Origin of the sequence: Spirillospora sp. NPDC000708 (assembly GCF_040299565.1) — a bacterium.
Classification (GTDB): domain Bacteria; phylum Actinomycetota; class Actinomycetes; order Streptosporangiales; family Streptosporangiaceae; genus Spirillospora.
Window position 1 is genome coordinate 113,253 of sequence record NZ_JBEPCJ010000008.1, and the last position, 57,671, is coordinate 170,923.

A 57,671-nucleotide genomic window follows, 5' to 3' on the forward strand; every position below is an offset into this window, starting at 1 on the left:
GACCTCGAGCAGGGCGGGACCGGGACGCCGGTTCCCCATCAGGTCACGCTGGTCAGGGGGCGCCGTAGTTGTACATCGGCTTGATGACCGGGTCCTTCTGCGAGGAGTTCGCGAGCTGCACGACGCCGAACGAGGCTCCGGCGGCGAGGAGGACGCCGACGAGTGCGGCGATGGCGATGCGCATCAGGGGGCCCTTCGACTGTGGTGGGGGAGGCGGTCGGGGCTGCGGCTACGGATACTCCCGAGTAACGGAAGCCCCAGAGTAGTGCCTGAGGCCAGGAATGACCAGAAAACCACCACACTCGCCGCTATCCAGGCAACGATCACCGGCGCCGCCGGAACGCGGTCCTCGTGGCCCGCCGCGGCCCCGTCGATCCGGTAAACGGCCAGGTCAGGACCCGTCACCACGGGGACGGCCCCGGTGGGGCGGTACCGGCCGGCCTCCGAGTCGACGACGACGTACCGGACGCCTTGGTCACGCAGCGTGGCCGCGTCGGGGCGCGCGGCGGCCGGGGCGAGCGCGATCGCCCGCGGGTCCTCGGCGGCGATGGTCGTCCGGCCGACGATCAGCGCGTCGTTCACCACGACCCGCCGGTGCAGGTAGCGGGGCAGCGGATCGAGGACGCGCCGCCCGTGGTTCCAGGAGTAGCCGCGGTAGAGCGCCCACGGCAGCACGAGCACGTCCCCCGGCGCGGAGTCGGCGGCGATGATCCTCCGGGCGCGCGCCCAGTCGTCCGGGTAGCGGACGGCGCGCAGGTCGCCCGCCGCGCCCCACGCCAGCGTCGGCAGCAGCAGGACCGGAGCCGCGACGGCGCCCACCGCGACCATCGCGTACCGCGCGCCGATCGCCCGGTCGGCGGCGACGCCGAGTCCCACGGCGACCACGACGGCCAGCGGCGCCACGTATTGCTGTCCGTCGCGCAGCACGGCGAAGCCGGACCACAGCCCGACCGCGCCGCGGAGCACCGGCGCCGCCACCGCCCCGAGCGCCGCCACGACGAACCCCGCCGCCGCCGCGACCGCCGCGCCCCGCCGCCACTCCGGCTCCCGGCACCAGCGCCAGTACGCGAAGAGGGAGCCGAGCACCACGGCCAGCCAGAACCCGGCCAGGACCGGCGTCCCGTAGCCGCGCGGCACCGTCTCGCCGTTCCAGATGCCGCCGAGCGTCAGGAGGCTGCCGAGCACGCCGAAGGGGGTGTCGGCCCGCGCCGCGAAGACGTCGACGGCCGTCCCGTTCCCCGGCACGCCCGCCGGACGCAGCACGGCCGGCACCAGCCACGGCAGGCTCAGGGCGGCCACGACCCCGGCCACCCGCACCGCGCCCCGCAGCCGCGCCGACACCAGCGCGACGACCAGCGCCGTCAGCCCCGACACGGTCAGCGCGGCGAATCCACCGATCGCGGCGGGCACCAGCGCGCGGACGAGACGCCGCGTCCCGCCCTTCCCGGTCGTCCGGGCCGCGGACGCGACCACCCACGGCAGCGCCGCGTACCCGAGCAGCAGCGCCCACTGGCCGAGCAGCAGCCGCTCGGCGACGAACGGGTTCCAGGCGTAGCAGACCCCGGCCGCCAGGCGCGGCAGCAGCCGCGGCGTCGGCACCAGCGACGCCGCCGACATGCACGCCATCACGAAGATCGCGAGCAGGATCAGCTTCTGCACGGCGTCGGCGGGGACCACCGTCGCCAGCGCCGTCACGAACGCGTCGCTCGGCACCTGCCGCGGGACCGTCCCCGTCAGCCCGAACGTCATCGGCGTGAACGCCGGATCCGGCGTGAACACCATGTCGTACGACAGCACGAACCCGGGCGCGAGCCCCGGCCCGAGCGCCGCGAGCCCGAGCCCCAGCCCGGTCAGCGCGGCCACGAGCCGCCGCCGTCTCTCCCCCATCGCGCTCTCTTTATACGGGCACGGTCAAGTCGCCCGCCGCGCGGCGGGCTCGGGGTCGCGGGGGAGGCCGAGGATGCGCTCGCCGATCACGTTGAGGTTGACCTCGGTGGTGCCGCCGCCGATCGACATCGCGCGGGACGCCAGCAGGTAGCGGGTCCAGCGCGGGCGCAGGCCGTCCTTCCAGCCGCCGGTCAGCGCGCCCTCCTCGCCGAGGAGCGTGAACCCGAACTCGGTCACCTGCTGCCCGTGCTCCATCGCGACCAGCTTCCGGACGTTCGCCGTCGCGCCCGGGTCGGTGCCCGAGAGCTGCTTGAGCGTCGCGCGCAGGCCGAGCAGGTTGAACGCGTGCTCGTCGCAGGCGAGCCGGCCGATGCCGTCGCGGACGACCGGGTCGCCGTCCAGGCCCAGCTCGGCGGCGAGGGCGAGCAGCTTCGGGACGTCCCCGCCGAGCTGGAACGAGCTGGTCAGCCCGACGCGCTCGTTGGCGAGGGTGTTGCGGGCGACCCGCCAGCCCTCGTTGACGGGGCCGACGACCCGGTCGTCCGGGACGAACACGCCGTCCAGGAACACCTCGTTGAACACCGCGTCGCCGGTGCACTCGCGCAGCGGCCGGACGTCGATGCCCTCGGCCGCCATGTCCACGATGAAGTAGGTGATGCCGTCGTGCTTGGGCCGGTCCGGGTCGGTGCGGGCGACGCAGACGCCCCACTGCGCGTCCCGGGCCAGGGACGTCCAGATCTTCTGCCCGCTGATCCGCCAGCCGCCCTCGACCCGCTCCGCGCGGGTGCGCAGCCCGGCGAGGTCGGAGCCCGCGCCCGGCTCGGAGAACAGCTGGCACCAGATGATCTCGCCGCGCAGCGTCGGCGGCAGGAACCGCTCCTGCTGCTCCGGCGTGCCGTACTGGACCAGCGACGGGACGACCCACGCGGCGATCATCAGCGGGACCGGCCGGACCTTCGCCGCCTTCAGCTCCTGCTGGATGACGATCTGCTCCAGCGGCCCGGCGTCGCGCCCCCACGGCTTCGGCAGGTGCGGCGTCACCCAGCCGCCCTCCGCCATCGCGGCGCGCTGCGCGAGCGGTTCCATCGCGGCCATCTCGGCGACGCGCCCGCGGATCTCCTCGCGCAGCGGCGCCGCGTCCTCGCCCAGCTCGATGCCCATCGGGCGGCGGACGCCCTCGACCGCCAGCGCCGCGACGTCCGCGCGGTGGCCGCTCGCCCTCCCGAGTAGCGCGCGCAGGGTGAGGGCGCGCCGGTAGTAGAGGTGCGCGTCGTGCTCGTAGGTGTAGCCGATCCCGCCGTGGATCTGGATGTTGCCCTCGGCGCACAGGACGGCCGCGTCCGCGGCGAGCGCTCCCGCCACCCCGACCGCGTAGGCGCGCTGCTCGGGGGCGTCGCCGAACGACCGCGCCGCGTCCCAGACCGCCGCCCGCGCGCGCTCCACCGCGATGAGCATCCGCGAGCACTTGTGCTTGACGCCCTGGAACTGGCCGATCGGACGCCCGAACTGCTCGCGGAGCTTGGCGTAGGAGACGGCGTCGTCCAGCGCGCGTCCCGCGACGCCGCACGCCTCGGCGCCCAGCAGGACGACCGCGAGGGCGCGGGCGTCGGGCGCGTCGAGGAAGCGGTCGTCCGGGACGTCCAGGCCGTCGGCCGTCACCGCGCCGACCGGGCGGGTGACGTCGAGCGACTCCAGGTCGCCGACCGCGACCTCGTCGCGTCCGGCGACCACCCAGCGTTCTCCGGCGGGCAGCAGGAACACGTCGGCGAGCGGTGCGCCCAGGACCGGCCGCACCGTCCCGGACACCGTGCCGCCGTCGACGGCCAGACCGCCGGAGAGGCCGACCGCCGCCTTGCGCGAGCCGTCCGCGAGGCCGGCGAGCAGGTCGCCGCCCGCCCCGGCGGCGTGCAGGATCGCCGACGCCAGGACGGTCGGGGTGTACGCGCCGGGCGCGAGGGCCCGGCCGAGCTCCTCCAGCGCGACGGCCTGCTCCAGCAGGCCGAAGCCCTGGCCGCCCGCGTCCTCGGGGAGGTGCAGGCCGAGCAGCCCCTGCGCCGCGAGCGCGGGCCAGAACCCGGCGTCGGCCTCGCGCGCCGCCTCCGGCGGGACGTTCCGCTCGGCGAACCCGCGCACCGACGCCGCCAGCGCCTCGTGCTCCTCCGTCAACCCGATCGCCATGACCGCACCTCTCCGTCGGGGATCGGAGCCAGCCTATTAGAACGGCATTCGGTACTTAAGAGGGGTCAGGCCGCGACCTTCAGCTGGCCGAGGAACTCGTTGAGGTCCGGCCACATCTTCCGGTGCGTGTTCGGCAGTGACGCGAACACCGCCGCCGGCGTCCGGTGCCCCGTGTCGATGACCGCGGTCGCCACGATCTCGCCGGTCGCCCGCACCCCGGCCCGCTTGTAGGTCAGGTACGAGGCGATCAGCCAGCCCTTGTGCCCGTCCACGTTCAGCGCCTGCGACGCCAGCGGCGCCGACTTGTGCGGGAACGCGTAGTACTGCGACTCGTAGCCCTGCTCCGCGAGCGCGGTCGTCTTCTTGACGCTCCCCGGCCCCTTGTAGGCGCCCAGCAGCGTCGGCGGCAGCGCGCCCGTGAGCAGCTGGCCGTACCAGAGCCGCTGCCCGTGCCGCTCGGTGACCACGATCTGCTGCCCCGACCAGCCCGGCGTGCTCAGCTTGTTCTTCTTGGTCGGCAGCTGCCACGGCGGGCCGAGGCGCGGGTACGACAGCCCGGACGCGGCGTCCGTCAGCCGGCCGAGGACCTTGCTCGGCTTGCCCGGGAACCGCTTCAGCGGCCGGTCGGCGGGGACCGTCACCTGCGGCTCCTCGGGCTGCGCGCCGGTGCCCGCCCCTCCCGTCTTGACGGCCGGGTCCGCCGGCGGATCGTCGGTCTTGTGCGTCATGTAGTAGACGCCGCCGGCCGCGAGGAGCGCGACCACCAGCAGGCCCACGCCGCCGATCAGCACCAGCCGGGACCGGCCGCCGCCCTCGTCGAACACGTCGCCGGACGTCCCGGGCGAACCGCCGAGCTTGGCGTCCGCGGCCGCCTCGTCCGCCATCCAGTCCGGCATCTGCCAGTTGCCGCTGCTCGGCTTGCCGGCCTTCGCCGGGCCCGCCAGCCCGACCTGCACCGCGGGCGTCTCGTCCTCGGACGCCGCGCCGGGCCCGTCCTCGAACAGCGAGCCCTCCCAGCCGGGCGGCTCCTGCCCCTCCGCCGGGACGGGCGCGACGCGCACGTCCTCGGCGTCGGGCAGCGCGCCGCTCCCGTACACGGCCCCGGCTTCGCGCTCGCGCTCCGGCTCGGCGGCCGGCTCCGCCCATGCGGCGGGCTCCCCGGCCTCCGGCCGTCCCCAGGGTCCGGGCCGGTCCCCGTGGGCCGGCTCCTCCCAGGCGGTGGGGCCCTGCCGGCCCGCGGCCTCCTGCTCGTACGCGCCCTGCTGCTCGAACGCGCCCTTCTGCTCGTACGCGGTCTCCTGCTCGGACACGGTCTCCTGCTCGGACGCGGCCTTCCGCGCGGACGCGGGCTCGTGCCCGGGCGCGGCCTCCTGCTCGGCGCCGGTCTCGGGCGCTCCCGGGGCGGCCGAGCTCTCGACCTTGCCCCAGATGTCGTGCGGCCGCTCCTCGCCGGCGTCGGAGAAATCCGTACGGCCGTGCGGTGCGGGCATGAAGACCTCCGGCACCTTGGGCTCGGAGGAGACCACCTGCGGGCCGGTCGCGCGCCCCGCGTCGGGCGCCGGCGGCCGGCCGGCCGCGTCGCTCTCGCTCATGTCGGTCCAGCGCACACCGCGCTCCCCCTGATCGGACATGCGGAACACGGTACGCGAAGATCATTCATTTCGTTCGGCAGGTCATCACGCTGAGGACACATCTTCCTATCGCCTCAGGTCGGGGTCGCGACGCCGGTACGGCCGCCCGTGATCCCCGGGCCGTCCGCGAGCCGCTCCCTGGCCAGCAGCGTCGCGCCCGCCAAGGCGCCCGGCATCGCGAACACCGCGCCCAGCGGTATGAGGAAGACCACGAACGTCGCCGCGCCGAACCCGACGGACAGCGACCGGTTCGCCTTGAGCCGCGCGAACCGCTCCTTGCGCAGCAGCCCGCGGCGCTCCAGCGCGATCGACGTCAACTCTCCCGCCAGGTAGTACCCGGACACCAGGGCCGCGATCACCGGCACCACCGTCTGCCCCACCACCGGCAGGAACCCGGCCGCGAAGAACACCACCGCGAACAGCACGGCGACGAGCCCGAGCGCCAGCGCGTCCTTGACGGCCCGCCCGATCTGCACCATCAGCGGGACGTCCGGGTCCGGCGGCGCGCCGCCCTGCGACTCCTCGACCCGCACCGCGATCGCCTCGTAGAAGGGGTCGCCGACCAGCAGCGTGACCGCCGTGAACGTGAGCACGGCGAGGAACACCGCCGCGCCGTAGATCGCGATGCCGGCGACGACGCGCGTGGCCGCCCGCGCCGCGTCCGACCAGCCGTCCGCGAACGGGGTCACCCAGCCCGCCAGGTCGTCCAGGTAGAACGCCAGCGTCACCAGCGCCGCCGCGTAGGCGGCCAGCACGATCAGCGCCGGGATCAGGCCGAACAGCCACTGCGCGGGGTGGCGCGCCGTCCAGCCGATGCCGCGCAGCAGGTAGCCGACCCCGGTGAACAGGTCCTTGACCGCCGACGGCCTAGCCTCGCCCTCCCCCGAGGCGGGCCGGCCCGGCATGCCGGGCGGACCCGGCGGGGCGGGCGGCTGCGGGCGACCGGGGATCGGCGCCGGCGCTCCGGGCGGCTGCGCTCCCGGCTGCGGGTTCCACGGAGCGGGCTGATTCGGGGGGTGGCTCACACGCTCAGAGCCTAGGGCCTTCCCACAGAGCGCCCAAGCGGACGGGCGAAGCGCGCCCCGGCCGGTGCCGCTTCAGCGCACCGGCAGCCCGACGAGACGGGCCGACTGGTCCCACACCGCGCGGCGGAGCACCTCGTCCTTCAGCGGGCCCGCCTCCGGGATCAGCCCCGCGCCCGGCGTCGAGCTGTAGAAGCCGCCGGTGCGCCCCTCGAACTCCTCGTCCAGCGCGAGCCGCAGCGCCATCCGCGCGCCCTGCGCCGGCGTCCGCATCACGGGCGTGTGCGACAGCAGGCCGCCGATCCGCGCGCTGCCCGGCAGGTCGCGGGCGAGCCCCGTCGCGACGAACCCCGGGCACATCGCGTTCACCGTCACGCCGGTGCCGTCGAGCCGCCGCGCCAGCTCCTGCGCGAACAGGATGTTCATCAGCTTCGACCGCCCGTACACCCGCAGGGACCCGGCCGCCCGGTAATTGCCCGGCTCCGCCATCCGCGCGGGCTCCAGCCGGCCGGCGAACCGGTGCGCCTCGGACGCGACGACCACGATCCGCGACGGCGCGCCCTTCTTCAGCGGACCGAGCAGCAGGTTCGTCAGCAGGAACGGGCCCAGGTGGTTCGTGGCGACCATCCGGTCGAACCCGTCGGCGCTCTCCTTCGCCCGCATCAGGTGCACGCCCGCGTTGTCGACCAGCACGTGCAGCCGGTCGAACCGCTCCTCCAGCGACGCCGCGACCCGCCGCACGTCCTGCTGCGCGGACAGGTCGGCGAGGAACGTCTCGATCCGCGCGCCCGGCACGTCCCGCGTCAGCTCGTCCACCGTCGCCTTCGCCCGCATCTCGCTGCGGGCCACGATCCCGACGAGGAACCCGGCGCGCGCCAGCCCGCGAGCGATCTCCTTACCGATCCCGGAGGTGCCCCCGGTCACGATCGCGATCTTGTCCCTCATCCCCCCACCGAACCACCGCGCCGAACGCGCGAGCAAGGGGTGGATGTGATTTCTTGCACAAGCCGTGATGCGGGGCCGCGGGCGGCCCCGGCCACCGGGACGGCCCCTGGCCTCGAACTGAAACCGGTTCTACTATCGGTCGCCATGAGGTTCACCTACGCCGAGGCGATGACCGACCCGTCGTTCTACCTGCCGCTGGCCCGCGCCGCCGAGGCGGCCGGCTACACGAGCATGTCGGTCGCCGACTCGCTCGCCTACCCGCGCGAGTCCGACTCGACCTACCCCTACACCGCCGACGGGAACCGCGAGTTCCTCGAGGACAAGGCGTTCATCGAGACGTTCACGCTGATCGCGGCCATGGGCGCGGTGACGAGCACCCTCCGGTTCACCCCGTTCGTCCTCAAGCTGCCCGTCCGGCCGCCGGTGCTCGTCGCCAAGCAGGCCACCTCGATCGCCTGCCTCACCGGCGGGCGCCTCGGCCTCGGCGTCGGCGTCAGCCCGTGGCGCGAGGACTTCCAGGTCATGGGCGTGCCGTGGGAGCGGCGCGGGAAGCGGATGGACGAGGCCATCGACATCGTCCGCGGCCTCGCCGGCGGCGACTACTTCGAGTTCCACGGCGAGTTCTTCGACATCCCCGCGATCAAGCTGTGCCCGGCGCCCGCCGAGCCGATCCCGATCCTGGTCGGCGGGCACAGCGAGCCCGCGCTGCGGCGCGCCGCCGTCCGCGGCGACGGCTGGATGCACGGCGGCGGCCCCGACGACCTCGACGAGCTGCTCGCCCGGCTGCACCGGATCCGCGAGGCCGAGGGCAAGGCCGGCGAGCCCTTCGAGGTGCACGTCATCTCCCCCGACGCCTACACCCCCGACGGCGTGAAGCGGCTGGAGGACAAGGGCGTCACCGACGTGATCGTCGGCTTCCGGATGCCCTACGCCAAGGGCCCCGACACCCAGCCGCTGGACAAGAAGATCGCGAACCTGGAGCGGTTCGCCGAGACCGTGATCGCGAAGGTGACCGGCTGACCATAAAACGAGAACACGTTACAGTTCGGTCATGGACGCCCTCATCTGGCACGCCCCCGACGCCGACCACCCCGCCCGCCGGGCCGCCCGCGCCTCCATGACCGCCGTCGGCGCCGGGCGCCGGGAGGAGTGGCTGGCCCTGTTCGCCCCCGGCGCCCTCGTCGAGGACCCCGTCGGCCCGTCCTTCCTCGACCCCTCCGGCGAGGGCCACCGCGGCGCCGACGGCATCGCCGCCTTCTGGGACTCGTTCATCGCCACCATCAGCGGGTTCCGCTTCGAGATCAAGGACTCGTTCGCCAACGGCCCCTGCTGCGCCAACGTCGCCGCCATCACCACCACCATGGGCGACGGCTCCACCATGACCATCGACTGCGTCCTCATCTACACCGTCGACGAGTCCGGCCTCATCACCTCGCTGCGCGCCCACTGGGAACCGGACCGCGCCATGGCCACCATCACCAGGCCCTCGGCCTGAGATCAGCCGTCGCCCGGCGGCAGCAGCAGCCGGGCGGTGGTCTGCTCCAGCCGCCGCACCGCCATCGACTCGCCCACGAACCCCCGGACGGCCTGCAGGAACTGCTGCAGGCCGCCGGGATAGTCGAGGCACGTCTGCAGGATCGCGAACAGGTCCGCCTTCGCCTCCGGCGACCGCGGGATGACGCCCGCGATGACCGGCGACAGCGCCCCGACCAGCCGCTCGCGGCCCCGCTCGTTCCGCATCTGCGGGATGCCGAGCAGATCGTCCACCATCTGGAACAGCACCGGCACCGGAACCTCCGCGGGCGGCGCGAAGCCCCCGCCGTCATCGATCCGGTCGTCCTCCCCCGGGCCGTCCTCGCGCACCGCGACCGATCCGCCGCGCGGCGCCGGAGCGCCGCCCGCCGCCGGGCCGGGCCGCATCCCCGGCACCATGATCCAGGCCTCGCCCTCGGTCTCCTTCACCTCCACCTCGACCCGGTAGTAGTCGTCCGGATCGACGAGGCCCCGGCCGTGCCGCACCACGTCGTCGTACACCCGCCGCGACACGATCACCGCGATCGCCGTCTCCGCCGCGGCCACCGCCTCCTTCAGCGGCGCGGCGTCCAGCAGCCGGAACGTGTGCGTCAGCTCCGTCCCCACCACACCGCGCTCGTCCGCCCGCGCCTCCCCCACGTTGACGGCCACCCGCAGCCGCATCTGCGCCGCCTCGCTCGCCGCCCGGTTGTGGTGCCGCACCTCCGCGCGCAGCCGGTCCACCACGGTCGTCAGCAGCCGCTCCGCCCCGACCTCCGCAGGAAGGACGACCATCACCCCGTCGCCGCGGTCCTCGTGGTAGCAGTCGTCCAGCCGCACCCCGGCGCCGTCCGCCAGGCTCCGGTCGAGCCCCTCGTACATCGACCTCCGCACCCGCACCCGCACCGGATCGTCCCGCTCGGCCGAACTGAACCCGGCGATGTCGCACACCAGGAACGAGGACAACCCCCCGGGCCGCCACCCACCCGTCCGCGCCGCGTCGCCCACGCGCCCTCCCTTCCACCCCCTCAGCGTCCTCGACCGCCCTCGCGACCGGCAAGACCACCGGGAAAATCACCGGCGCGTCTTGCCCCGATCACCGCCTTGCGGGGGCGCCCCGCTCTATGATCGTCTCGTCCCGGAGGTGCCGTCCGCCTGAGCCGCGGGCTTAGGCTGGTGCCTTTGGGCCCACAGAGGAAGCGACGCCTTTCCGATTTCGCGGGACACGAGGGGGACGGCCGTGCCGGGTACTCATGGCAGCACATCGCAGTCCGTCGATGGCGCGATTGCCTTCGCCTGGGTCCGCCCCGACCGCGCCGCCCTCGACGCCGCCCTCGCCCGCTCCGCGGCGGCCCAGGGCACGGTCTTCGGCGAGGCCGTTCGCCGCGCCGGCACCGAGCGCCGCGAAGCCGCCCGGATCTCCGCGGGCTTCGACAACCGCCTCTTGTGACGATCGCCTCGAATGTGCGCGGCGGTGTCCCCCGAATGGCCGTCCAGCGGCCTCGACGTCGCGCGGCTGATCGGCGAAGGATGGCGGCCCGTCCCGTTCTCCGAGGTCGTCCTCAAGATCCACGGTCGCTGCAACCTGGCGTGTGACTACTGCTACGTCTACGAGGGCGCGGACCAGACGTGGCGGTCCCGCCCGCGCGCCATGGCCCCGGACGTCATCGCGAAGACGGCGGCACGGCTGGGCGAGCACGTCCGGAAGCACGCGCTGACGGACGTGTCGGTCGTCCTGCACGGCGGCGAGCCGCTGCTCGCGGGGAGGACGGCGATCGCCGCGGCCGTGGACCGGTTCCGCGCGGCGCTGCCCGCGTCCTGCGACCTCGAAGTGACCATGCAGACGAACGGCGTGCTGCTCACCGACGAGATGCTGGCCATGCTCGACGACAACGACGTGGGCGTGGCCGTCAGCCTCGACGGTGACCGCGAGGGGCACGACCGGCATCGGCGCCGCGCCGACGGGCGGGGAAGCCACGCCGACGTGGTGCGCGGGCTGAACCGGCTCGCCGCCTCGCACCGGCGGCTCTACCGGGGGCTGCTCTGCACGGTCGACCTCGACAACGACCCGATCCGGACCTACGAGGCCCTTCTCGAGACACGGCCGCCGCGCATCGACTTCCTCCTTCCGCACGGGACCTGGAGCACCCCGCCGCCGCGCCGTCCCGCCGACGGCCAGGGCACCCCCTACGCGGACTGGCTCGTCCCGATCTTCGACCGCTGGTACCACGCACCGCACAAGGAGACGGGCGTCCGGCTGTTCGAGGAGATCCTCAACCTGCTGCTCGGCGGGCAGAGCCGCAGCGAGAACATCGGCCTGTCGCCGGTCGCGATGGTCGTCGTCGACACCGACGGGACGTTGCAGCAGGTCGACACATTGAAGGCCGCGTACGCCGGTGCGCCGGAGACGGGTCTCACGGTGTTCGGGAACAGTTTCGACGACGCGCTGACGCACCCCGGCGTCGTCGCCCGCCAGATCGGCGTCGCCGCCCTGTCCCAGACGTGCAGGACGTGCGCGGTGCGCGACATCTGCGGCGGCGGCGCCTACGCGCACCGGTACCGGGAGGGGGAGGGCTACCTGAACCCGTCGGTGTACTGCCCCGACCTGATGGCGCTGATCAGCCACATCGGGCGCACCGTCCAGCACGACCTGGCCCTCGCGACGGCCGCGCCCGGCCGCTGACCGGGCGGGCTCGCGGCAGGGCTCGCGGGGCGCTCACAGCGCGGTGGGTTCGATGTCGCATTCGAGGGGTTCGCCCCGCTCCGCCGCCCACACATCGGGATGATCCGCGCCCAGCACCTGCCTCAGCGCGGCCAGCGCAGGACCGGTGGCGTCGCCCTCCGCGCCCATGGCGGCGCGAGCGCGCGCCAGGTTCAACTCGACGGCGAGCGAGTAGGGGTGCCGCTCGCCGAGGCAGCCGATCATCTTCTCCTGGACGCCGGACAGCAGCCGGGCCGCGGCCTCCAGCTCACCGAGCAGGTAGTAGTCGTTGGCCAGGCCGACCGTGGCGCAGAACGCGTAGTAGTGGTTCGGGCCGAGGACCCCCGCCTCGAGATCCGCCAGAGCCGCCTGGTCCGTCTCCTGAGCCGCGTACACCTCCGCCAGCCGCCGCAGCACGACGCCGCGGTCGATCGCGCAGACCTGGACGAAGGGATGCCCGTCCCCCATCACCCGGCGGTAGCCGTCCAGCGCCCGGTCGATGAGCGGCAGCGCCTCCTCCGGACGCCCGATCGCGCAGGTGGCGAGCGCCAGGCAGACCCGGCTCGCGAGCGTGTTCGGATGCTCCTCGCCGAACCGCCGGACGTGGGCGGCGAACGTCTCGGTGGCCAGCCGGTGCGCCTCCACCGACCGCCCGAGCTTCCGCAGCGTCCCCGCGTGGCTCATCTTCGCCTGCAGGACGTGCGCGTGGCCCGGTGCGAGGACGGGCCGCAGATTGGCCAGGCTCTCCGCCTGGATCCGGTACGCCTCGCCGTACCTTCCCAGCGCGTGCAGGTCGCGCGCGAGGTTGTGGGTGGCGCGGAACCGCTGCCGGTAGGCCTGGCCCTCGCCGCTCCAGACCTCCCGGTCGATCTCGTGCGCCCGCTGGAACTCGCCCAGGATCCGCAGGTCGATGGCGAGGTTGCTGGCCGCGAGCCGGGTGTCGGTGTCGGCGTCCCCGTGGATCCGGCGCAGGCGCCGCCAGGCGTCCAGGTCGATCTCGTGCGCCCTGCGGAACTCGCCGAGGAACCGCAGGTCCGCGCCGAAGCCGTTCGCGGCGAACAGGGTCTGGAGGTTGTCGGCGCCGTACTTGCGGCGCGTCCGGGCGAGGTTGTCCTCGCTGAGGTCGGCGGCCGCCCGGTTGTCGCCGAGGCCGCGCAGGGCGTTCGCCAGGACACGGGAGATGTCCAGGACGTCGTCGTCGTCGGGCCCGTACCGGTCGCGCCACCGGTGCAGCGCGATCTCCGCCAGCCGCCGGCTCCCCTCGTACTCCCCCGACTGGTAGAGGAACTTGGCCTGGTCGATGCCCACGTAGCGGATCCCGGGATCGTCCGCCTCGAAGACCCCGGAGGGGACGACGTGCGGGGTGATCTCGGAGCGGATCTCCCAGGTGGACTCCTCCTCCGGCTTCGCGCCGGGCGTCGCCGCGGCGAGGATCGCGTGCACCTGCGCACGGACGCGGCGGCGGCCGTCGTCGCCGAGGCGATCGTCGAGGATCGCCCGGACGAGCCGGTGGACCTGGAGGCTGCCCGCCTCCTCGTCGAAGCGGGCGAGGGAGAAGCGGGAGATGTCGCGCATCGCGCCGCGCAGCCGGGCCTCGTCGGCGAGCAGCGCGGTCAGCTCGGCGGGCAGCTCCGCCGAGCGCCCGGCGGTCAGCAGCCCGCAGGGCACCGGTTCCGGGTCGAAGACGGCCCACAGCTCCAGCAGCAGGCCCGCGACGGGGTTCTCCTCGCGGAGGAGATCGAGGTTGAGGCTCACGCCCGCCGCCAGCGGCCCGGGGAGCTCCTCGGACCCGCCGTTCCCGTTGAACTCGGTCAGGCGGCGGTCGAACAGCCGGAGGTACTCCTCGACGGTGCCTCCGGTGACGGCCTGCCACGCGGCCGCCTGGCCGACCGCGAGCGGGAGGTCCCCGACGCGTTCCGACAGCAGGTCGGCCTCGGCCTCCGACAGCTCCGGCACCAGGCGGCGGAGTAGCGCGATGCTCTCGCTCCGCTCGAAGACGCCGACGTCGACGACCGACGCGTGCCGTTCCCAGCCGCGGTCGCGGGACGTCACCAGGACGTGCCGTCCGGGCCCCAGCCCTTTCCCGCCCCCGTCGACCGAGAGCGGGGTCAGCCGGACGACCTGGTCCGGATCCTGCGCGTTGTCGTAGATGAGCAGCCAGCGGCCATAGGGGCGGCCGTCGCGGAGCGCGCGCAGGACGCCGTCCACGGTGTCCTTGATGTCGTCGCTCATCGGCATGCCGAGCTGGCGGGCCAGCACGGCGAGGGCCGCGCGCGCCGAGGTCGTCTGCTCGGCCGGGATCCACCAGACCAGGTCGTAGTCGCCCGCGTGGCGGTAGGCGTACTCGACCGCGAGGTTGGACTTCCCCTCCCCGCCCATGCCGAACTCCGACTCCGGCAGGAGCGCCGCCATCCCGTCCTGCAGCGCCGCCCGGACCGCGGTGAGGAGCCGGTCCCGTCCGGTGAAGTCGGGGTTGCGGGCGGGCAGGCCGCTGCGGACCGCGGGCGCGGGCGCGGGGCCCTCCGGCCCCGCGCCCGCGGTCGGAAGCCCGTCCGCCGCCTCGTCGCCCGCCCCGCCCCCGGTGCCGCCCGCACCGGCCACCGCACCGGTCGCCAGCTGCCGCGCCACTTCCCGGTACTGGCCGCCGAGGCCAGCCAGCGCCTGCGCCGCCACCTGCGCGAACGGCAGGTCGGGCGGGAGCCGCACCTCGCCGCGGCCCACCGCCGCGAGCAGCGCCGGGAAGTCCAGCGACGAGCCGATGCGCTCGCGGACGACGTCCCACACGGCGCGCAGCACCTGCTGGACCTCGCGCCTGCGCATCCCCTGCAGCAGGATCTCCCGGACGCCGTCGTGGAACTCGTAGGCGATCTCCTCCTCGCCGCCGTCCGCCGGGCGGCCGACCATCCGCAGCAGCCCGCTGAGGAAGACCTCGGCGAGGACAGAGGACGAGGAGGACGGGAGCATCGCCTGCTGGACGAGGCGCATGACGGGCAGCCGCAGCGGCGCGGCCGCCAGGTAGGTGGCGAGCTTGAACGCCGCCGGCGACGACGACGCCCGGAACTGCTTGACGCGCGTCTCCGCCGACATCGGCTCGCCGTCGGGCGGCGGCGCGTCGGCCACGGGCCGGCCGGTGAACAGCGCGGCGCCCATGATGTCCCGGCCGCCGTGCGCGACCATGTTCGCCCACGACCGCAGCCAGCGCTCGTTCAGCTCGACCACCGGGACCGGGACGCCGAGCGGGCGGCCGTCCGAGGGCTGGAGCGGCGCACGCGTCACGGTGAGCCGCTCGTTGGGCAGGGCGGGCCCGGACGCTCCGAACCGCACCGGCTCGATGGCCGCCGGGGTCCGCCACCACAACCGCTGCGGCAGCGGCTGCGCGATCGCGACGGTGCCCGTCCGGCCCCAGCGGCCGAGCAGCGCGGCCGCGCGGCCGTCCCGCCACGCCGCGCCGATGCAGTCGCTGACGACCAGGATGACGCGCCGGTGGCTCGGGTCGACGAGTTCGTCGGGGTCGCGGTCGGCGCTGACCCCGAACGCCGACCCGGTGCGCAGCGACAGCCGCTCGCCGCCCGTGTCCAGGTACCAGGTCCGCAGGTCGCGGAACGCGCCGAGCTGCTGCAGCAGCGCCCGCAGTTCCTCGATCGTCTGCCGCCACACCACCATGGACGGCCCGACGTCCGCGACGAGGGCCAGGTCGTGCCGGCGGTCCCGCGCCGGGACCATGACGGGCTCGCACACGCCGGTCTCGGCGATCCGCTGCGCGGTCGCGGTCTCGTCGAGGATCTCGCGGGTCAGCGACGGGACGGTCGCGCGCAGCGGGCGCAGCGCCCGCGCCAGCGGCAGCGTCCGGGAGATGGCCGGCACCGCGGGCATGCGGACGGGGAACGACGCCGCCGGAACCTCCTGTCCCGCCATGTACAGGCCCGCCTCCGCGGGGCGCGGCGGCGGTGGCTCCGGCGGGGACGGCGTGGACGGCTCGCTCGGACGCCGCGACGGCGGCGGACCGGCGGTGCCGCCGTCCGGGCCCGCGGCACCGGCCGGGACGTGGTGGGCCGGGCCCTCGTGCGTCCGGAACCAGGCGGCGAGCCAGAGCGCGTCGGCGATCTCCTCCGCCGTCGGCGGCGGGTCGAGCGCCCGCAGCGCCTCGACGAGCCGGCCGATCATCCCGCGCCGGGCATCTCGATCGGGCGGAGCACCGCGTCGAGGATCTCGTCCAGCCTGCCGTCCGGCGGCCGGCTGCCGGACGTCGCGAGGTAGACGGCGTTCAGCAGCTGGTCGGTGGCGAGGGCGCCGTCGGCGCGGCGCGCGAGGAACCGCTCGATGAGCTCCTCGCTCTCCGCCCGGGCGTCCGCGCCGAGATGCGCCTCGATGATCTCCGCGAGCCGGTCCCGGCCGGGCGGCTCGATCACCAGCCGGACGCAGCGGCGCAGGAACGCGGGCGGGAACTCGCGTTCCCCGTTGCTCGTGATGATCACGATCGGGAAGCTCGCGCACTGCACCTCGCCGTGCTCGATCGGCACGCGCGGGCCGCCGTCCTCGGTCATCACGTGGATCCGGGCCTGCTCCTCGGGCAGCCGCTGCAGCTCGGGGATGGGGAACCGGCCCTCCTCGAACACGTTGAGCAGGTCGTTCGGCAGGTCGATGTTGCTCTTGTCGAGCTCGTCGATGAGCAGGACGCGGGGGGCGTCGCCGGGCAGCAGCGCGGTGCCGAGCGGACCGAGGCGGATGTACCGGCCGATGTCGGGCGGATCGGCCGTGTCGGTGCGTCCGCCCACGCCGCGCAGGCTCGCCTCGTGCAGGCGGCCGATCGCGTCGTAGTGGTACAGCCCGGACTCCAGCGTGGTGTTGCTGGTGATCGACCAGTACAGGACCGAGCCGAGACCGAGCTCGTACGCGACGTTGTAGGCAAGGGTGGACTTCCCCGACCCGGGCTTGCCCGTCACCAGCAGGGGGCGCCGCAGCAGCACCGCCGCGTTCACCTTGTCGATCACCGACTCGTCGGGCCGGTACGAGATGGCCTGCTGCTCCCGCCGACCGCGCCCCCGGACCGCGTCCTCCGGGCTGAACCGGCGCCACGGCGGGGGCGGCGGCAACCGGCGCGCGCGATCGTGCGGCAGGCCGTCGCCGCGGTAGATGCGCCAGTCCCCGAGCGGGTCGCTGGATTCCGGTCCTGTCGTCATGGCGGGGCCTTCCGGTGCTATGCGGGGGGTCGGAGCCGGACGTACGGCTCGGGAATGCGGTCGGCGTCGTCGAACACCAGCGTCAGGTGGAGGCCGAGATGGCCCGTTCCCGCCTCCTCGGCTCCGGCGGACAGCGCCTGGCGGCGCAGCTCCATCGCCCGCCGAGGCAGCTTCATCAGATCGGCGGCCAGCAGGTCCTTGACCTCGCGGGCGAACCGGGCCGGGTCGCGGCCGTCCCGGCACCAGGCGATCACCGGGGTCCCGGACAGCAGCCCGACCCAGTGCTCGTCCGGCTCGTCGCTCGCCGCCCACGGCGGGAACGCCAGCGCGAGGACGGCCGGGGACTCCGACAGCTTGGAGAACAGCTCCTCCTGGTCGTACTCGCCGCGCCGGGTGACCAGGCAGACGGGCGCGTCGACCGAGTTGCCGCGCAGCACCGTCCACTTGCGCCGCCAGTCGTGGTGGACGGCGGCCAGCCGCATCCGGTCGAGGCTGCGCACGACCACCGGGTACTTGATCCCGATGCGGTGCTCGAACCCCGCGATCTTGATCTTGGAGTCCTCGACCGGGTGGCCGAGCAGCGGGCGCGGCAGCACGAACTCGACGGTGAGGTCGGGCGTGGGCCGGCCGACCACGGAGCTCTCCGCCGTCAGCAGCCGCTCCAGCAGCTCGGGGATCCGGCTGAGCGGCAGCGCCTCGTCGCTGCACTGCAGGGTGCTGCCGGGTTCGCGGTCCACCTGCAGCCACGCCGTGACGAGGTAGCGGTCCGGCTCCAGCGCGTCCGGCGTGCACGCGATGATCAGGTAGGTCTCGGACGGCTCGGCCCGCGTCCGCGTCTCGACCTCGGCGTTCTGCCGCTGGAACAGCGCGTCGTCCACGCCCTGGAACACCGCCTGCCGGCGCACCCAGTCGCGGATGGCGGGCGCCGTCGGCTGGGCGGCGTACCGGGCCAGGTCGTCGGCGAAGATCAGCAGCGGCGGCACCCCGTCGCGGCCCGCCGGGATCTCCTCGAGCAGGGCGACGACGTCGTGGAGGCTGCGCATCTCCCGGTCCAGCAGCGGCCACGCGGGCCCGACGGCCCGCCGGTACAGCATGGGGAACCGGCTGAGATGGGTCAGGCCCGGGTCGAACTGCTCCAGCGAGGTGATCAGCTGGTGCAGCTCCCGCCGCGCGTCCTGGCCGAGCCACGGTTCCGGGATCAGCTCGCGGACGAGGTCGCGCAGCGCCGCAACGGAAAGGCTGCCCTTGTAGAACCGCTCCAGGTTCCGCACCAGCGCGTGCGCCGCGCCCGGGTAGTTGAGCAGGACGTCGACCAGCGCCCACACGTCGAGCCGGTCCTGGTCGTGGTGCTCGAAGGGGAGCCGGTGCCCGAGATCGCGCTCCAGGGCCGCCAGAAGCACCTCACGCCCCCGCCGGACCCTCATCCCGTCGATGCGCAGGATCGCCTCGACGAGCCGATGCTGATCATCGACGTTCAGCGACGTGATCAAACGCTCCGCCTCCGACCGAAGGGTGCCGAAAAGAACGCCCGCCGTTTCCGATGCCGGAAGCCTACCTCCGCCGCGCCCATCGGTTGGATGCCGTTCCGGCAACTCTGAAGCGGCCGGAACAGGCCGTCCGGAATGCGTCACCCAGCACAATCCGAACGGCCCGGAGGTGATGTCCGCCCGGCGGGCTCGCCGCTAACCGTCCTCGCCCGCCGGCACCGCCGCGCCGTGCACGGGCAGCGCCGTTCCGGCCGCCGCACGCCCGCCCCACCTCGCGCGCTGCCTCCGCCACCGGAAATCCGGCCTCGGAAGCGACCATACGGCGACCAGGGCGAGAAAGAACAGGAGCGTCACGAGGGTGGGCTCCCCGGCCGGATTCGGCCTGCGCACCAGACATAAGACGGCGGCGACGATGCCCAGGAACGTTCCGGCCACGAGAAAGGCCGTCGGACGGGGGCCGAAGAACTTGATCACATAACCGCTGGCGGAGGCCCCGAGCGTCACGGCGCCCGTCGTCAGGAACTGGAGGACCCCCTCCACCCGGCCCAGGACGTCTTTCGGAATGGCCTTGCTCTGGTGCACCGCCAAGGCGACGTTGATGTAGGCCCCCATGAAACTACAGGCCCCCCAGGCGCACATTCCGATCACCGGATCGCCCGTCATCGCCACGATCACCACGAACGGCAGCCAGGCCGCCACGCACCACTTGACCGTCGCCTGCGGCCGGAAGCGCCGCACGATTCCGGGCGCGGTCATGGCCCCCAGGAAACCGCTGACCCCCGACGTCGCGAGAAGCGTGCCGATGAGCGACCCGGAGAGGTGATTCCGCTCGGCCTCGACGACGAGCAGCAGAATGATGATCTGGAAGCCGATGTTCGCGACCGCGCACGCGACGATCGACGAGCAGAGGAAGCGGTCGCGGCTTATCCAGCCGAATCCTTCCTTGAAATAGGGGGTCATCTTCCGCATCGGCCCCCTGAGGCCCGAGCCCCGTGTTGGTTCAAAGGACTGGAGATGCTTCGTCCGCAGAAAGCGAAGGGAAACAACGGAGACGAAGGACGTCAATGCGTCGAGCACATAGGGAAACGCATGGCCCAAGGAGAAGAGCAGTCCGCCGACCGGCCGCCCGAGGACCAGGGCCAGATGGTGCCGGGCCTCGCTTTTGCCCATCGCGTTCTCGGCTTCGCCGTCCGGCACCACGTGCCGGACGGCCGCCATCTCCGCTATCCGGAAGAAGACCGCGCAGGAGCCGTCCACCACCGCGGCCACGACGAGGAACGGCCAGGGTTCGGGGACGGTGAAGAGGCCGACGAACAGCACGATGGAGTTCAGCACCCGGATCAGCTGGCTGCGCAGCATGATCCGGCGCCGGTCGCAGCGATCGGCGATCAGCCCGGCGGGCAGGTGCAGGAACAGTCCGGGCAGGGTGCTCGCGGCCGCGACCCAGCCGGCGACGATCGGCGAGTCCGTCAGCGCGAGGGCCAGCAGAGGATTGGCCGCGGCCGCCCCGAGCGTGCCGAGTTGCGAGAACGCCGATCCGCCCATCAGCAAGGTGAAATCGCGGCGCCACACCCGGTCCTGCGCTTCTGCGGACTCCCCGGTCCGTGAGTCCTCGGCCCCGCCGCCGCCCCGCACGTCCGGTTCGGGTGGGGCGGTGCTCACCTCTGACTCTCCTTGCTCCGACCGTGGTCACCGTCCGAGCGCTCCGCAGCTCCGACGTCTTATCATATTGCCCAGCAGGATTACGAGCTAAAGTCAAAGCTGAGCATAAAATTTCGCCAGGACTCGCCAAAGAAACCCGGTTCATCCGCTTTCCCGGCAACCGGATTCAGTCGCGCACGGATCCTAGCAGCAGACATATGCGTCCCCGTAGAGGGGAGCGGTCGCCAAGAAGCGGACAATAGATCAGCGAATACGCCATGGGCGCCATACTTCTATTTCGCCACTAAACCGGACGAACAGGAGCTTGGACTTCAAAATCCAGCGTTCGTCACACGAGGGCACGACTGTTCACGGAGAACACGGGCCACGAAGGGCCGGAGGCCCCCGTGCCTACGCGGTGCCGGTCAGGGCGCGCTTGGCGATGAGGGCCTCGCGGTTCCGGCTGTCGTGGCCGAGGACGTCCTCGAAGACCGCGCGGGCGGCGCGCGTCCTCCCGGACCGCCAGAGCGCCTGGCCCAGCGCGGTCTGGATCGACAGCTCGTGCGGCAGCCGGCTCGCCGCCGCCTGGAGCTGCCGGACGGCCTCTCCGGCGTCGCTCGCCAGCAGGATCCGGCCGATGCCGGCCAGGAGCCAGCCGACCGCGGCGTTGTCCGGAATGGCCTCGCAGATCGTGGCGGCCTTCCGGTAGCGCACGATCGCCGTCGGGGCGTCCCCCTGTTCGTAGGCGATGTCGCCGAGGAAGGTGGTCGCGGTGGCGAGGACCTTCATGTCGCCGCCTTCGCCGCAGGCGCGGACGGCCGCCTCCGCATGGCGCCGCGCGAGTTCCGCGTCGCCGTCCAGAAGCGCCAGCCGCGCCTGGTGCAGTCGTATCGAAGGTCCCGGGCGCCTGATCGGGACCGCCCCGCCGCCGAGCTTCCCGATCGGCTCGATCAGCCGGGGATGCTGCAGCTCGAAGTACCGCGCCCCGTCGCGCAGGCGCGCCCGGACGAGGTGATGGTCCTGCACCGCGTCGACGACCGCCTTGGGGACGTCGTCGTACAGGCGCGACTCGGGCACCCCGGCGCGCCCCCAAGGCCCGCCGAACACGCCGCGGAACCAGGACAGGACGTTCGCCGCACGGATGCTCTGGTCGGCCGCGATCGTGGCGAGACCGTGCGCGCAGAACTCCCCCAGCACCCGGTTCACCTCGCCGCGCAACCGGTCCACGGAGACCTCGGTGTCGCCGGGCAGGTCCTCCCACAGGCGCGCGCAGACGAGTTGCAGCAGCACCGGCTCGACCCGTGAGGTGGTCTGGACGGCGCCCGCCATCCGGACCGTCCGCAATTCCCGCACCAGCGCCTCGGCGAGGTCGCCGTCGCTCCGGCCGGCGCCGCGGATCAGCGCCTCCGCCGCCTCGCACGCCGCCTCGGGCGTCAACGGCTCCAGCGAACACGTCGCGGGCGACTCCTGGCCGAGCCGGCCGGCGAGTTCGAGGACCTCGTCGAGGGCGTCGTCGCGGACGACCAGGAGCAGGTGCAGGTCCGGCTCCTCTTTCATGACCACCGCCAGGTCGTCGAGGAGCTCCCGGCGGTGCCGTTCGTGCCGGGACGAGGTCCGCAGGAGACCTTCCGCCCCGTCGATGGCGGCGAGTGTGGGGAGCTGCGTCCCGAACCGGTCGACCCGGCGGTGCTTGCGCAGGAACGCGCCGATCGGCAGTTCGGAGATCTGCACCGGCGACGCGCGCGTGTACCACGAGGCCAGCAGGGCCAGCCGGAAATGGTTGTGCTCCGGCAGGGCCGCCACCGGGAACGAGGGCCGGTACGCGATATGCGCGACGGGCAGCACATTCGCGTCCTGGTCCCGCAACCGCGGGACGACGCCCGCGCGCAACAGCGAGGTCTTGCCGACACCGGCGCCGCCGTGCAGCACGGTGAGCCGGTTCTCCTCCCAATTCCGCAGAACCTCGCGCGTCTCCGTGGTCCTGCCGCGGAAGAGGTCCCGATGCGTTTCATCGAGCGCGCGCCCGCCCGCATGCGGACCCGGAGAGCCGAAGGGAGACTGCGCGATCATCATTCCGTCCCATGAGCAGGCACCCGTGGAAAGATGTGCCGGCAAGCTCACCCGAGCGTAGCGCACGGCCGACCGAATGGTCCCGGTAACGCCCCGAAGAACGGACGCCGTCGCCTCGCCCCTATGCCCTGGTCGCCGCCGTCTTCCCGCTCGGCCGCCGTGACATCTTGTTGTCGAACCCGGCCCTTGCGGTACCCGGCTTCAACAGCTCCAATCCGACTCGCCGCATCCCTGGAGAGAAGCCGGAAGCGGTGGCGGCCTCGAGGGTCTCACGGGCGAAGCCGAATGAGCGGTTCTGCATCCGTACCTCCTCTGTACCGGTGCCACAGAGGTCCCGCCAGTGCGTTTCTCCCGGACACCGCAAGGTGATCAGGACCATGGTCTCAAAAAGCGGCCCTGGGCACCAGAGCGGCGCCACCTGCGCCCCTCTCTATTCGGACAGCCTGTGAACGCCGTATAACGGCGTCCGAAAAAGGGAGGCCGATCAACGTGTCACCTGACACAGACTGGTACGAGCAGCTTCAATACACTATCTTCATTGACGGAATTACTTGACCACGACGTGATGCGGTGTGTCCGGTGGGGGCGCCGGCATGGCGCAGGGGGATCGAGTGACCAACGCACAGCCGGATTCATCGTTCGCCACGGATCGCGTACCCCAGATCTGGGGCAAGGTCCCTCCCAGGAACAAGAACTTCACCGGCCGGACGGACCTTCTCGAGCGACTACGCGGAGGCCTGGCCAACAGGGTCACCGCAGTGGTCCCGCACGCGTTGCACGGTCTCGGCGGCGTCGGAAAGACCCAGATGGCGGTCGAGTACGCCTACCGGTACAGATCGGCGTACGACCTCGTCTGGTGGATCCCAGCCGACCAGCCCGTCCTGGTCCGCTCCTCCCTCGCGAGCCTCGCGCAGCCCCTCGGCCTTCCCTCGGCCTCCGTGAGCGGCGTCGAGGACGCCGCCAACGCCGTCCTCGACGCGCTGCGCCGCGGCGAGCCCTATACCAACTGGCTGCTGATCTTCGACAACGCCGACGAGCCCGAGGAACTGACCGAGACCCTCCCGCAGGGCCCCGGGCACGTCCTGATCACTTCGCGGAACCACCGCTGGGCGGGCGTGGTCGACGCGGTCCCGATCGACGTCTTCACCCGCGAGGAGAGCATCGAGTTCCTCACGAGGCGGGTTCCGCGCGGCATCAGCGAGGAGAACGCCGACAGGCTCGCGGAGGAATTGGGCGACCTCCCGCTCGCCTTGGAGCAGGCCGGGGCGCTCCACGCTGAGACCGGCATCCAGGTGGAGCAGTATCTGCAGCTCCTCGAAGAGCACACCAGCCAATTGCTCTCCCAGGGCAAACCGACCGAGTATCCGGTGTCGATGACGGCCGCTTGGGCGCTCTCCGTCGCCAGCCTGGAAGAGAAGATGCCCGAGGCGCTGGACCTCCTGCGCTATTGCGCGTTCTTCGGTCCGGAGCCGATTCCGCGCGACAGCTTCAGCAAGGTCGTTCCCGGTCTCAGCCCAGGGCTCACGACCCTGATCAGGGACCCCATCAAGCTGAGCCGGGCCATCGGCGAACTGGGGCGCTTCGCTCTGGCGAGGCTCGACATTCCGGCCCGGACGATCCAGGTCCACCGGCTGATCCAGGCTCTCGTCCGGGACGAGGTCTCGGAAGCGGACCAGGAGCGCCTCCGGCACGAAGTCCACCTGCTGCTGGCCGCCTACACGCCGCCGAATCCGAACGACTCGAGCAACTGGGGCAAGTTCCTGAACGCGCTCGGGCACATGGAGCCGGCGGGCGTCGCCGAATGCTCCGAGCCCTCGGTCCGCGACTTCTGCCTCCAGATGATCACGTACCTGTACGCCTCGGGAGACGTCTCCTCCGCTCAGTCGTTCGCGGAGTCGTTCCTCGAAGTGTGGACGGCCTCGTCCGGGACCGACCACGAGGACGTCCTGAAACTGCGCGTGGAAATGTGCAACATCACCCGCGAACTGGGGCTGTACGAGGAAGCCGCCACGCTCGGGGCGCAGACTCTCGCCATGGCCGAGAAAGCGCTCGGTCTCGATCACGACACCACGCTGCGCGCGCTCCGCGGGCGCGCGACGGACCTGAGGGCGAGCGGCGACTTCCAGCAGGCGCATCAGATCGACGACGACGTGCTCCGCCGCTTCGAGTCGAAATTCCCGGACGACGAGTGGAGCATCTGGCGCGCCAAGAACAGCGTCGCGCTCGACCACGGTCTCAAGAGCGACTATACGAACGCCCGTCTCCTTCTTGAGCAGGTGTACCTCGAGGTACTCGAAACGGGGAAGGCGGCGGGCGACCCCGCCTCCTATCTGAACATCTACACCGGGCTGGCGCGGGCGGTGCGGCTCGGCGGGGACTTCTCCGAGGCGTGCGACCTCGGGGAGGACGCCTACGCGTTCGGGATCGAGGAGTTGACCCCCGACCATCCCTGGACGCTGCGCACCGGCAAGGACCTGTCGATCGCGCGGCGGCGCGCGGGCGACTACGAGCGCGCTCAGGAGATCGCCGAGGACATCCACCAGCGGTACGTGCGCGCCTTCGGCATCGACCATCCCGACACGCTGGCGGCGGCGACCTGCCTGGCGAACATCCGCCGGACGCTCGGCAAGTTCGAGGAGGCCATGAACCTCGCCGAGGACACCGTCCGCCGCTACCCGCGCGTCTACGGCGCCGACCACCCGTACAACCACGCCTGCGCGGGGAACCTGGCCATCCTGCAGCGGGTCACCGGCGACCCGCAGGCGGCGCGGAAGACCAACGAGGACGCGCTCGCCGGGCTGGAGCTCAAGCTGGGCCGCGACCACCACTACTCGCTGACCGTCGCCCTCAACCTGGCCAGCGACCTGGCCGCGCTGGGCGAGAACGAGTCGGCGTACCGCCTCTGCTCGGGCACGCTGCGCCGGCTGAGCGCCCTGATGGGCGAGGACCATCCCGTGACGCTCTCGGCCGCGGCCAACACCGTCGCCGATCTGCGCACCCTGGGCCGTGACGAGGAGGCCGAGGCGCTGTTCGCCGACACGGAGCAGCGCTACCGCCGGACGCTCACGCTGGAGCACCCCGACGCCAAGGTCTTCCTGGAGGGACGGCGGCTGGACGCGGACTTCGACCCGCCGCCGATCTAGCCCACGGCGGCCGCGGGCCGCGCGGGCGAGCCGTCCAGGTCGCGGCTCAGCACGTCGCGGATGTGCGTGATCAGCTTCAGCAGGTCGCGGCAGTACACCGACGGGTTCCGGAAACCGGTGCCCGACTTGTACCGGTGCGGGTAGAGGCCCGCGCCGCACACCTCGTGCGCCTCGCAGGCGAGGCACTGGGCCGACAGCGCCTGCCGGCCGATCTGCCGCGCGGCGACGGACGGCAGCGAGAGCACGGTGTCGAACGGGTCGCGGGACACGTGCAGCCGGGTTCCGGCGGCCCCGTCGTAGGCGGACTTCAGCGAGTCGACCTGCTCGATCTCGCCGTTGGTCTCCACCACGGCGATGGCCACCGGGGACAGGCCCACGGCCTCGCTCGCGGACATCCGGCCGAACAGCAGCCGGATGATCTCGCTGAACAGCCGGATCCGCACCTGGTCGGCGTCGCGCCCGTACCAGCGGTCGAATATGGCGATGAGCCAGTCGCCGTACGGCGTCGACTCGTCGGGCGGACGGCCGGGCGGCGGCGCGTCCCAGTTCCCGTGGGGCAGCAGGAAGTCCATCTCCGGCGGCTCGAACGCCAGGAGGGCCTCGTAGGTCGCGAGCGGGTCGTTGCGCAGCTCGATCGTGCTGAGCAGGCCGCCGAACAGGTGCCGGTACGGGGTGCCGGTCAGGCGCTCCAGGCCCGTCCGCACGTCCTGGTAGCTGCCCCGCCCGTTCGCGCGCCGCCGGTGCCGGTCGTGGCCCTCCTCGTCGCCGTCCACGCTCACGCCCACGCTGACGCCGTGCTCGGCGAACAGGTCGAGGAACAGCTCGTCGAGCAGGACGCCGTTGGTCTGCACGCTGAACCCGACGCGCACGTCGGGCTCGCAGGCGGCGCGGATCGTCTCGACGGCGTGCCGCAGGTGCTCGACGCCCGCCAGCAGCGGTTCGCCGCCGTGCAGGACGACCTCGACCTCGGGCAGCAGGTTCATCCGGGCGTGCTCGGCGATGCGCTCCGCCGCCCAGCCGACGACCTGCCGCGACATCCGCCGGGGCTGGCGGCGCCAGCCCTGGTCGGCCATCTCGTACATGTAGCAGTAATCGCAGGCCAGGTTGCACCTGCTGTGCACCTTGAGGATGAAGTCGCGGATCGGGGTGGGCCGCCAGCCGCGTTCGAGGAGGGCGCGCACGTCCAGGGCGCCCGGCCACTCGATCTCCTGGCCGGGTTCGTCCCTGCGGACGCCCACGCTTGCCGACCTCCTAGGTGAGACCAAGACGCGGCGCTGCGCTTGTATTTTGTACTGGTATATCGGGCTTACATGATCAATAAACGCGATCAACTCTCGTTCGTCAAGGCCCACCGCTCATGGTCCCGCCACGTTCCGTCGATCTTGATGTACGCGGGCGAGAACCCCTCCCGGCGGAAGCCGAGGCGCGCGGCCAGCCGCAGGGACTCCGCGTTCCCCGGCTGGATGTCGGCCTCCACCCGGTGCAGCCCCAGCCGCTCGAAGGCGTACCGGACGGCCAGGGCCACCCCCTCGGTCATGTAGCCCCGGCCGGCGTGCGGCAGGAACGCCGCGTAGCCCAGCACCCCGCGCTGGTACGACCCGCGGACGATCTCGTTGATGTTCACCATGCCCGCGAGGTCCCCGCCGTCGCGCAGGCAGACCACCATCCCCACCGCGGTCACCTGGTCGAACCGCGCGAGGTAGGCCGCGAACTCCGCCGCGGACCGGGGCAGCGCCACCCACGGCCGGTGCAACCCCTCGCTCGCCTCCGCGAGTTCGAGGAACCGGGCCTCGTCGTCCGCCCGCACCCGCCGCAGCAGGACCCGGGTGCCCACCGTCAGCTCCACGCTCACCCGCGAAATCTACGCCACCCCGGGCACTTCGCCCTTACCCTCCCCCGGAACCCGGGGCAGGGCGGCCGGGACCGGCGCAAGCCCGGCCGGGAAGCATCCGAGCCGGGCCCGGCCGACGCTCTGCGGTTCCGAGAAGGTCAGTGCGTCAACGCGCGGGTGTGGAGCGCGGTGACGGCCTGGCGGGCGGAGAGGATGGCGCCGTGCTGCCAGGCGTCCATGTAGGAGAGCCAGTCGCCCGCGTAGAGGACGCGGCCGGTGGGCGCGGTCAGCGGCTTGAGGACGGGGGCGTCGGGGGTCCAGCCGGGGAGGTTGTGCCAGGCGCCTTCGATGTGCGGGATGTAGCGCCATGACTGGGAGAAGGACGAGGCGAGTTCCGTCCGGTACTTGGCGCCGTAGATGCGTTCGCCGAGGGTGACGGCGCGTTCCTGGCGCTGTCGCGGGGTCATCTTGCCGTACTTGTCGGCGGTCTCGTCGTAGTTGTAGTAGCCGACGATGACACCCCGCCGCTCATGGAAGCCGTGTGAGGGGTGCCAGACATGCGTGAGGTCGAGGTCGGTCTCGGTGATGCCGCCGTAGATGCGGTGGTCGGTCTCCCACCACCGGCTTCGGTATTCCAGTCCGATCTTGCTGGCGGAGGCGGGGGTGATGGCCCGCAGGGCCGTTTGGACGTCGTCGCCGAGGTTGTGCGGGAGCCCGGCCAGCAGGTGCGGAGGCATCGCGGCGACGCAGTAGTCGGCGTCCAGGGTCTTCTGGCGGCCCGCGGCGTCGGTGTAGTGGACGGTCACGCCGTCCGGCCGCTGCACGAGACGGGAGGCGGCGCAGCCCAGCTTGACCTTGCCGGGGCCGATGGCGCGCGTCAGCGCCCTGGGGATCTGGTCCATGCCGCCGACCGGCTGGAACATCAGCATCGCCTGGTCGTACTCGAACTCGAAGGAGAAGTAGCGTCCGACGGCCGACGCGAATACGTCGGAGACGCCGGGAACGGCGCCCAGCGGCGTGCCGGGCTGACCGGCCGCGCCGGGGTAGACGCCGAAGCCGCGGTTGGTGCCGCCCTTGTAGGCGAAGCCGTCGGACTTGCCGCCGATCTGGCCCCAGTCCTCCAGGAACGACAGCAGCGCGGAGCGGTCGTCGCCGGTCAGCTCGGCGTCCAGGGCGCCGCTGCCGGTGGCCTTGGCGAGCAGCTCGCTCACGTAACCGTAGACGTCCGCCTTGGCCGTCCGGTAGCGCATGGGGTGCCCGGGCTTCATGCCGGAGGACTCGTTGTAGATGTAGGCGTCGGCGTTGACGTTGGTGAACACCTCGATCGGGACGCCGAGTTCCCTGCAGTAGTCGAGCGTGACCATCCACTGGGCGAGCCTCGCGGGTCCCGCGTTGAGGTACTGCCCTTCGCCGAAGCGGGCGACCTGCTTGTTGCCGAACAGGTCGGTCTGCTCGGTGCCGCCGCGCACCGTGAAGTTGCGGCCGCCCGTCCGGTCGCGCGGCTCCAGGATCGTGCAGCGGTATCCGGCCTTGCCGAGTTCGTAGGCGGAGACGAGGCCGGCGATGCCGCCGCCGAGGATGACGACGCTGGCGGCGCTGCGCCCGGTGAGGTGGAAGTCGGCGGGGCTGGGGGGCCGGAAGGGCGGCGTGGCCGCGGTGGCCTCGGCCGGTGCGAGGCCGAGCGCCCCCATGGCCGCGAACATCGTGCCGGCACCGCCTGTCAGCCCCACCGCGCGCAGGAAGCTCCTGCGCGTCTGCCCGTGCCGCGTCCGCTGGATCTGTGCCAAGGCGCATCTCCCCACATGAAGATCGTTCCGTCGATGCGCCGACGATCTTCATTTTGGAACGTTTCGGGCAGAGTGCTCCCCTGTGAACTTCATGTGTCCTGACCCCGCGAACGCGCGAACGGCCCGACCGCAACGGAACGGAAATCGCGGAGATCCGCCGTCCCCGCGGGTTTCCATGTCCTCATTCATCTCAACCGATGATCGCCGCCCACAGAGGAGATGGAGCTGCACGTTCTATGGCGAACGTCAGGTTCTCCAGATGACCGTCGTTGGCTTCATATCGGTACGTAAATCTGATTTCTGAGACGGATTTCCCACGTCGCGACCGAGCCGCCGATCGCCATGCGCAGGCGGGGCAGCAGAGACGGCGACCGAGGTCAGGCATTGGTACGCGGTCCGCGCCATGGCGGAGTCCGTCAAGTCGCCGGCCCGGCTCCCGTTCCGTCCCTCACCGGCCTGAACGACTTCGCGGTCTCCAGCGGGAACCGGCTCTTCGTCGGGAACGAGAGAGCGGTCCTCGGCCTTCAGTTCCCGGCATGACCGGACGGTTCACCGCGGGAGGGGCTCCACGGGCGCAGGCGGAATGCCGGCCAGGCAGGAGGTGTCGCCCACCCGAAGGCGGCGGATGAAACCGGACTCGATCGCGGCCGCGCAGCCGCTGGGTTCGTGTTCGGCCACGTGACCGACATTGGGCACCTCCACGACCGTGGACCGCTGGAACCGGCGGGCGACCTGCCGGCCTTGCTCGGTCGGGGTGTTGGCGTCCAGGTCGCCCGACACCACCAGCACCGGGACGTCGGGGAGGGGGCCGCTGGTCGGCTGGACCGGGCCGTGCCGGTCGGGCCAGCGCACGCACGCGTTCCCCCAGCTGTAGCTCACGCCGGTCCAGGCTCGTTTACCGAACGGCCAGTACGTCCGCTCGGGAATCGCCGCGAGCCCGGACGAGAACTGCCGGAGCCGGGCCGCGACCGGCGCTGTGCGGCTCCAGGCCGTCGGGTAGTCGTTGCACATCACCGCCGCGGCCTGCTCGGGGTTGAAGAGCTGCTGCTCGTCCTGACGGAGCGCCGACCCGCTCAGCGGCGCCACCTGACGGGCGGCCTCGATCAGCGGCGCGTTGTCGGCGTGGAGGGCCCTGCGGACCATCGCGGGCACGCCACCGATTCCCTCGGGGGCCGAACCCGCCAGGCCGTAGACGATCGAGGCCAGCGCGGTGTCGTCCAGCCGCCGCTGCTCCTCCCCCAGCGTGTAGGTGATCGGCCGCGTCCGCAGCCTCTGGGCGAGCCGCGCGACGTCGCGCAGGACCTCGTCGCCGTCGCAGGCGCCCGCACTGCGTTCGCACACCAGTCGCAGCGTTCGGCGCGCGGCCCGCGCGTTGGGACGCGCCCACATGTCGAAGTCGAGCGGATAGGCGCTGGAGAGCACCATCGAGCGGACATGTCCGGGATGGCGCTGGGCGTAGACCGTCATGAGGTAGGTGCCGTAGGACTCCCCGAGCAGGTCGAGCCGCTCGACGCCCAGCTTGGCCCGGATGGCGTCGATGTCGTCGGCGATCTCGGCCGAGGTGTAGCCGCGGGCGCGGATCCCGAGCGTCCGGCCGCATTCACCGACCGCCCGCACGAAGCCGTCGCGGGTCGCGGGCAGCGAGGCCAGGGCCCCGCACCGGACGGGGTCGGAGCGGTTGACGCCGCGCGGGTCGACGAGGAGCAGGTCGTGGTCCTGCAGCAGGCCGGCGAACATCCGGGCGTACTGGGACGCGGACGCGATCGCGGAATCCCCCGGACCTCCGGGGTTGAGCGCCACCGTCCCCGTGGCGGGCCGGGAGGTGTCGCGATGCCTGATCAGGGCGTAGGCCACCGTGGTGTCCCCCAGGCCGGGACGGTCCCGCACCAGCGGCACCCGCACCGAGCCGCACACCGCGCCGGAGACCGGCACGCAGCCGGCCGGCTCCCGCGCCGGCTTCTCGGCGTGTCCCGCCGGTGCGGTGAGCGCGGCACCGCAGGCGACGGCGGCGACGGCGGCCGCCGCGCTTCCCGCCCTCTTCGAGATCGACTTCATGCTCGGAGTCTGGAAGGCGGCCGATCGGCCGCGCATCGCCCTCCATGGGGAACCGGCACCCCGGACCTGGGAGGGAGGCGACGCGCGCGGTGCCGAAGGGACAGACTTGGGCCATGGAATACGTCGGCCGGGTGCCCGCGCCGCCGCTCGACAGGCTCATCGACGACATCTACTGCCTGACCGGGGTGCCGCGCCACCGCCGAATGAACGTGCCGCCGATGCCGTCGGCGCACCTGTTCGTCAACCTGGGCGAACCGGCCCGCCTGTGGGACTCCGATCCTTCGGTGCCGCCGGCGCTGTTCGGCGACGGGTGGTTCATGGGCGTGTGGACCAGGCGTTTCCTCTTCGAGTACCCGGCACGGGTGCGTCTGGTCGGGGTCCACTTCAAGCCGTGGGGGCTCTCGCCGTTCGTCGACGTGCCGGCGGCCGAACTGCGGAACCGGTGGGTGCCCGTCGACGCCGTCTGGCGTCGGTCCATCGACCGGATCCGCGACCGGGTCGGCGACCGGGTCGGCGACGTCCCGTCGGCCCCGGAGGCGATTCGGGTCGTGGAGGAGGAACTGCGGTCGCGTCTCGCCGAGGCGCCCCCGCGCGGCCTCGGCCTGGTCCGGCATACCGGCCTGCGGTTGGAGACCTCCTACGGCGCGGTCCCGGTCGGCGCGCTGGCCGACGGCGCCGGGGTGAGCGGCAACCACCTGGCCGCGCAGTTCAAGTCCCATGTCGGGGTCACCCCCAAGCGGGTGGCGCGGATCTACCGCTTCGCGCGGCTGATCCTGTCGGTGGACGCCCTGCGCCCCGTCGACTGGTCGGACCTCGCCCACGCGGCGGGCTACTTCGACCGGGCCCACTTCACCAGGGAGTTCAAGGACTTCACCGGCCACACCCCCACGGAGTACCTGGCCCTGCGGCGCCGGTTCCCCGCCGAGCCGGGGTTCCCGCCGGACGACGGCCCGATGCCCGCCGATTGATTTCTTACATGCCCGGTCGCTCCCCCGGACGACAGGATCGTGAACCGAGGCCCGAGGACACCGGAGGAGAACCCGTGGGCGCAGTGATCATGCACAACGTGATGTCGGTCGACGGCTTCATCGCCGACGCGAACGACGAGGTCGGACCGCTCCACGACTGGTACTTCAACGGCGACGACCCGATCGTCGGAGGCGTCGACGAGCAGTACGACCACTCCGGCTCGGGCAGCCCGTTCAAGGTCTCCAGCGCGTCGGCCGAGTACGTCCGGTCGACGTGGCGGACGATCGGCGCCATCGTGATGGGCCGCACCCTGTTCGACCTGGTGAACGGCTGGGAGGGACGGCCGCCCGCGGGTGACCACGTGATCGTGGTGTCCCACCGGCCGAAGCCCGAGGGCTGGCATCCGGAGGCGTCGTACCACTTCGTCGACGACGTGAAGGCCGCGATCGACAAGGCCCGCGCCCTCGCCGGGGACCGGACCGTCGCCGTGAACGCCGGGGACGTGGGCGCCCAGATCCTCGCGGCCGGTCTCGTGGACGAGGTGGCGATCGACGTGGTGCCGGTGGTGTTCGGCTCGGGCAAACGCTACTTCGGCGCCATCGACGGCCAGCACCTCCTGGAGGACCCCCACGTGGTCATCCAGGGCGAGGGCGTCCTGCACCTGAGGTTCAGGGTCCGCCGCTAGCCCAGGACACAGAGCGCACAGCAGAACGGCCCGGCCGGGTTCCCGGTCGGGCCGTTCTGTACTCGCTGGTGGAGGTGGCGGGAATCGAACCCGCGTCCTTCGGTGAAGAGCTAGGGCTTCTCCGGGTGCAGCCTGCTTGGCGTTTTCTCAGTCCCGGCGCTCACGCAGGCGTGTCGCCGACGGACTCAGTCGCTGTTCGTTTTCCCTACAGGCCCCGCGACCGGGCTTGCAGGTGGAGTCTCCTTACGATGCCAGACCCCGGTTCGGAGACGCTACCGGGCTGACAGAGTTCGCTCCTCGCTCAGGCGGCGAGGGCGAACTCGGACTGCTTCTTGTTGGCAGTTATTGGTTTGCTGTCACAGGATTAACGAGGTCACGACAGCAACCCTCGACCCGCTTCCCCTGGCTCGAACGACCGAAGTCGAAGCCGGTCACCCCCATGTTGAGTTGTCAACGCGGCCGCCGCAGGGCGTCCGCACGATGACGTTACAAGGATAACGCCTGCGGGGGCAACGTAATTCCCCGCGGCCCCCGGGCCCCCTGAACGCAGGAACCCCGGTGGCGCGAGCGAGTCGCGCCACCGGGGTCGACCGGCAGGGTCAGGCCGGTCCGGACGGCAGAGCCTCCCCCGAGACGAGGCTCTGGTCTCATCACTGCGACCGAGTCCGCAACCCCCCAAGCGGATACTCAGTCACCCGGGAAGACGCACCCGGAGCCCGGGTCGGTTGCGTCCCGCCGGGCAAAGAGATTCCCAAGTCCCGGCGGGATCGCTCAGCCTGAGGTACCGGTGCCCGTCCTGGCCTTGGCGGGGATGCCGCGCAAGAAGGCTGCGGCCACCGAGGACGCGGAGTACGGCCCCTCGATCGCGATGGCGAACGCGAGCTCGCCCGCGGAGCCGACGAACCAGGAGACCGTCTTCTGCCTGCCGCCCTCGGTGTACTGGGCGGTGGCCGCGGTCCCGGCGACGTCGTTGGTGACGTGCGCGGCGCGGGCGACGCCCTTGGACGTGGTACGTCCCAGCAGGGTCGTCAGGTTGGCGACGGGGTCCGACGGCAGGTTCTGCGCGCCGATGTCGGCGGCCTTGGGCGGGTCGGTGAGCAGGTAGGGGGATCTCCAGGTGCCGGTCCGGGCGGCGCCCGCCACCAGGGCCATCGCGAGGGGGCTGACCTCGACGCCCTGGCCGGCCATCGCGGCGGCCTTGGCGCCCTCGCTGTTCAGCGGGGGGAGCGACCCGGTGAACGCGGGGACGGAGACGCCCCATCCCCGGCCGATGCCGAGCTGGGACGCCGCCGACTGCAGGGCGCGCGCGTCGATCTTGCTGCTCAGCTGGGCGAACGTGGTCGCGCAGCCGAGGGCGAAGGTGTTGGCGAAGGCCGTGTCGGCGTGCGCCTTGTTGGTGAACGTCTTGCCGCCGACCGTCACGCTGCCGGGGCAGGACGTCTTGGTGTTCTGCTTCATGCCCCCCTGCTCGAACAGCGCCTCGGCGGACACCATCCCGAACGCCAGGCCGGGCTGGTAGTGGGCCTCGAAGGCGCGGTTCTCGCCGCCGGTGGCGTGGTTGGCGACCGCGACGACCTGGCCCGTGTTCGGGCGCAGCGCCACCAGGGACGCCGGGTAGTGCAGCGCCTTGAGCGCGGCGTCGGCCCTGCGCTGGACGGTCGGGTCCAGGGTGGTGGAGACGGGCTGCGGCGCGATCCCGGGCCAGGTCTTCAGCACCTGCGTCTGCTTGCCGGTGGCGTCCTGCGCGACGACGCTGACGCTGGGTGTCCCGGCGAGCCGGCGCTGCTGCAGGAGCTGGACGCCGCTGACGCCGATCGTGTCGCCCGGCTGGTAGGGGGCGCCGACCTGCTGGAGCAGGTCGGCTGTGGCCGGGCCGAGCTCGCCGACCAGCTCCGGCGCGTAGTTCGGGGCGCTCGGCGCCTTGATCGCGTTGATCTTCAGGCCCGGGACCTGCTTCAGCCGCTGGGCCAGCGCGCTCTGCTCCGGGTAGCGCAGGGTCAGCAGCGACAGGAACTTCTGCGGCGGGGCCGAGCGGACCCGGCCGAGCAGCCGCTCGGAGTCCAGCCGGCGGCCGCCGGCGAACTTGGCCACCTTGGCGAGCTGGTCGACGGTGGCCTGCGCGTCGGCGAGGCGCCCGGGGACCACCCCGATGTCGTAGGAGTACACCTCGTGCAGCATGCTGCGGCCCGCGCCGTCCTCGATCGGGGCGCGCTTCGGCACGTCGGAGACCACCGCGAGGCGCTGGCCGGGGCCGAGCTGCGGGTTGATGATCGAGGGGTTCCAGACGACCTTCCACTTGCCGCCGACCCGGTGCAGGTGCATGTGGCCGAGGTACTCCCAGGGCTGCCCGTTCTCGCCGAGGTCGATCTTCACGGAGAACCGGGCGTCGGCGTCGTCGCCGTTCTTGGCGATCGCCTTGACCTTGGTGTCGTCGACGCGGCCCTGGTCGTCGGAGACCCCGAGGGACAGCCGCAGCGACGCCGCGTCCAGCTGGGCGCGGACGGCGCCGAGCGCGGACTCGACCGCCTTGCGGTCGGTGCCGACGGTCTTCTTCGCGGCGGCCGGGTAGTTGCCGACCTGCCAGGCGATCAGGAAGTCGCGGACGGCGGGCATCGCGGACGGCTCCGCCCAGCAGCCCGTCGTCATCGTCGCGACGAGGGCGCCGCAGGCCGCCAGCGAGACGGCGCGGCGGCGCACGGTGCGGCTCCCGCGCGGGAGCCGCCTGCGCGGGAGGCGTCCGCGGCCTCGGTTGGTCATCGACACCCTTACCGTCTCCTGAACCGGGCGGCCGCCGCCTTCTGCATCTCCCGGTCGGCTTCCCGCTTGGCGATGGCCTGGCGTTTGTCGTAGGCCTTCTTACCACGGGCCAGGCCGATCTCGACCTTGGCCTTACCGTCCTTGAAGTACAGCGCCAGGGGGATCAGTGTCCAGCCCGGCTCGGACGACTTGGCGATGATCTTGCTGATCTCGCGGCGGTGCAGCAGCAGCTTGCGGCGGCGGCGCGGCGCGTGGTTGGTCCAGGTGCCCTGCGTGTACTCGGGGATGTGCACGTTCTCCAGCCACACCTCGCCGTCCATCACGTGGGCGTAGCCGTCGGCGAGGGAGGCGCGGCCGGCGCGCAGCGCCTTGACCTCGGTGCCCATCAGCACCATGCCCGCCTCCCACGTGTCGTCGATGTGGTAGTCGTAGCGGGCACGCTTGTTCTGGGCGATGAGCTTGCGCCCTGTGTCGCGTGGCACTGTGATCAGTCCTTGTCCGGCGTCGTCGCGAGCAGGCCGCGCAGCACGCTCCGGCCGCGCTGCTCGGCCACTGAGGGAGGGCGGTCGGCGGAGACCGCCACGTCGGGTTCGATCCCGACCCCGTCGAGGTTACGGCCGCCCGGGGTGCGGTAGCGACCCACGGTCAGCTCGATCGCCGATCCGTCGGCCAGCCGGACCGACTCCTGCACCGAGCCCTTCCCGTACGTACGCGATCCTATGATCACCGCGCGGTCCCGGTCGCGCAGGGATCCGGCGACCACCTCGGCGGCGCTGGCGGTCCCGGCGTCGACCAGCACGACGAGCGGGGTCCGCGCGTCGCCCGGCGCGGTGACGGTGCGCCGCTGGACGGGCCCGCCGCGCGGTTCGTAGGTCACGACGAGCCCGCCGGGCAGGAACGCCGACGCCGTCTCGACCGCCTCGTCCAGCAGGCCGCCGGGGTCGCCGCGCAGGTCGAGCATGATCCCGCCGGACGGGGCACCGGACGGCGACCGCCCGGTCACCGCGTCGCGGACCTGGCGTCCGGTGCCGCGGGTGAACGCGCCCACCCGGATCAGCCGGACGTGGTCGGGCAGGTCGGTCACGGTGACGTCGCCTCCGGAGACGGGGGTGCGGACGAGGTGGAACTCCTCTGTCCGACGCCCGCGGAGGACGGTGAGTTCGACGGCGTCGCCGGGGCGCCCGCGCAGCGCCGCCGCGACCCGCGTCACGTCCCGGCCCTCGGCCGGGGCGCCGCCGACCGCGGTCACGACGTCGCCGGCGAGGACGCCGGCGCGCGCGGCGGCGGTGCCTGGCTGGACGCTCGCGACCCGCACCCGCGGATCGCCGTCGGCGCTGCCGAGCCAGATCCCGACGCCGCTGTACCGGCCGTTCAGGCGGCCCTCCATGTCGTCGTAGCGGGCCGCCGGGTAGTAGCGGGCCCACCTGTCGCCGAGGCCGCGGAGCATGCCCTCGATGGCGGCGCGGTCGAGCTCGCCGCGGCCGACCGGCCGCGCGGCCCGGCTGCCGATCTTCGCGGCGGCCTCGTCCAGCACCGACCCGCCCGCGGCCGCACGGCGGTCCAGGCGCCCCTCACCGCTCAGCACCCCGAGCCCGTAGGCGCACAGGATCGCGGTGGCGACGGCGGCGCCGCGCAGCATGCGGCCTGGGACGGACATGTCGGCAAGTGTAAAACCGCGGCCGCGCGGCCCTCCGCCGCTCCGCCGGACGAGTACGGCTAGATCTTCAGGTATCTGCGCAGGGTGAGGAACGACGACGCGGCACAGAGCAGCACGCCGAAGCAGATCGACACGATGATCACCATGATCACCTGGAACCAGCCGAGCTGGCTGACCAGCTGCACCGTCCCGGCCAGCCGGTCGATCAGCAGTTTCTTGCTGATCACCAGCAGCACCGAGGCGAACAGCCCGCCGATCAGTCCCGCGATCGCGCCCTCCAGGATGAAGGGCAGCTGGATATAGGTGTTGGAGGCGCCGACCAGCCGCATGATCCCGGTCTCCCGGCGCCGGTTGAACGCCGACAGCCGGACCGTGTTCCCGACCAGCAGCACCGACGCGATCACCTGGATCAGCGCGATGCCCAGCGCCGCCGCCTGGAGCCCGTTCAGGATCTTGAAGAACTTCTTCAGGATCTGCTGCTCGTTGATCACCGTGTCGACGCCGGGATGCCCCAGCATCGCCTGCGCGACCGGTTTGTACTCCTCCGGGTTCTTCAGCTTCACCCGGAACGAGTCGGGGATGTCGCCCTCACGGGTGCTCTGCACGAACCCCGGCGAGCCGGCGAAGCGGTCCTTGAACCGCGCGAACGCCTGCTGCTTGTTCTCGTACTGGACGTTGGAGACCTGCGGCATCTTCTTCAGCTGCGCCTGGATCTCGGACCGCTGCTGGTCGGTGACGTCCTGCTTCTGGCAGTTGGCGTTGGAACTGGTCTTCGCGCACAGGAAGATCGAGACCTCGATCTTGTCGTACCAGTAGTCCTTGGACGCGGCCACCTGCTGGCGCAGCAGCAGTCCGGTGCCGAAGAGCGCCATGGCGATGGCGACGGTGATGACCAGTGAGATCGTCATCGTCAGGTTCCGGCGGAGACCGATCCAGATCTCCTGCATAACGAACTGTACGCGCATGCCTCGCTGTCCTTGATCGCCTGTTCCCGCCGCCGGCACGGGCTCCGCGGTGCGGGCCCTGAGCGGGCGTCCCCTCTGCCTGAGTCGTACGCCCGGTGGGATCCGTCGGGTTCAGATGGAGCCGCCGCTGGAGGGGTCCGCGGCGGTGGCCCGTCGGGCCGTGGTCGATGGGGGCTCGTGCCGGCAGGTGCGCCGGGCCCGGGTCAGTACGCCTGGCCGTACACCCCGCGGGACTGGTCGCGGACGACCCGTCCGTCCTCCAGCTCGACGACGCGCTTGCGGAACGCGTCGACGATGGCGGCGTCGTGGGTGGCCATGACGACGGTGGTGCCGGTCCGGTTGATCCGGTCGAGCACCTTCATGATGCCGATCGAGGTGGCGGGGTCGATGTTCCCCGTCGGCTCGTCCGCCAGCAGGATCATCGGCCGGTTGACGAACGCCCGCGCGATCGCGACGCGCTGCTGCTCGCCGCCGGACAGCTCGTCCGGCATCCGGTGGGCCTTGCCCTCCAGGCCGACGAGGTCGATGACCTCGGGGACGACCTTGCCGATGAAGCGCCGCGGCTTGCCGATCACCTCGAGGGCGAACGCGACGTTCTCGAAGACGTTCTTGTTGGGGAGCAGCCGGAAGTCCTGGAAGACGCAGCCGATCCTGCGGCGCAGGTGCGGCACCTTCCAGTTGCTCAGACGGCTCAGGTCCTTGCCCGCCACGTGCACGTGACCCTGGGACGGGCGCTCCTCCTTGAGGATGAGGCGCAGGAAGGTCGACTTCCCGGACCCGGACGGGCCCACCAGGAACAGGAACTCGCCCTTCTCGATGCCGACGTTCACATGCTGGAGAGCGGGGCGGTTCTGGCTCGGGTAGACCTTGGTGACGTTGTCGAAATTGATCACGGCTGCATCACGGCGGTTCAGTCTAGGGGTTGGGGAGCGGCCCGGCCGCCGGCCGCGGACTGGCCGTCCGCGTGCTGCGACCTGCGCCGCCCGGCTCCGCGACCAGGGGGGCCGTGGAACCTTCGAGCAGTGTAGAGGGGACAGTCAACTACCTCGTCCCCCTCCGTGGGGTGGGAACGCCCGGGGCCCGCCGCGTTCAACGGCGTGTCGCGCGCGGACGGGACGACGGCGCGGACGGCGCCCCGCGGGGCCCCGACCTGTCCGTGCTGTGTCATGTACCGTCTCCCGACGTCCGGCCGTTTCATGCCGTCAAGCTCCCGGACTTGCCGGAACGACCATACAGTCCGGCTACGCTGGATGATGGTGAAAGATACCTAATCGGTCGACGATCGACGTATCCCCATATGGAGCCACGTACCGTTCACGGAGAGTGGGGCCCACGACATGAGCTGCGAACATCTGATCTGCGCTCGGTGCTCGAATCCGGTGGTCGAGGGACGCTGCCCCACCTGCCGCGCCGCGCGCGCGGAGCTGCACCAGCACGGCCCTTCCGTCCCGCCCGCCGTCGTGCTGGCCGTCCTCGTGGCCCTGCTGTTCGCGGCCCTCGTCCTGCAGCGCGTCTACGGCTGACGGCCCGTCCCGCCAGGGGCTCTCAGGGCTTCTTGAGGGTCGGGGTGGCGGCCTTGGAGATCGCCCCGTCGTCGGCCACCAGCTCGGCCTTGGGCTGCGGCTTGCCCTTCTTGGCACGCGGCGGGTCGTAGGCGGCGAACTGGAACGTCGCCGTGGTGTCGATCTCATCGCCCTCGACGGTGCCGTCCAGCAGGTGCTCGGCCTCCTTCGGAATCTCCGGCTTCGGCCCGGGCGCCCCGGGCCCGACGACCGCGTTGTTGCGGAACAGCGAGTACAGGATCAGCCCTCCGCCGCCCTTCGTGCGCAGCCCGAAGTAGGGATAAGGCGTGGCCGTGTAGACGATGGTGAGGGTGAGGTCCTGCTCCTTGGCCTTCTTCTTGGCGCGCTTGGTCTGCTGGTAGTAGCCGGACGTGAGCGGACCGGTCTCCATGACCTTGGCGGCGACGCTGGCGGCGCCCTCGGCGGCCATGGTCGCCTGGATCCCGCCGACGTCGCGGGGGCGGATCAGCACCGTGGAGTCGTCCGAGCTCAGCGGCTCGGCGTAGCCGTCCGGGTCCGTCTGGATCTTGGGGAGCCGGGCCTTGGGCGCGAGTTCCGTCGCCAGCGTGAGGTGCCAGTCGTCGGTCGGGCTTCGCAGGATGAAGCCCATCAGCGCGGACTCCTTGCTCTTCTTGTCGCCCGCGACGGATCGGTCCACGGACGCGACGAACCACTGCGGGTACGCGTCGGCCTTCAGCTTCGGCACGTACAGCTTCGGCTTGCCGTAGGTGAAGCGGCGCACCGGGTCGCCGTCAAAGGCCGCCTTGCGGAACTCGGCGGCGGTGAGCAGGGACTGCCCGTCGGACGTCCAGGTCAGCGCCAGCCGCTCGTCGGCGGCGGCGCGGGCCACGTCCTCGTCGGTGATGTAGGTCTGGAAGGCCTTCTGCGCGACGTCGAGGGTCAGCGGCACCGGCTGCGGCGGGGTGGTCGACGGCATGACCGGGGTGGGGCGGGCCCGCGGCTTGTCGCCGCCGCCGCAGCCGCCGGCCATGAGCGGCGGCACCAGCAGCACGGCGGCCGCCACCGCCCGCGCGATCCTACGCAACTACCGCCCCCCGGCACCGACGCTTCGCCGGGCCGTTTCCCGGCCCTGCCTTCCGGCCCGTGATTCTGCCATCCGCCGCGCGTCCGCGGGCGTCCGGGCACTGCCCGCACGGCGATAAGCTCGAAGCGTGGCAGGCATCGAACCGGAAGAGCAGCTCAAGGAGCTCGGCTCGACCCTCGCGGGCATCGAGCAGGTGCTGGACCTCGACGGCATGCGGCGTGACATCGCCGAGCTGCGCGAGCAGTCGGCCGACCCCGACCTGTGGAACGACCAGGAGCGCGCCCAGTCGGTGACGCGCCGGCTGTCGTACCTGGAGAGCGAGCTCGGCCGGGTCGAGGGGCTGCGCCAGCGGCTGGACGACGCGGCCACCCTGTACGAGATGGCGCAGGAGATGGACGACGCCGACACGCGCGCGGAGGCCGATGAGGAGCTGGCTGCGCTGCACAAGGCGATCCAGCAGCTCGAGGTGCGCACGCTGATGTCGGGCGAGTACGACGCCCGGGAGGCGCTCGTCACCATCAACGCGCAGGCCGGCGGCGTGGACGCGGCCGACTGGGCGCAGCAGCTGCAGCGGATGTACCTGCGCTGGGCGGAGCGGCACGGCTACCCCACCGAGATCTACGAGACGTCCTTCGCCGAAGAGGCGGGGATCAAGTCGACGACGTTCACCGTGAAGGCGCCCTACGCGTACGGGACCCTGCGCGGGGAGCACGGCACGCACCGGCTGGTGCGGATCTCCCCGTTCGACAACGCGGCCCGGCGGCAGACCTCGTTCGCGGGGCTGGACGTCGTCCCGGTGGTGGAGCAGAGCGACCACGTCGACATCGACGAGAGCGACCTGCGGGTGGACGTGTACCGGTCGTCCGGGCCCGGCGGCCAGGGCGTCAACACCACGGACTCGGCGGTGCGGATCACCCACATCCCGACCGGCATCGTGGTGTCCTGCCAGAACGAGCGGAGCCAGCTGCAGAACAAGGCCACGGCGATGAACGTGCTGCAGGCCAAGCTGCTGGAGCGCAAGCGGCAGGAGGAGGCGGAGAAGATGTCCGCGCTGCGCGGTGAGGGCACCAGCAGCTGGGGCACGCAGATCCGCAACTACGTGCTGCACCCGTACCAGATCGTCAAGGACCTGCGGACCGGCGTCGAGGTCGGCAACCCGACCGCGGTGCTGGACGGCGACATCGACGAGTTCATCGAGGCCGAGATCCGCTGGATGCGCCAGCAGGAGACCTCCGCCTGACCCTCGCCCGCGTGCGAGTTTTCGTATTCGGTGAGTGATCTCACGGTCACTCTGCGATTATCTTCCGTGGACCGGATCCACCGACTCCATCCACGGGGGGCTGCATGCCCGCACGCAACGTCACGTCCACGTTCCTGCCGGCCGTTCTGCTGGCCGGCGCCGCGCTGGCCGCGGCCGGGTGCGACGACAACACGTCCTCGGCCGGCGTGGGCCCGCCCGCGCTGTCCAAGCAGCAGGCCGGGCAGGTGCTGGCCGCCTACGCCACCGCGGTCAACCGGGTGGGCAAGCAGCTGGACGGCAGGCGGCTGCCGGGCATCGAGGCCGATCCGCAGCTGTCCATGGACGAGGCCGCACTGAAGCTGCGGCACGTGATCGGGCAGCGGCCGCCCGCGCTGAAGTTCACCCATCAGGTGTTCTACATCCCGCGGCTGCACGGGTACCCGCACTGGTTCGCGGCCGACGCGATCACCGGCAAGGGCAAGCAGACACTGCGGCACGCGCTGCTGTTCACGCAGGCCAAGGCGGGGGCGCCGTGGCTGCTGGCCGCCGACCCGTACCCGGCGGACGCCTCGCTGAGCAAGGTGGCGCTCGACCCGGACGGGTACGCCACCCCGGTGGACGCCGGCGACAAGGGGCTGCCCGTCGCGCCGGCCCGGCTGCCCGCGGCGCACGCGGCGCTGCTGAGCGGCGGCCCGTCGGCGCCGGGGGCGTCGGCGCTGGCGAAAGGGCCGAAGACCAGCGAGACCTACGACGCCCTGAAGCAGGGCGAGCAGACGCTGGCGAAGCGCGGCGTCACGCTGTCCTCGACGTTCTCGGCGGCGCCGTACGCGGTGTACGCGCTGCGCACGAAGGACCGCGGCGCGCTGGTCTGGTACGTCGTGAAGCAGAACGAGGCGTATTCCGCCGCGAAACGGGGCAGGCTGGCGGTGAGCGGTGATCTCACCGGGCTGGCCCCGGCGGCGTCCGCCAGGACGCGGATGGACACGACCGTCCTGGTGCAGTACCTGGCCACCGTTCCGCCGAAGGGCCACGCCACGGTCACCGGCATGTACCGCAAGGCGATCGCGGCCCACGGTTCCTGATCTCCGTCGGGTGCCGGGCCGTCCCGCTCTTCTCGACCGCTGCAGTGGGACGGTCCCGGCATCCGACGGGCCGCCACCGGACGCTCCCGTCCGGCGCGCGGCCCTCGGCGGGGCCCCGCGTTCTTCTACACTGGCGCGACATACTCGACATTCCGTCCGCCGAGGTGGGAAGTGCGCCGAGCGCCCCGCATGGCCGTGGCCGTGGTCGTGGCCGGCTCCGCCGTCCTCACCGGAGCCTGCTCCGGCGGCGGCACCGGGGGCGGGGCGGCGGCCGCCACGCCCACCGGCTCTCCGGCGGTCGGCGCGGACGAGTCCCTGAAGGTGCTGCGCGACTGGACGGACCGGCACAACAAGGCCATCACGTCCGGTGACGAGAGGCTCTGGCGCGCCACCGTGACCGGCGCCCTCGCCGCGCCGGTGACGGCCCGCGTCCGCACCTACGGCCGGCTGCCGGAGTCCGCGACGATCTCCCTGGCGAACCCGGTGCTGTACGTGCCGCGCCGCTCCGCGTACCCGAAGTGGTTCGGGATCGCGGCGCTGGAACGCTCGGACGGCAAGGACCAGCAGGTCCTCGGCGTGTTCGTGAAGACCGGCGCCAAGGACGACTGGCGCGCCGCGCACTGGCTCACCTTCCAGGGCGGCGCCCCCGACCTCGCCTACGACGCCGAGGGCTACGCGATCCCCGCGCCCGACCGTGGCCTGCCCGCCGCGCACGCGGCCTACCTCGCCGAAGGCGACGAGAGCGGGCTGATGCCCGACGCGTTCTCGGCGAACGCCCGCAAGGCCGAGCAGGGCGACTGGAAGGTGACGCCCGGCGGGTTCAAGCCCGGTCCGGGCCCGTCGTACGCGCTGCGGACCAGCGACGGCGGTTCCTTCGTCTGGTACGGCCTGACGCAGGACGCGACGCTCACCGGCGGCACGGAGCCCGGCCTGCCCGCCGACGTCCGCGACCACCTCGCGAAGGACGGCCGGAAGCCGGGCGGGACCGTCCACGCGTCGTGGCAGTGGCTCGCGATCGGCTACGCCCCGCCGTCCGGCAAGGGCCGCGTCCTGGGCGAATCCGTCTCCCTCACCGCCGCCCGCTGACCGTCGAGGCGCGGCGTGTCGCCCTTATCCCGGTTTCGGGAAGGGCGGCACGCCGCACATGAACCTCGTTCGGTCAGCCTTCGGTGGACGGGAGGGAGCTGGCCGTCACCAGGGTGCGGATCGAGCCGAGCGCGACCGACAGCGTCGCCAGGTCGAAGCTGTCGCTCTCCCAGATCTCGCTGAGGGTCTGCTGGGCGCGCTGCACCGCGGTCTTGTTCTTCTCCGCCCAGTGCGCCATCCGCGCCTCCGGGTCCCCGCCAGGCTCGCTCGTCACCAGCACGTCGCGGGTCAGCGCGGCGTGCGCGGCGTACAGGTCGTCGCGGAGCGCGGAACGGGCCATGGACCGCCACCGGTCGTCGCGCGGCAGCGCCACCACCCGGTCGCGCAGCCGGGCCAGCTGCAGCCGGTCCGCCAGGTCGAAGTAGACCTCGGCGACCTCCTCCACCGGACGGCCCGACTCGTGCGCGATGCCGACCAGGTCGAACGTCGAGTACGCGGTGACCAGCATCGCGCACTGCTCGGCCAGCTCGTCCGGCACGCCCCGCTCGGCGAACCCGTCCCGGCGCTGCTCGAACGCCTGCAGGTCCAGGCCGACGAGCAGCTTCGGCAGCTGCGAGGTGAGCGTGGTCGCCCCGGCCGCGAAGAAGTCGATCGTCTCCCGGATGTCGAACGGGGGCCGCCGGTTGTGCAGCAGCCAGCGGGCGCCGCGCTCGGTGAGCTTGCGCGCCTCCAGCAGCATCGCGATCTGCGTCGACTCGGCGACCTGGTGCGACAGCCGCTCCACCGACCGCCAGAACCGCGGCATCTGGAACACCTCGCGGGCGACCAGGTAGGCGCGGGCGATGTCCGACGACGACGCCCCCGTCTCCTCGTTCATCCGGAACACGAACGTGGTGCCGCTGTTGTTGACCAGGTCGTTCACCACCGTGGTGGTGATGATCTCGCGGCGCAGCGGGTGCCGGTCCATGTACGGCTGGAACCGCTCGCGCAGCGGCGTCGGGAAGTAGTCGACCAGCCACGACTCCAGGTAGGGGTCGTCGGGCAGGTCCGAGGCGACGATCTCGTGGTCCAGGGTCAGCTTGGAGTAGGCGAGCAGCACCGAGAACTCGGGGCTGGTCAGCCCGAGCCCGGACTGCCGCCGCTCCGCGATGGCCTTGTCGTCCGGCAGGAACTCCAGGCGCCGCTTCAGCCGCCCGTCGCGCTCCAGCTTGCGCATGTACCGGGCGTGGACGTGCAGCATCGAGGGCGCCTGCGCGCGGGACGCGGCGAGCACCACGTTCTGCGCGTAGTTGTCGGGCAGCACCAGCCGCGCGACCTCGTCGGTCATCTCGTACAGCAGGGTGTCGCGCTGCTTGCGGGTCAGCTCGCCGTCCCGCACGACCTGGTCGAGCAGGATCTTGATGTTGACCTCGTGGTCGGAGGTGTCGACGCCGGCGGAGTTGTCGATGAAGTCGGTGTTCACCAGGCCGCCGGTGCGCGCGTACTCGATCCGGCCGAGCTGGGTCATGCCGAGGTTGCCGCCCTCGCCGACGACCTTGCAGCGCAGCTCCTCGCCGTTCACCCGCAGCAGGTCGTTGGCCTTGTCGCCGACGTCGGCGTTGTTCTCCGACGCCGCCTTGACGTAGGTGCCGATGCCACCGTTCCACAGCAGGTCGACCGGCGCCTTCAGCGCCGCGTTGATCAGCTCGTGCGGCGCCATCGCCTTCACCGCGTCGTCGATGCCGAGCGCCGCCCGCACCTGCGGGGTGAGCCGGATCGACTTGGCGCTGCGGGCGTACACGCCGCCGCCCTTGGAGATCAGCGAGGTGTCGTAGTCGGCCCAGCTGCTGCGCGGCAGCTCGAACATCCGGCGCCGCTCGGCGAACGAGACCGCCGGGTCCGGGTCGGGGTCGAGGAAGACGTGCCGGTGGTCGAACGCGCAGACCAGCTTGATGTGCTCCGACAGCAGCATCCCGTTGCCGAACACGTCCCCGGACATGTCGCCGATGCCGACGACGGTGAAGTCCTCCCGCTGGACGTCCTTGCCGAGCGACCGGAAGTGGTACTTCACCGACTCCCACGCGCCGCGCGCGGTGATGCCCATCGCCTTGTGGTCGTAGCCGACGGACCCGCCGGACGCGAACGCGTCGCCGAGCCAGAACCCGTACTCGGCGGCGACGCCGTTGGCGATGTCGGAGAACGTCGCGGTGCCCTTGTCGGCCGCGACCACCAGGTAGGTGTCGTCGCCGTCGTGGCGGACCACGTTCGGCGGCGGGACGACCTTGCCGTCCACCAGGTTGTCGGTGACGTCGAGGAGCCCGGAGATGAAGTCCTTGTAGCAGGCGATGCCGGCCTGCAGCCACGCCTCCCGGTCGACGGACGGGTCGGGCAGCTGCTTGCCGACGAACCCGCCCTTCGCGCCCGCCGGGACGATGACGGTGTTCTTCACCGCCTGCGCCTTGACCAGGCCGAGGATCTCGGTGCGGAAGTCCTCGCGGCGGTCCGACCAGCGCAGCCCGCCGCGCGCGACGGACCCGAACCGCAGGTGCACGCCCTCCACCTTCGGCGAGTACACGAAGACCTCGTAGGTCGGGCGCGGCTGCGGCAGGTCCGGGATGCCCTCCGGGTCGAACTTCATCGACAGGTAGGGCTTGCCCTGGTAGTGGTTCGTCCGCAGCGTCGCCTGGACGAGCGCCAGGTAGGCGCGCAGGATGCGGTCCTCGTCGAGGCTCGCGACCTCGTCGAGCATCCCGTGGAGCTCCTCGATGATGGCGAGGCTGCGCTCCTCCTCGCCGCCGGCCAGCGCCGGGTCGAGGCGGCTCTCCCACAGCCGCACCAGCAGCCGGGTGATCGCGGCGTTCCGCAGCAGCACCTGCTCGATGTACCGCTTGGAGAACGTCGTCCCGGTCTGCCGCAGGTACAGGGCGTAGGCGCGCAGGATCATCGCCTGCCACCAGTTCAGCCCGACGTGCAGGACGAGCGCGTTGAACCCGTCGTTCTCGATCCGGCCCTGCCACAGCGCGGTGAACGCGTCCTGGAACAGGCCCTTGATGGCCTCCTCCGGGACGTCCCCGGGCGGCGCGTACCGCAGGCCCAGGTCGTAGACCCAGTACCGCTGCCCGTCGGAGGTGTTGACCTCGTACGGGCGCTCGTCGACGACCTCCACGCCCATGTTCTGCAGCAGCGGCAGCACCCGCGACAGCGAGATCGGCTCGCCCCGCCGGTAGATCTTCAGCCGCCGCTCGCCGGGCTCGGCGCTGAACGGCTCGTACAGGTTGATGGAGGTGTCGTCCTCGTCGGTGAGGTCGTCGAGGAAGCGCAGGTCGGCGACCGCGGTACGGGCCGGGAAGTCGGCCTTGTAGCCGTCGGGGAACGCGTCGCCGTACCGGCGGGCGAGCGTCCCGGACCCTTCCTCGCCGCACTGCTCCACGATGGCGTCGGCGAGGTCGTCCTCCCACGAGCGGGTCGCGGCGGCGAGCCGGTCCTCCAGCCCTTCGACGTCCACGTCCGGCAGCGGGCGGCCCCGCTCGCCGCGCACCACCACGTGCAGCCGGGCCAGCAGCGACTCGGTCACGTTCGCGCTGTAGTCGACGCTGACGCCCTCGAACGCCCGGCGCAGGATCTCCTGGATGCGCAGCCGGATCTTGGTGGTGTAGCGGTCCCGCGGCAGGTACACCATGCAGGACATGAAGCGGCCGTACAGGTCCTTGCGCAGGAACAGCTTCAGCTGGCGGCGCTCGCGCAGCCGCAGCACGCCCAGCGAGATCCCCAGCAGGTCGTCCACGGAGATCTGGAACAGTTCGTCGCGCGGGTAGCTCTCTAGGATCTCGATGAGATCCTGGCCGTCGTAGCTGTCGGAGGTGAACCCGGCGCGCTCCAGAACCTCGTCGAGCTTGCGCTTCAGGACGGGGACGTGCGCGATCGACTCGCTGTAGGCGACGTGCGTGAACAACCCGAGGAAGCGGCGCTCGCCGACGACCTCGCCGCTCTCGTCGAACTTCTTGACGCCGATGTAGTCCAGGTACAAGGAGCGGTGAACGGTGGAGCGCGAGTTCGCCTTCGTCAGGACCAGCAGCCGCTTCTCGGTGGCCTTCTCGCGGACCTCGGGCGGCAGCGCGGCGAAGCTGTCGGACTCCCGCTTGTCGTTGCGCAGGATGCCGAGGCCGGTGCCGGGCTCGGGGCGCAGGCCGAGCCGGCTGTGGTCCCCGGCGGCGGCGGCCGTGGTCCGCCCGTCGTCGACGAGCGTGTAGTCACGGTAGCCGAGGAAGGTGAAGTGCCCGTCGGCGAGCCATTCCAGCAGTTCGACGCCCTCGGCGAGCTCCTTGTCCGGCAGCGGCGGCGACGCCTCCCGGATCGACGCGGCGATCTCCACCGCCCGCGCCCGCATCTTCGGCTCGTCCTCGACCGCGACCCGCACGTCGTTCAGGACGCGGGCCAGGTCCTTCTCCAACTGGTCCAGCAAGGCGCGGTCGCTGGTACGGTCCACCTCGATGTGGATCCAGGACTCGTCGATGTCGGACGGGCTGTCGTGCTTGCCGCGGAACGCCCGCAGGTGCCCCGCGACGTCGCGGTCCACCCCCAGCAGCGGGTGCACGATCAGGTGGGTGGCCAACTGGTGCCGGGTCAGCTCCATCGTCACGGAGTCGACCAGGAACGGCATGTCGTCGGTGACGACCTGCACGACCGTGTGGCCGGGGTCCCAGCCGTACTCCTCGATCGTCGGCGTGAACACCCGCACCTTGGCGCGGCCCTGCGGCCGCTCCTCACCGAGCGCCCGGTGCGCCATCGCGGGCCCGCAGATGTCGGCCGGATCCCGGGCGAGGAGATCCTCCGAGGCCACGTGACGGTAGTAGAGCCGAAGGTAGGCGGTGGACTCCTCGACGTCCCCCGCCGAACGCGCCCCCGGCCGCTGGGCGCACGTCTCCGCCGCCCTCCGGAGCAGATCGTCCTTCGCCTGATCGAGCCTGCCGCCCATCACCAACAACACTCTCCTTGAGACACTTCGCCACCTCGTTGTGGCGCTGCTCACTTGCGCCAGTAAACCAGGGAAATCCCCCAAAGCCGACCTGCCAGTCCGCGAGGTCAGCGTGGCTTTGCCCACCTTGCCAGGCCGCGCGGTGCCCCCGCCCGAAGATCGCCGAAGTCGGTGCGGAGCGGTGGGCGGCGGGCGCGCGACGGTGGCCGGCCGGCCCTTCGGACGCCGGTCACGGCAGCGGAACGGGGCGCCGTGCGCCGTTTCCGGCGCCGGGCTTCCTGATCATCGACTGCCGGGCCGGGCCGGGCGGTACCGGTCGCGGGCGGGCGGCCTGACGGTCAGCCGGTGCCGGTGCCGGTTCCGGTGCCTGCGGCGGGGCTGCCGGGCGGATTGTCCGTGGGCGTCCCCGGGTCGGTCGGACCGGTGGTCGGGCTCGTCGTCGGGTCGGGGCTGTGCGTGGTGTGCGTCGGCGTCGGGTCGTCCGGAGTGGTCGGCGTCGACGTGGGCGTGTCGGTCGGCAGGGGGCTCTCGGGCGCCGAACCGGTCGTCGTCGGCGACGGGCTGTAGGAGGTGTCGGGAGCCTGCCGGGTCGGCGCCTGCCTCGACGGCACCGTCATGCTCGGGACGTCGCCCGACGGCTGCGGCTGGTGGCTCGGGTCGCCGACCTTCTCCCCCGCCTTGCCCTTGTGGTCGGGGCCGAGCACGAGCACGGCGGACACGACGACGATCGCGACGAACAGCGCGGCGGCGCCGGCGAGCACGGCCGAGCGGCTCGACCCGGCGAGCGAGCGGCGCATCGCCGCGACGGCGCCACCCGCGCCTCCGGCGGCTCCCGCGCGGTCGCGCGGGAGGGTGTCGGCGGCGTTCTCGGCCGCCCATTCCGCGGGCGTCGGCAGCCGCGCGGGGGCGGTGCCGGACGGGTCCCCGCCGGGGGCGTCGTGGGCGGCCGGGTCCGTCTCGGCGAAGGCCGCGGGCTCGTATTCGGCGGGCTCGCCGGCGGCGTCGCCGGGGAGACCGGCCTCGTACTCGTCGGCGGCGAGCTCCGCGGCGAGCACCGAACCGGCCGCGAGCATCGCGGTCTCGTCGGTGTTGCCGATCGGGGCGGCCTCGACGGGCGCCTCCTCGTGCCCGAGCAGCCGCATCAGCACCTGGCGGGCGGCGGGGCGCAGCGCCGGGTCCTTCTGCAGGCAGTCGGCGACCAGGTCGCGCAGCGGCCCGCTCATGTCGGCGAGGTCCGGCTCCTCGTGCAGGATCCGGTTGATGACGGCGGGGATCGTGTCCTGCCCGAACGGCGGCTCGCCGGTCGCCGCGAACACCAGCGTCGCCGCCCAGCAGAACACGTCCGCCGGGGTGCCGACGTCGTCGCCGCTGATCTGCTCCGGCGCCATGTACGAGGGCGTGCCGATGACCCGGCTGGTCAGCGTGGTGCCGCCGCTGATCGCGCGGGCCACGCCGAAGTCGATCACGCGCGGGCCGTCCGGGCCGATCAGCACGTTGTGCGGCTTGAAGTCGCGGTGGATGATCTTCGCCTGGTGGATCGCGGACAGCGCGGTCGCGGTGCCCACCGCGAGCCGGTCCAGCGCCGCGCCGCGCACCGGCCCGTCCTGCGTGACCTGCTGGTTCAGCGACGGGCCCGGGACGTACTCGCTGACGATGTAGGGCCGGTCGCCGTCGACGTCGGCGTCCAGCACCTGCGCGGTGCAGAACGGCGCGACCTGCTTGGCCACCTCGAGCTCGCGCAGGAAGCGCGCGCGGGCCTTGTCGTCGGAGGTCAGCTCGGAGTGCAGCAGCTTGATCGCGACCTCGCGGCCGTCCTCGTCGGCGCCGAGGAACACCGCGCCCTGCCCGCCCTCGCCCACCCGGCCGACCAGGGCGTAGCGACCCAGCCGCTCCGGGTCTCCGGACCGCAGCGCCCCAACCTCCATGCGTGGAACCGTCCCTCTCTCGTCGACGGGCCAACGGACCACGGGTCGAATTCTCGCAGACCAGCGCTCCGACAGTGGGACGCGCGAGGTCGTTGGGAAGTTCACCCGGCCATGTGGCCTTACGGCGCGATCCGACCCGCCGCCCCGAACGGGCGCATTTGGGCCGAGCGACCACCTTAGTGCCCCTTGCGCCCCGCGCGACACCGTGAGAACACGTGTCGCGCAGGGGCCTACGGGCACCGCGGCGGCCGCGGACGGGCGCCGGCGCTACGGCGTGAAGTGGGTGAGGACCTCGGGGTTGGCCATGGCGCCGCGGTTGGCGGCCTCGTCCACCGGCGTGCCCTGGAGGATCTTGCGGACGGGGACCTCCAGCTTCTTGCCCGACAGGGTCCGCGGGATGCCGGGGACGGCGGTGATCTCGTCCGGGACGTGCCGCGGCGACAGCGCCGAGCGGATCTCGCGCTTGAGCCGGCCCGCGAGGTCGTCGGTGAGGGACGCGCCCTCGGCGAGCTGCACGTACAGCAGCAGCCGGCCCTCCTGCCCGAGCCGCCCGGTGTCGATGACGAGGCTGTCGGTGACCTCGTCGAACGCCTCGACGACCCGGTAGAAGTCCGACGTCCCCATGCGGACGCCGCCGCGGTTGAGGGTCGAGTCGGACCGCCCGTAGATGACGCAGCCGCCGTCCGGCAGGACCTTGATCCAGTCGCCGTGCCGCCACACGCCCGGGTACATGTCGAAGTAGGACTCGCGGTAGCGGTCGCCGCTGTCGTCGTTCCAGAAGAACACCGGCATGGACGGCATCGGCTCGGTGATGACCAGCTCGCCGACCTCGTCCACGACCGGCTTGCCGTCGTCCCCGTACGCCTCGACCTTCGCGCCCAGGCACCGGCACTGGATGACGCCCGCGCCCAGCGGCAGCAGCGGCGACGGCCCGACGAACGCGGTGCACAGGTCGGTGCCGCCGGACATGGACCCGAGGAGGAGGTCCTTGCCGACCTCCTCGTACACCCACGCGAACCCTTCGGGCGGCAGCGGCGAACCGGTGGAGCCGATGCCGCGTAGCGCCGACAGGTCGAACTCGCGTCCGGGGTGGCGTCCGTCCTTGGCGGACGCGGTGATGTAGGGCGCGCCCACGCCCATGTACGTGACCCCGTTGTCCGCGGCGAGCTTCCACAGGTCGAGCGGTGCGCCGTCGTACATGACGATGGTGGAGCCCACCAGGAGGCCGCCGATGAGGTAGTTCCACATCATCCAGCCGGTCGTGGTGAACCAGAAGAACACATCGCCCTGGCCGACGTCCTGGTGGAAGGACAGGGCCTTGAGGTGCTCCAGGACGACCCCGCCGTGCCCGTGCACGATCGGCTTGGGCAGGCCCGTCGTGCCGGACGAGTACACCACCCACAGCGGATGGTCGAACGGGACGTCCTCGAACTCCATGGCGTCGTGGTCGGTGCGCGGGAGGTCGCCGTAGTGCATGCCCACGCGCAGGCCGTCGGGCGTGGCGGCCGGGTCCAGGTACGGGATCAGCACCGTCGCGGCCAGCGTCGGGAGCGCCGCCTCGATCTCGGCGACGACCTCCCGCCGGTCGAACGTCTTGCCGTTGTAGGCGTAGCCGTCCACCGCGATCAGCACCTTCGGCTCGATCTGCGCGAACCGGTCGATCACCGAGGACGACCCGAAGTCCGGCGAGCACGACGACCACACGGCGCCCAGCGAGGCGGTGGCCAGGAAGCAGATCAGCGCCTCCGGGATGTTCGGGATGTACGCGACCACCCGGTCGCCCTTCCCGACGCCCAGGTCGGCCAGCCCCGCCCGCACCTCCGCGACGTGCAGGAACAGCTCGCGGTAGGTCAGCACCCGGTGCCCGCCGGCCTCCGACCGGAACACGACGGCCGTCTCGTCCGGCGTGTCCTCGGCGCGGCGCAGCGCGTTCGCGGCGTAGTTCAGGGTGGCGCCGGGGAACCAGCGCAGGCCGTCCACCGGCATGGGGCCGCCCTCGCGGACCGGGCCGTCACCGCGCTCGCCGACCACGTCGAAGTACGACCAGATCGCGTCCCAGAAGTCGTCGACCTCGGTCACCGACCAGCGCCACAGGTCGTCGTAGGACTCCGCGCGCACACCCCGGTCCCACAGCCAGTGGATGAAGCGGGTCACCCGCGCGTTCGCGACGACCTCCTCCGACGGCCGCCACAGCGCCGCTCCCTCGGAGACCTCGTGATCACGCGACATCGCTCTCCCTCCCCGCCGCGCCCTCGGTGCGCGACCCTCCCAATATCGGCCTCGCCGCCCGGCCCGCGCAACTTCCGCCGACATGCGCCCGCTGCCCGGACGGCCGCGTCCCATCGCAGGTCACAGCCGTGCGGCGGGCAATCCACGGCGGCCACACAACGAGGCGTCAGGCCATCCTCATGCCCCACACACCGGGGTTTTCCACAGAACGCGGTTCCACTTCCAGTGCCCGGGCGCGGCGCCGAGACTGAGACCCGTCCACGAAGGGAGCGACGAATGACCAAGACCCGATCATGCGGCGCGGTGGCGGCGCGCCCCACGAGAACACCGTCACGTGCCGGGTGCGCCCGTGAGGGCGGCGAGGTCAGATGCGGGTCAGCTCCGCCACGGCGCTCACCACGGCATCGGTGTCGGCCAAGGTCGCGAGCACCTGGTCGGCACCGGCGGAGCGCAGCTCGGCCTCGGTGGCGCTTCCGGTGGCGACGGCGATGATCGGCGACCCGGCGATGCGGGCGGCCTGCACGTCGCGCGGCGAATCGGCGATGTACACGGTGGCCGACTCGGGGTACCGGGCGCCGTGCCGCTCGCCCGCGCGGCTGCGGGCGAGCTCCAGCAGCGCGGCCTTGCTGTAGACGCCGTCCTCGTAGCCCCCGGCGCCGAGGTCGAGGCGGTCGGCGAGGCCGAGCTCGGTCACCTTCAGCACGGCGTTCGGACGCACCGACCCGGTCAGCACGGACTGCACGACCCCGGGCACGTGCGCCAGGGCCTCGACGGCCTCCCGGGCCCCGGCCAGCACCCGGCCGTGCGCCCGCAGATCGGCACGGCGGTTCGCGAACGCCTCGGTGAGCGCGGCGACGAAGGAGGGCAGATGGTCGTCGGTGGTGACGACGTCGTTGAACGCCAGCGTCTCGAAGATGATCTCCGATTCGGTCCGGCCCGGAGTCGGCGCGAGCCGCACGAGGGGCCGCCCGACGGTCCGCTGGAACGCCTCCGCGTAGGCGTCCCGGGTGACCCGCCCGACGTCGACCAGGGTGTGATCGATGTTCCACAGCACCAGACGGTTCAGCGTCGACATCCCGTTCCCATGCGCGGCTCGAAAGGCGTCGGCGGGCGCCGTCCCGGCACCGGCCCGCCCCGCCGTAATGCGAGGCGGACTAATCGTCGGCCCTCCCGCCCCCGACCGCAACCGCACCCGCCCCCGCCCCGGTTTCGCCGTTCGGTGACGCGGTGCGGGCGCGGGACGGGATCAGGTAGGTCAGGGCCAGGCCGGTCAGGCTCAGCACGGCCCCGGCCAGCCCGTTCCAGCGCAGCGCGCCCCCGGCCACCAGGAGCCCGCCGAGGGCGGAGCCGGCGGCGGCGCCGAGGTTGAACGCGCCGACGTTGACCGAGACCGCCAGGGTCGGTGCCGTTCCGGCGTGGCGCAGGATCAGACCTTGCAAGGGGGCGATGGTGGCGGTGGCGAGCAGGCCCAAGGCGAGGACGGCGAGAACGGCGGTGGGCCGCCAGGCGGCGGCGAACGGCATGGCCGCCAGCACGCCGGTCAGGCCGCCGAACACGCCGCGCACGGTCGCGGTCATGGATCTGTCGGTCAGCTTGCCGGCGGCCAGGTTGCCCAGGAAGCTGCCGGCGCCATAGGCGAGCAGCAGGGCGGAGACGGCGGCCGAGGAGAAACCGCTGATGCGGGTGAGCAGGGGCGCGATGAAGGTGAACACGACCGAGACACCAGAGAAGCCGACCGCGGTGATGGCGGTGGCCAGCAGCACCGGCTTGCGGGTCACGACGCGCAGTTCGTCACGCAGGCTCATGGCCGGCGCGGGCCGCCGGGGAAGCACCAGGGCCAGCAACGCGACGGACGCCAGCGTGAGCGCGGTGAGCACCGCGAACGGGGCGCGCCATCCGGCGGCGTGTCCCAGCAGCGACCCCAGGGGAACCCCGAGCAAGGTGGCCACGGTGAACCCCGAGGCCACGGTGGCGATCGCCGAGCCGGTCCTGTGCTCGGGCACCACGCTGGTGGCCATCACCAGGGCCAGCGCCAGGAACGCGGCGTGGCTGAGCGAGGAGACCACCCGTCCGGCCAGCAGCAGCGCGAACGTCGGGGCCAGGGCGCTGAGCGCGCTGCCCGCGGCGAACAGCAGCATCAGGCCGATCGCCAGCCCCTTGCGGGGCAGCCGTGCGGTCGCCATGGTCACCAGGGGGCCGCCGATCACCACCCCGAGCGCGTAGGCGGTCACCGCCTGCCCGGCGGTGCCCTGGGAGACCCCAAGGTCCGCGCCGATCTCGGGCAGCATGCCCGCGACCAGGTACTCCGAGGTACCGACGACGAAGACGCTCGCGCACAAGGCCGCGAGCGAGACCAAGCTCTTGCCCATGCCCGGCACGCTAGAGTTTCACATCGATGTGAGAGTCAAGCGGCGCCGGCCGTCGGCGAGGCACCGGTGAGGAGGGCCACATGCGGATCGGTGAACTGTCCCGCAGGACCGGCGTGCATGAACGGCTGCTGCGCTACTACGAGGAGCAGCGGCTCCTCCACCCCGCAAGGCGACCCAGCGGCTACCGCGAATACAGCGAGGCCGACGTGGACACCGTGCGCCGCATCCGCAGCCTGCTCGCCGCCGGCCTGAACACCGCCACCATCGCCACGATCCTCCCCTGCCTGCGCGAGGAGGACGAACGCCTCGTGCCGACCTGCCCCGACCTCGTCGCCGACCTGTACACAGAACGCGAGCGGATCACCAAGGCCATCACCGACCTTCAGATCTCCCGGTCCTCGCTCGACGCCGTCATCGCCGCCGCACCCCCCGACATCGCCGAGCGCGCGATCAGCCGGGCAACCACGCCCACCTCGCCACGGTAACCGCCACCACCTGCCCGAGCAGCGCTGACGGTAGAGCCGGACAACCGGCCTCTCAACGCTGACGGTAGGGCCGGACATCCGGCCTTTCAACGCTGACGGTGGGCCGGACATCCGGCCTCTCACCGCCGGCACATCCAGCGCGCCCCGCACCTCCGGCGCGGTCCGGTGGTGGGTGTCTTGTGGCTCGGGTGTCGGGTCAGGGGCCCATGTGGGGGTAGCGGAAGTCGGTGGGCGGGACGAAGGTCTCCTTGATGGCGCGGACGTTCGTCCAGCGGGTCAGGTTGAACACCGATCCGGCCTTGTCGTTGGTGCCGGAGGCGCGGGCGCCGCCGAACGGCTGCTGGCCGACCACGGCGCCGGTCGGCTTGTCGTTGATGTAGAAGTTGCCGGCCGCGAAGCGGAGGGTCTCGGTCGCGGCGGCGATGGCCGCGCGGTCCTGAGCGACGATCGCGCCGGTCAGCCCGTACTCGGAGACGCTCTCCAGCTGCGTCAGGACGGAGTCGTAGTCGTGGTCCTCGTAGACGTGGACGCCGAGGATCGGCCCGAAGTACTCGGTGGTGAAGATCTCGTCGGTCGGGTCCGACGACTCCAGCACCGTGGGCCGGACGAAGTAGCCGACCGAGTCGTCCAGCTCCCCGCCGACGAGCATCCGCATGGTGTCGATGCCGCGCGCCCGTTCGATGGCGCGCCGGTGCTTGGCGAAAGCGCGGTCGTCGATCACGGCGCCCATGAAGGCCGAGAGGTCGTCCGCCACGTTGCCCATGGTGAGGCCCTCGACCTCGGCGCAGAAGTCGTCGCGCATGCCGTCCCAGACGGAGCGCGGGATGTAGGCGCGGGACGCGGCGGAGCACTTCTGGCCCTGGTACTCGAACGCGCCCCGCACCAGCACGGTCTTCAGCACGTCCGGATCGGCGGAGGGGTGCCCTACCACGAAGTCCTTGCCGCCGGTCTCGCCCACGATCCGCGGGTATCCGCGGTACCGGGCGATGTTCTCCCCGATCGTCCGCCACAGCGCCTGGAAGGTCGGCGGCGAACCGGTGAAGTGCAGGCCCGCGAGGTCAGGGCTGGCCAGGGCGACGTTCGAGACGGCCTGCCCGTCGCCGGTGACGAGGTTGATGACGCCGGGCGGCAGGCCGGCGGCCTCCAGGAGCCGCATCGTGTGGTGCGCGGCGAGCTGCTGCGTCGGCGACGGCTTCCACACCACGACGTTGCCCATCAGCGCGGGCGAGGTCGGCAGGTTCCCGGCGATCGCGCTGAAGTTGAACGGGGTGATGGCGAGGACGAACCCCTCCAGCGGCCGGTACTCCATCCGGTTCCACACGCCCGGCGAGGAGTTCGGCTGCGTCTCGCGAATCCGCCGCGCGTACGCCACGTTGAACCGCAGGAAGTCGATCAGCTCGCACGCCGAGTCGATCTCCGCCTGCTGGACGGACTTGGACTGCCCGAGGATCGTCGCCGCGTTCAGCGTGGACCGCCACGGCCCGGACAGGAGTTCGGCGGCCCGCAGGAAGATCGCGGCCCGGTCGTCGGGCGCCATGGCCCGCCATCCGGGCGCCGCCTCCCGCGCCGCCGCGATGGCCTCGGCGACGTC

The 57,671-nt window shown here is 72.2% G+C and carries 41 protein-coding genes and 1 other RNA gene (2 of these 42 cut by a window edge); 12 read left to right on the top strand and 30 right to left on the bottom strand.

The window, feature by feature from the left end:
* The 7 genes from ABT299_RS08925 to ABT299_RS08955 all read right to left on the bottom strand — a co-directional run.
* On the bottom strand, positions 1-39 hold the 5' end (the start) of the coding sequence (locus ABT299_RS08925; RefSeq protein ID WP_500250268.1) for a glycosyltransferase. 786 nt of this gene lie to the left of the window's left edge; the window shows 39 of its 825 coding nt (coding positions 1-39); it begins with the start codon at positions 37-39; its stop codon lies beyond the left edge, outside the window.
* 13 nt (positions 40-52) lie between these two features.
* Positions 53-184: a hypothetical protein gene (locus ABT299_RS08930; RefSeq protein WP_264159724.1), complete on the bottom strand. Its 132-nt coding sequence runs from the start codon at positions 182-184 to the stop codon at positions 53-55.
* Positions 184-1,887: an MmpA family trehalose lipid delivery protein gene (locus ABT299_RS08935; RefSeq protein ID WP_500250269.1), complete on the bottom strand. Its 1,704-nt coding sequence runs from the start codon at positions 1,885-1,887 to the stop codon at positions 184-186. Before ABT299_RS08935 ends, ABT299_RS08930 begins: the two co-directional genes overlap by 1 nt.
* Before the next feature lie 24 nt (positions 1,888-1,911).
* Complete coding sequence (locus tag ABT299_RS08940) at positions 1,912-4,065, bottom strand: acyl-CoA dehydrogenase family protein (RefSeq protein ID WP_500250270.1); 2,154 nt, start codon at positions 4,063-4,065, stop codon at positions 1,912-1,914.
* Positions 4,066-4,130: 65 nt separating this feature from the next.
* A complete protein-coding gene (locus tag ABT299_RS08945) occupies positions 4,131-5,696 on the bottom strand; it encodes a flagellar basal body-associated FliL family protein (RefSeq protein ID WP_500250271.1) in 1,566 nt (521 codons plus the stop codon).
* Positions 5,697-5,770: 74 nt separating this feature from the next.
* Positions 5,771-6,601, bottom strand: coding sequence for an EI24 domain-containing protein (locus tag ABT299_RS08950; protein ID WP_500250272.1), 831 nt, complete (start codon positions 6,599-6,601; stop codon positions 5,771-5,773).
* Between the two features lie 192 nt (positions 6,602-6,793).
* Positions 6,794-7,663, bottom strand: coding sequence for an SDR family NAD(P)-dependent oxidoreductase (locus ABT299_RS08955; RefSeq protein WP_500250273.1), 870 nt, complete (start codon positions 7,661-7,663; stop codon positions 6,794-6,796).
* 144 nt (positions 7,664-7,807) lie between these two features.
* On the opposite strand from ABT299_RS08955, the gene ABT299_RS08960 reads away from it, so the two are divergent.
* On the top strand, positions 7,808-8,683 hold the full coding sequence (locus tag ABT299_RS08960) for a TIGR03619 family F420-dependent LLM class oxidoreductase (RefSeq protein WP_190862947.1): 876 nt from the start codon (positions 7,808-7,810) through the stop codon (positions 8,681-8,683).
* A 31-nt stretch (positions 8,684-8,714) separates the two neighbouring features.
* A complete protein-coding gene (locus ABT299_RS08965; protein WP_433141361.1) occupies positions 8,715-9,158 on the top strand; it encodes a nuclear transport factor 2 family protein in 444 nt (147 codons plus the stop codon).
* A 2-nt stretch (positions 9,159-9,160) separates the two neighbouring features.
* Here the strand turns inward: ABT299_RS08965 and ABT299_RS08970 are convergent, their stop codons facing one another.
* Positions 9,161-10,183: an effector-associated domain 2-containing protein gene (locus ABT299_RS08970; RefSeq protein ID WP_500250274.1), complete on the bottom strand. Its 1,023-nt coding sequence runs from the start codon at positions 10,181-10,183 to the stop codon at positions 9,161-9,163.
* Positions 10,184-10,415: 232 nt separating this feature from the next.
* On the opposite strand from ABT299_RS08970, the gene ABT299_RS08975 reads away from it, so the two are divergent.
* Positions 10,416-10,625 (top strand): hypothetical protein, encoded by a 210-nt coding sequence (locus tag ABT299_RS08975; RefSeq protein ID WP_190862954.1) that lies wholly within the window; start codon positions 10,416-10,418, stop codon positions 10,623-10,625.
* A 24-nt stretch (positions 10,626-10,649) separates the two neighbouring features.
* Positions 10,650-11,858 carry an FxsB family cyclophane-forming radical SAM/SPASM peptide maturase gene (locus ABT299_RS08980; RefSeq protein WP_500250275.1) on the top strand — a complete coding sequence of 403 codons (1,209 nt, stop codon included), beginning with the start codon at positions 10,650-10,652 and terminating at the stop codon, positions 11,856-11,858.
* 33 nt (positions 11,859-11,891) lie between these two features.
* Here the strand turns inward: ABT299_RS08980 and fxsT (ABT299_RS08985) are convergent, their stop codons facing one another.
* The 5 genes from fxsT (ABT299_RS08985) to ABT299_RS09005 all read right to left on the bottom strand — a co-directional run bounded on the left by fxsT (ABT299_RS08985) (position 11,892) and on the right by ABT299_RS09005 (position 22,257).
* On the bottom strand, positions 11,892-16,040 hold the full coding sequence (fxsT, locus tag ABT299_RS08985; protein WP_500250276.1) for an FxSxx-COOH system tetratricopeptide repeat protein: 4,149 nt from the start codon (positions 16,038-16,040) through the stop codon (positions 11,892-11,894).
* Positions 16,037-17,056, bottom strand: a complete 1,020-nt coding sequence (locus ABT299_RS08990) for an AAA family ATPase (RefSeq protein ID WP_190862960.1) — start codon at positions 17,054-17,056, stop codon at positions 16,037-16,039. Before ABT299_RS08990 ends, fxsT (ABT299_RS08985) begins: the two co-directional genes overlap by 4 nt.
* A gap of 17 nt (positions 17,057-17,073) precedes the next feature.
* Positions 17,074-18,546: a VMAP-C domain-containing protein gene (locus tag ABT299_RS08995; protein WP_500250277.1), complete on the bottom strand. Its 1,473-nt coding sequence runs from the start codon at positions 18,544-18,546 to the stop codon at positions 17,074-17,076.
* 192 nt (positions 18,547-18,738) lie between these two features.
* Positions 18,739-20,205 carry an MFS transporter gene (locus tag ABT299_RS09000; protein WP_387021234.1) on the bottom strand — a complete coding sequence of 489 codons (1,467 nt, stop codon included), beginning with the start codon at positions 20,203-20,205 and terminating at the stop codon, positions 18,739-18,741.
* Positions 20,206-20,595: 390 nt separating this feature from the next.
* Positions 20,596-22,257 carry a tetratricopeptide repeat protein gene (locus ABT299_RS09005; RefSeq protein ID WP_500250278.1) on the bottom strand — a complete coding sequence of 554 codons (1,662 nt, stop codon included), beginning with the start codon at positions 22,255-22,257 and terminating at the stop codon, positions 20,596-20,598.
* 590 nt (positions 22,258-22,847) lie between these two features.
* Here ABT299_RS09005 and fxsT (ABT299_RS09010) point away from each other — a divergent pair.
* On the top strand, positions 22,848-25,397 hold the full coding sequence (gene fxsT / locus ABT299_RS09010; protein WP_190862968.1) for an FxSxx-COOH system tetratricopeptide repeat protein: 2,550 nt from the start codon (positions 22,848-22,850) through the stop codon (positions 25,395-25,397).
* Here the strand turns inward: fxsT (ABT299_RS09010) and ABT299_RS09015 are convergent.
* From ABT299_RS09015 to ABT299_RS09030, 4 genes are all read right to left on the bottom strand, one after another.
* A complete protein-coding gene (locus tag ABT299_RS09015) occupies positions 25,394-26,635 on the bottom strand; it encodes an FxsB family cyclophane-forming radical SAM/SPASM peptide maturase (protein ID WP_500250279.1) in 1,242 nt (413 codons plus the stop codon). The two genes, fxsT (ABT299_RS09010) and ABT299_RS09015, sit on opposite strands and share 4 nt — an antisense overlap.
* A gap of 89 nt (positions 26,636-26,724) precedes the next feature.
* Positions 26,725-27,249, bottom strand: coding sequence for a GNAT family N-acetyltransferase (locus tag ABT299_RS09020; protein WP_347256940.1), 525 nt, complete (start codon positions 27,247-27,249; stop codon positions 26,725-26,727).
* A 137-nt stretch (positions 27,250-27,386) separates the two neighbouring features.
* The gene (locus tag ABT299_RS09025; RefSeq protein ID WP_500250280.1) at positions 27,387-29,015 is read right to left on the bottom strand and encodes a flavin monoamine oxidase family protein; all 1,629 of its coding nucleotides are present in this window, start codon (positions 29,013-29,015) and stop codon (positions 27,387-27,389) included.
* A 549-nt stretch (positions 29,016-29,564) separates the two neighbouring features.
* Complete coding sequence (locus ABT299_RS09030) at positions 29,565-31,070, bottom strand: alpha/beta fold hydrolase (protein WP_500250281.1); 1,506 nt, start codon at positions 31,068-31,070, stop codon at positions 29,565-29,567.
* A 113-nt stretch (positions 31,071-31,183) separates the two neighbouring features.
* Between ABT299_RS09030 and ABT299_RS09035 the strand changes: the two genes are divergently transcribed.
* Both ABT299_RS09035 and ABT299_RS09040 read left to right on the top strand, forming a co-directional pair.
* Positions 31,184-32,038, top strand: coding sequence for a helix-turn-helix domain-containing protein (locus ABT299_RS09035; protein WP_500250282.1), 855 nt, complete (start codon positions 31,184-31,186; stop codon positions 32,036-32,038).
* 74 nt (positions 32,039-32,112) lie between these two features.
* A complete protein-coding gene (locus ABT299_RS09040) occupies positions 32,113-32,724 on the top strand; it encodes a dihydrofolate reductase family protein (protein WP_500250283.1) in 612 nt (203 codons plus the stop codon).
* Between the two features lie 66 nt (positions 32,725-32,790).
* Here ABT299_RS09040 and ssrA read toward each other — a convergent pair.
* From ssrA to ftsE, 6 genes are all read right to left on the bottom strand, one after another.
* Positions 32,791-33,163, bottom strand: a transfer-messenger RNA (tmRNA) gene (ssrA, locus tag ABT299_RS09045).
* 332 nt (positions 33,164-33,495) lie between these two features.
* Entirely contained in the window at positions 33,496-35,481 is a 1,986-nt protein-coding gene (locus ABT299_RS09050) for a penicillin-binding transpeptidase domain-containing protein (RefSeq protein ID WP_500250284.1), read from the bottom strand.
* A gap of 8 nt (positions 35,482-35,489) precedes the next feature.
* The gene (smpB, locus tag ABT299_RS09055) at positions 35,490-35,963 is read right to left on the bottom strand and encodes an SsrA-binding protein SmpB (RefSeq protein ID WP_190863019.1); all 474 of its coding nucleotides are present in this window, start codon (positions 35,961-35,963) and stop codon (positions 35,490-35,492) included.
* Positions 35,964-35,968: 5 nt separating this feature from the next.
* Positions 35,969-37,138 carry a S41 family peptidase gene (locus ABT299_RS09060; RefSeq protein ID WP_500250285.1) on the bottom strand — a complete coding sequence of 390 codons (1,170 nt, stop codon included), beginning with the start codon at positions 37,136-37,138 and terminating at the stop codon, positions 35,969-35,971.
* 59 nt (positions 37,139-37,197) lie between these two features.
* Entirely contained in the window at positions 37,198-38,103 is a 906-nt protein-coding gene (gene ftsX / locus ABT299_RS09065) for a permease-like cell division protein FtsX (RefSeq protein ID WP_190863023.1), read from the bottom strand.
* Positions 38,104-38,306: 203 nt separating this feature from the next.
* Positions 38,307-38,996, bottom strand: a complete 690-nt coding sequence (ftsE, locus tag ABT299_RS09070) for a cell division ATP-binding protein FtsE (RefSeq protein ID WP_151541270.1) — start codon at positions 38,994-38,996, stop codon at positions 38,307-38,309.
* 444 nt (positions 38,997-39,440) lie between these two features.
* Here ftsE and ABT299_RS09075 point away from each other — a divergent pair, with 444 nt between their 5' ends.
* Positions 39,441-39,626 (top strand): hypothetical protein, encoded by a 186-nt coding sequence (locus ABT299_RS09075; RefSeq protein ID WP_190863025.1) that lies wholly within the window; start codon positions 39,441-39,443, stop codon positions 39,624-39,626.
* 22 nt (positions 39,627-39,648) lie between these two features.
* Here the strand turns inward: ABT299_RS09075 and ABT299_RS09080 are convergent, their stop codons facing one another.
* A complete protein-coding gene (locus ABT299_RS09080) occupies positions 39,649-40,689 on the bottom strand; it encodes a DUF8094 domain-containing protein (RefSeq protein WP_500250286.1) in 1,041 nt (346 codons plus the stop codon).
* 148 nt (positions 40,690-40,837) lie between these two features.
* Here ABT299_RS09080 and prfB point away from each other — a divergent pair, with 148 nt between their 5' ends.
* The 3 genes from prfB (at position 40,838) to ABT299_RS09095 (ending at position 44,118) form a co-directional block, all read left to right on the top strand.
* Positions 40,838-41,950 (top strand): peptide chain release factor 2, encoded by a 1,113-nt coding sequence (gene prfB, locus ABT299_RS09085; protein WP_151541273.1) that lies wholly within the window; start codon positions 40,838-40,840, stop codon positions 41,948-41,950.
* Between the two features lie 104 nt (positions 41,951-42,054).
* Positions 42,055-43,032, top strand: a complete 978-nt coding sequence (locus tag ABT299_RS09090; RefSeq protein WP_433141421.1) for a DUF8094 domain-containing protein — start codon at positions 42,055-42,057, stop codon at positions 43,030-43,032.
* A gap of 189 nt (positions 43,033-43,221) precedes the next feature.
* Positions 43,222-44,118 carry a DUF8094 domain-containing protein gene (locus ABT299_RS09095; RefSeq protein ID WP_500250287.1) on the top strand — a complete coding sequence of 299 codons (897 nt, stop codon included), beginning with the start codon at positions 43,222-43,224 and terminating at the stop codon, positions 44,116-44,118.
* A gap of 73 nt (positions 44,119-44,191) precedes the next feature.
* On the opposite strand, the gene ABT299_RS09100 is transcribed toward ABT299_RS09095, so the two are convergent.
* From ABT299_RS09100 to ABT299_RS09120, 5 genes are all read right to left on the bottom strand, one after another.
* Positions 44,192-49,072, bottom strand: a complete 4,881-nt coding sequence (locus ABT299_RS09100) for an NAD-glutamate dehydrogenase (protein WP_190863035.1) — start codon at positions 49,070-49,072, stop codon at positions 44,192-44,194.
* A gap of 338 nt (positions 49,073-49,410) precedes the next feature.
* The gene (locus ABT299_RS09105; protein WP_500250288.1) at positions 49,411-50,997 is read right to left on the bottom strand and encodes a serine/threonine-protein kinase; all 1,587 of its coding nucleotides are present in this window, start codon (positions 50,995-50,997) and stop codon (positions 49,411-49,413) included.
* A gap of 267 nt (positions 50,998-51,264) precedes the next feature.
* Complete coding sequence (locus ABT299_RS09110; RefSeq protein ID WP_190863040.1) at positions 51,265-53,226, bottom strand: acetoacetate--CoA ligase; 1,962 nt, start codon at positions 53,224-53,226, stop codon at positions 51,265-51,267.
* A 364-nt stretch (positions 53,227-53,590) separates the two neighbouring features.
* Positions 53,591-54,301, bottom strand: a complete 711-nt coding sequence (locus tag ABT299_RS09115; protein ID WP_190863042.1) for an HAD family hydrolase — start codon at positions 54,299-54,301, stop codon at positions 53,591-53,593.
* Positions 54,302-54,380: 79 nt separating this feature from the next.
* A complete protein-coding gene (locus tag ABT299_RS09120) occupies positions 54,381-55,595 on the bottom strand; it encodes an MFS transporter (protein WP_500250289.1) in 1,215 nt (404 codons plus the stop codon).
* Positions 55,596-55,675: 80 nt separating this feature from the next.
* Between ABT299_RS09120 and ABT299_RS09125 the strand changes: the two genes are divergently transcribed.
* Positions 55,676-56,080, top strand: coding sequence for a MerR family transcriptional regulator (locus ABT299_RS09125; RefSeq protein ID WP_500250290.1), 405 nt, complete (start codon positions 55,676-55,678; stop codon positions 56,078-56,080).
* Between the two features lie 196 nt (positions 56,081-56,276).
* Here the strand turns inward: ABT299_RS09125 and pruA are convergent, their stop codons facing one another.
* Positions 56,277-57,671: the 3' portion of an L-glutamate gamma-semialdehyde dehydrogenase gene (pruA, locus tag ABT299_RS09130; RefSeq protein WP_500250291.1), read on the bottom strand. 237 nt of this gene lie beyond the right edge of the window; 1,395 of the gene's 1,632 nt are visible here — the last part of the coding sequence; its start codon lies off the right edge, out of view; its stop codon occupies positions 56,277-56,279.

Excerpts from the sequence above, each read along its gene's own strand:
- ABT299_RS09035 (WP_500250282.1), top strand. The coding sequence starts at position 31,184 with ATGGAATACGTCGGCCGGGTGCCCGCGCCGCCGCTCGACAGGCTCATC.
- ABT299_RS09095 (WP_500250287.1), top strand. The coding sequence starts at position 43,222 with ATGGCCGTGGCCGTGGTCGTGGCCGGCTCCGCCGTCCTCACCGGAGCC.
- ABT299_RS08940 (WP_500250270.1), bottom strand. The coding sequence starts at position 4,065 with ATGGCGATCGGGTTGACGGAGGAGCACGAGGCGCTGGCGGCGTCGGTG.
- ABT299_RS09125 (WP_500250290.1), top strand. The coding sequence starts at position 55,676 with ATGCGGATCGGTGAACTGTCCCGCAGGACCGGCGTGCATGAACGGCTG.
- ABT299_RS09105 (WP_500250288.1), bottom strand. The coding sequence starts at position 50,997 with ATGGAGGTTGGGGCGCTGCGGTCCGGAGACCCGGAGCGGCTGGGTCGC.
- ABT299_RS08930 (WP_264159724.1), bottom strand. The coding sequence starts at position 184 with ATGCGCATCGCCATCGCCGCACTCGTCGGCGTCCTCCTCGCCGCCGGA.
- ABT299_RS08960 (WP_190862947.1), top strand. The coding sequence starts at position 7,808 with ATGAGGTTCACCTACGCCGAGGCGATGACCGACCCGTCGTTCTACCTG.
- ftsX (WP_190863023.1), bottom strand. The coding sequence starts at position 38,103 with ATGCGCGTACAGTTCGTTATGCAGGAGATCTGGATCGGTCTCCGCCGG.
- ABT299_RS09060 (WP_500250285.1), bottom strand. The coding sequence starts at position 37,138 with ATGTCCGTCCCAGGCCGCATGCTGCGCGGCGCCGCCGTCGCCACCGCG.
- ABT299_RS09005 (WP_500250278.1), bottom strand. The coding sequence starts at position 22,257 with ATGATGATCGCGCAGTCTCCCTTCGGCTCTCCGGGTCCGCATGCGGGC.
- ABT299_RS08950 (WP_500250272.1), bottom strand. The coding sequence starts at position 6,601 with ATGCCGGGCCGGCCCGCCTCGGGGGAGGGCGAGGCTAGGCCGTCGGCG.
- ABT299_RS08965 (WP_433141361.1), top strand. The coding sequence starts at position 8,715 with ATGGACGCCCTCATCTGGCACGCCCCCGACGCCGACCACCCCGCCCGC.
- ABT299_RS09115 (WP_190863042.1), bottom strand. The coding sequence starts at position 54,301 with ATGTCGACGCTGAACCGTCTGGTGCTGTGGAACATCGATCACACCCTG.
- ABT299_RS08955 (WP_500250273.1), bottom strand. The coding sequence starts at position 7,663 with ATGAGGGACAAGATCGCGATCGTGACCGGGGGCACCTCCGGGATCGGT.
- ABT299_RS09090 (WP_433141421.1), top strand. The coding sequence starts at position 42,055 with ATGCCCGCACGCAACGTCACGTCCACGTTCCTGCCGGCCGTTCTGCTG.
- ABT299_RS09050 (WP_500250284.1), bottom strand. The coding sequence starts at position 35,481 with ATGACCAACCGAGGCCGCGGACGCCTCCCGCGCAGGCGGCTCCCGCGC.
- ABT299_RS08935 (WP_500250269.1), bottom strand. The coding sequence starts at position 1,887 with ATGGGGGAGAGACGGCGGCGGCTCGTGGCCGCGCTGACCGGGCTGGGG.
- ABT299_RS09100 (WP_190863035.1), bottom strand. The coding sequence starts at position 49,072 with ATGGGCGGCAGGCTCGATCAGGCGAAGGACGATCTGCTCCGGAGGGCG.
- ABT299_RS08990 (WP_190862960.1), bottom strand. The coding sequence starts at position 17,056 with ATGACGACAGGACCGGAATCCAGCGACCCGCTCGGGGACTGGCGCATC.
- ABT299_RS09120 (WP_500250289.1), bottom strand. The coding sequence starts at position 55,595 with ATGGGCAAGAGCTTGGTCTCGCTCGCGGCCTTGTGCGCGAGCGTCTTC.
- ABT299_RS09030 (WP_500250281.1), bottom strand. The coding sequence starts at position 31,070 with ATGAAGTCGATCTCGAAGAGGGCGGGAAGCGCGGCGGCCGCCGTCGCC.
- fxsT (WP_500250276.1), bottom strand. The coding sequence starts at position 16,040 with ATGATCGGCCGGCTCGTCGAGGCGCTGCGGGCGCTCGACCCGCCGCCG.
- fxsT (WP_190862968.1), top strand. The coding sequence starts at position 22,848 with ATGGCGCAGGGGGATCGAGTGACCAACGCACAGCCGGATTCATCGTTC.
- ABT299_RS09075 (WP_190863025.1), top strand. The coding sequence starts at position 39,441 with ATGAGCTGCGAACATCTGATCTGCGCTCGGTGCTCGAATCCGGTGGTC.
- ABT299_RS08945 (WP_500250271.1), bottom strand. The coding sequence starts at position 5,696 with ATGTCCGATCAGGGGGAGCGCGGTGTGCGCTGGACCGACATGAGCGAG.
- ABT299_RS09110 (WP_190863040.1), bottom strand. The coding sequence starts at position 53,226 with ATGTCGCGTGATCACGAGGTCTCCGAGGGAGCGGCGCTGTGGCGGCCG.